Source organism: Pseudoxanthomonas sp. PXM02 (assembly GCF_014851805.1).
In the GTDB taxonomy this organism is placed as follows: domain Bacteria; phylum Pseudomonadota; class Gammaproteobacteria; order Xanthomonadales; family Xanthomonadaceae; genus Pseudoxanthomonas_A.
The window spans coordinates 1-57,671 of sequence record NZ_JACVAK010000003.1 but is presented as its reverse complement, the minus strand read 5'-3'; the positions used below and the strand labels follow the sequence as shown (position 1 = coordinate 57,671).

Below are 57,671 nucleotides of genomic sequence, written 5' to 3'. Positions count from 1 at the left end.
TGCCGTCGCGACCATTATTGCAAGGGAGGGTCGCATCGATGTTCTGGTGAACAACGCGGGCCAGAACCTGGTCGGCTCGGTGGAAGAGACCGGAATACCGGAAGTCGAGTCCCTGTTCGACACCAATGTGCTCGGCGTCACAAGGACCATCCGCGCCGTGCTGCCCCACATGCGCAGTCGCCGCAGCGGCCGGATCATTAACTTGAGTTCGGTGCTGGGATTTCTGCCGGCCCCGTACATGGGCGTCTATGCCGCCAGCAAGCACGCTGTTGAAGGGCTGTCCGAAAGTCTGGATCACGAGCTGCGCCAATTTGGAGTACGGGTCACGCTGGTGCAGCCCTCATTCACCAACACCAGCTTCGAGGCGAACACACAACGGGCCGGCACTTCCATCTGTGACTATGATCGGGAGCGCGAGCTCGCGCTTGGGGCGATCGCGCGCGCATCGCGCGAGGCCCCGGATGCCGCGATTGTGGCCGATACCATTGTCGAGGCAGCCCTCGGAAAGTGGAGGATGCGTCGCGCGCCCGCCGGACAGGCATCGCTCCTGGCGAAGCTGCGGCGTTTCATGCCTGCCGGGCCGGTGGATGCCAGCCTGCGGAAGACATTCGGGCTCGCCTGAGCCAAGGCGCATCGGACGCTCCTGAAATGAATGCATCCGCGAAGCGCTGGGAACGCGTGCGCGCACATACCCGGGCGTGCATTCTCGAAGCCGCTGCCAAGGCGTTCGAGGCTTCCGGCTTCGATGATGCGTGCATGCATCGGATCGCGGAGACCGCGGGATATACCAAGGCGACGATCTACGCTCACTATCGCGACAAGGCGCGCCTGTTCGCGGCCGTCATGGACCTACATGCGTCGGGCTTCCCCATGTTGGTAGTTCCTTCCCTTTCGGGATCCGGGCTGAAAGAAGCGTTGGCCCATGTCGCCCTCGAGATTCAGAAGTTGGCTCAGGTGGGAGCATGTCGACGCTTCTGTGGAACTCTCCGTCGCTCCACCAGTGGGGCCGGCTTCTACGCTGAACTCTGGAACGCTTATTTGGCGCCTTACAGGACGTACATTCGCCTAGCCCTGACTCGCGACGGAATCGACATGGCAGAGGAGCACGCCAGTCTGTATCTGCAGCTACTGCAACAGGCAAACGCGCTGCAGGTTACGCCGCTTGCGCCGACGAGCGCCGAAGCGACGCTGAGCCTGTTTCGTCGGGCGTTTCACGGACAATGCTCACGTGAATAGTCCAGCGAACCCACGTCTCAATGTTTGGTACCTCCCGCATGCGCCTTTGAATGGCATAACCCTGCCGTATCTACTACCTTTTCATTAAGAACGCGGAGCCCATCACCATGAATGACGTCATCATCATTGGCGGCAGCTTTGCCGGTCTTGCCGCGGCCCTTCAGCTTGGCAGGGCCCGCCGGAAAGTCACCGTTCTCGATACCGGCCTACCGCGCAATCGCTTCGCCGGCCATTCGCATGGCATGCTCGGCCACGATCACAAGCCGCCGCTGGACATCTTGGCCGACGCGCGGAGGCAATTGACACGCTACCCCACAATCACGCTGGTCAATGCACGCGCTGACAGCATCTCGGGAGCCATTGACGACTTTTCTGTTCTTACTGCAGATAGCGAAAGCCTTAGAGCACGCCGTCTGATCCTGAGTTATGGCGTTGTCGACCAAATCCCTGATGTCTCGGGTTATGCCGAAGGCTGGGGCACAGCCATCGTGCCTTGCCCCTATTGCGACGGCTTCGAAGTCGCGGGACAACACTGGGGTCTTGTTTGGTCCGGCCCCCAGTCGATGAATCAGGTCAGGCTGTTCCACGATTGGACCGACAGGTTGACGGTCCTCGCCGATGGCCACGACCTTGCACCCGATATCCGGACGGATCTGGCTCGCCGCCACGTAGCTATCGCAGATGGGCGGATCGTCGGAATTGTTCGTCACGGTGAGCATGAAGCCAGCGTCAAGCTCGATACCGCGCTGGATGTTGCGGTTGACATCCTATTCGCGCATCCGCGTACCAAGCCCTCCGCAAGCCTGCACGAGTCGCTGGGCCTGGACACGATCACCACGCCTACAGGCATCGCCCTCAAAGTCGACGAGCGTCGCGAAACCAGCATGCCCGGCATCTACGCCGCCGGCGACCTCGCCAACCCCGGAATGCCCTCGGTCACCACGGCATCATGGCAGGGCGCTACGGCCGGGATCTCCGCTCAGCAGTCGATGCTGGTTTGAGAGCAAGTAGCATCGATCGCCCGGGCTTCTTTACGGTGGCCGCGGCGTGGTTCGTACGTCACCGGCAACAATAGCTTTATCAGCATAGCTGGAGCGAGTATTCGAATACCTCACTCACCGATCCGTCGCTATGCTCCATGGCTACACATTACGTGGGGCTGGTTGCCATGCGCCGAGTGCTATTTGCGGTCCTTTGCAGTGTCGCGGTCTCCTGCGCTGCGGCCGATCAATCCGCACGTAGGATTGACTTGGACGTAGCCAAGGCGTCGGAGCCGATCGATCGCTTCTACGCATTCTCGGTGGGCTCGGACTACCCAGGCACACTGATCCGTGAGGACTCACAGACGCACCTGGCGGCCGCGTCTGAGGAGCTTGGGTTCAAGTACCTGCGCTTCCATGACCTCTTCCACGACGCACTGGGCACGGTACGTCAGGTCGATGGCCAGATCGTGTACGACTGGACCCGAATCGATCAGCTGTATGACGCAATGCTGGCCAAGGGGGTACGTCCCTTCGTGGAGCTCAGCTTCACGCCCTCGGCCCTAAAGACATCAGATCAATCGCTTTTCTACTGGAAAGCCAACACTTCGCATCCCGATCCGGCTCTCTGGCGTGATCTCGTCGAGACCTACCTGAGGCACGTCATCGAAAGGTATGGGGTGGACGAAGTGCGTCGCTGGTACTTCGAGGTCTGGAACGAGCCCAATCTGAAGGACTTCTGGGAGGGTGCTGACAGGGATGCCTACTTCGCGCTCTACGCCAACACGGCCAGGACGGTGAAGAGGGTAGACGCTAGGTTACGCGTGGGGGGCCCATCCACGGCGGGCGCTGCCTGGATCCCGGAGTTCCTGGCGTTCTGCGAAAGAGAGGACGTGCCGGTCGACTTCGTCACCACGCATACCTATGGCGTCGACGGTGGATTTCTGGATGAGGAAGGCGAGCAGGACACCAAGCTCCTCAGTTCACCGGATGCCATCGTTGCCGACGCGCGCCGGGCGCGGCAAGAGATCAACGCGTCGGCATTCGCCGGCCTGCCGCTCTATTTCACGGAGTGGAGCAGCAGCTACAGCCCGCGCGACATGGTCCATGACAGCTACATCAACGCTCCCTACGTCCTGACCAAGCTGAAGCAGACAAAAGGGATTGCCCAAGCGATGAGCTACTGGGCCTATACCGATCTGTTCGAAGAAGCCGGGCCGCCGCCGACGCCGTTCCACGGGGGCTTCGGCTTGATCAATCGTGAGGGCGTCAGAAAGCCGACGTGGTTCGCCTACAAGTACTTGAACCAGCTTTCGGGGCGCGAGATTCCCACCACGGACGAGTACACATGGGCATCGGTAGATGGGCGCAGGATCGTGATATTGGCCTGGGACTGGCAACAGCCTGTTCAAGATACGAGCAACAGGCCCTTCTATAGCCGCAAGCTGGCTTCCGCCCCGGCAGCGCCGCTTTCGGTGCGAGTACGAAACCTCGAACCCGGGCGCTATCGCCTGAAAGTGCACCGTACCGGCTACCTCAACAACGATCCATTGACGGCCTACATCGACATGGGTCTTCCGACAGACCTCAGCGCGGCCCAGTTGGCTGATCTCCAGGTCGCGACAAAGGATCAGCCAGAACGGGACACGCTGGTCACGGTGGGCAGCGATGGCGCGATAGATCTCGATCAGACGATGCGGAGCAACGACGTTGTGCTGCTCATCCTAGATCGGTCGGACAAGTAGGCGTGTGTGGGCGCGTTGTGGGGAAATTCTCGGAGGCAGCCGAGTATTAGTGGCGAGCTCGTGCGTGATGTCCGCTTCTGGCCGATTGCGGACATTGGGTCAGTTTTGACTACGCGTCTTCAATCCCCGGAGAAGCGGAATCGACGCTCCGCCATGGTGCGCGAGATACTCGGCTTGAACCTTTGGAAAGGTGCAACGCACTTGAGCGACGCTTCGCGGAAACTACCGCTATGAGTGGCAAGCGCTTGTGTCTTGATAGTTGCCAATATGTGTGATTAGATTCCAAGCGTCGGCGGAACATGGCCGGCTACGGTGGGCCAGGCAGTTCTTCGGTTGCCACCAAAGTTAGAACGGATCCGCCTGACCAAAGCGAGCGCCGCCACGCTTAGCCAGAGAGGTTCAGGACTAGACGGACCGCTTCTTTCGGTTGGCGGGCTAAGGACCACGCATACGTGGTCCCCTTTCGCGCAAGTTGTGCTTAGGGCGGCCTATAGGCCGACGGTCCGTCGTACCCGTCATTCTTGAATTCGTCCCAGCACCTTGCATCTCACTTGCTCGAGCAAGTGCCTACTGCAAAGGGCGCACCGTGACCACACATATTGAGAACTCCCTCGACTATCTCTCGTCGAAGTACCCACCCTCACTAAGCGTGAGCCAGGTGGCGGAAATCACCTCTAGCTCTGCCGACGCTGTCAGAAACGCCCTGAGTAGGGGCAACTATCCAATTCCGTCATTCAAGCTAGGGCGTAGGCGCCTATTTCGGTTGATCGACGTCGCCGCACACCTAGACCTGCAATTCAAGACAACCAACTCGTTAGGGAAGCTTCCACAAGCTAAAGCCTCGAAGCGAGCCACAAGCAAGCCAAACGTGTCTTCGATGCGGGGTGAACTATGAGTACGACAGTTGACCTTCTGCTCAAACTCACAGGCGGATCGCCGCTCATGCCCCAAACCCAGCTTGCGAAGGTTCTGAGTAGAAGCCCCGACGGGCTACGGATGACACTAGCTGGCGACAATAGCCTTTCTAGACGGCTTAATCCGGCAAAGCGTCGCATCGGGAAAAGAATCTACTTTGCAGTCCTTGATGTTGCAAAGTTGATAGATGAGATGGACGAGAGGGCGGCAGCATGAACTACGAAGTTGCTGCTTGCTCTCACCACAGCGTTCCAACAAAGCTCTCCCGGGACAAAAGGCTATCGTTTCGGGCAAGAGGGATCGCGATCCGGCTCCTAAGCAACGCTCCCGGTTACCGTATGAGCGCGATAGACCTTGCGCGAGAGTCTGCAACAGAGGGCCGGTTTGCCATTCTCACAGCAATGAGGGAACTAAGGGCCCTAGGATACGCACATGTAATCAAGCACCAGGATGCCCGTGGCCGCTGGAGCACGGTCACTCGCATATATGGCGAGCCGAGGCCGGGAGCGGATGACCGTACTTCGGTGCCCGAAGTGCAACAACCGAACTCCGGACGACCGGCGTCCGGCGGGCCGAGATCCGGTAGACCGAGGTCCGGAAACCGCACCGCTACAAGCAGTAGTAGTAAGAAGATTCTTCTACAAGAAGAAACTACTACGGCGGCGCTCGTTCATTTGGATTGGTCGGCTAAGGGGCTTGAAGCGCTGAGCGAAAACGATCGCGCTCGTGCACAAGCAATGCTCGACCCACTAGGCCCGGAAACTCAACAGGACATCCTTGACGAGCTTGCTGCGAGGGTGGAAGAGACTTCGGTTGTGAGTCCCATGGGGCTGCTAATCGAGCTGATAGCGCGAGCCCGAAGCGGAACGTTCAATGTCAGTCGTGGACGGCGTCTAGGTGCCAAGCGACGATACGTGGACGTCCAGTCCGGAAGTATGTCGAATACTGGGGCAATGCCGGAATCGCCCTTCATGAATTCCGTGAACTGGGCATACCAGCAGTTTCGTGTGGACGCTGACAAGCAGGCGCTCAGAGACCGCCTGCTTGAGGCGGATGCGCGATGGCCAGATGAAGCGCAGGTCTACCGGCATAGATCCAGCAGGGACTCATAGTCCGAGCCGTGCTTGTTCGTCATGACGAACAGTCTCAGCCTCAGACCGGCTTGTCATCATCTGGCGGTTCATAGCCAGAGAACGTTCGTCATGACGAACAGTTTCTGGCTCTGGAGTTTCGTCAAGACGAATGGTACCGACCGCAGCTTTAGTTCCTTAGGACGATCAGCTTTGGTCACAGAAGCTGTTCGTCATGACGAACAGTTCCTGCCTACCTGCCTACCTGCCTACCTGCCTACCTAACTACCTGCCTGTTTTTCATACCCACAAGATTAACGCCACAGTTTTGCCGCTAGCAGTAGGTGGGGTGGAGAGGGCGGTGCATAGAGCATCGCCTAAGGGACTATAGGAACGAGTGTTCGTCATGACGAACAAAATCTTGGAGGAGAAGTTCAATTGCAGGATAGGCACTTGGTGCCGGTGTGTGGACACAACTGAATCTTTCCGTCTCTATTGAGACTGGAACTGCTGGAGGCAAGTACTAATGAGTGCAAAGGGATTGGGACGTAAGAACAGTAAGGTCATCCGACTTAGAGTGCCAATCGACCTTCTGGAGGCGTGGCAGAGCTTCACTGAGTATCATCAGGAAGACGGGCCTGAAGTCCTTCGGCGTGTGATGGCGCAGTTGGTGGGCCGCCCCAAGCGAGAGGTTCAGGGGGCCGGCGCGGACTCGTCAATGGCGCAGATGAGAGAGTTGGCCGAAGTTGATCGGGCCCCTAAGAGGGCGGTCAAGTTGATGCTGACAGCCTCTGAGCATGCCGCCCTTGCCGAGATCGCTGAAGATAAGGACTGTTCAATCCAGTTCTGGATTATCAGTCTGATAAGGTCTGCGCTGACGCGAGGGATAGCAGTGGGAGGGGCGGAGCTGCAGGCGCTCGGCGAATCGAACTATCAGCTTATGGCGATGGGCCGAAACCTCAACCAGATCGCGAGGCACCTGAATGCGGGGGCAGGAATCGGAAATGGAGACCTTGAGATGATGCTGAGAGGTCTGACTGTGAAGATGGACGCCCATAGGCGAGAAGTGCATGCATTGATCAACTCATGCTCGCATCGCTGGAAGTTAGAGAGCCAGGGAGGGGCGAGATGACTACGTTGTTGATGACTGGCGATCCGTTAGATGGCACTAAAGTAATGATCTGAATTTGCTAGGTGTGATGCTCAGGAAGATGACGACTCCATATGAGGTGGGGGTCCTGTACGAACTCGCCAGAGAATTGATCGGCGGTCGTATGTCCATCATTGCGGCAGAACTTGGACGCGAGCGCGCGCGCGATCCCATTGATGAGGCCTGCATCAGCCGACTGAAATCGGCATCTACTGCGTTATTTCTCGAGCGCGAGAATTTGCGCTCTGATGACTTAGCAGCTGTGCTGGAAGTAATCGCAAAGTACTCTCGAAGGAAATCTCCTCTAAGCCACGACCTCTGATAGGTCGCTGTTGCCTTAGTGCTTCTCAGGCTCCAGGCAGGCAGCCAACGAGCTAGGGGGTAGGGGGATCAGTGCGCAGAGATTTCACTGATGGTAAAATTCAAGCTGGGAATGTACTATCGCAGTCTTCGCAGGCTGTGAGACTGAGACAAGTAATGAATGTCGGCCACGCCATTCGGTTGTGCCGCACGAGGCGGGGTGCTTCGCAGGGCGCTGTCGCGCGGCAGGCCAGTTGCTCCGTTTCGTACCTGTCGATGCTTGAGAACAACAGGCGGGACCCGACGCTTTCGACGCTGACCAGGGTCGCGCACGCGCTTCAGATTCCCGTCGGCTTGCTATTCTTCCTGGCATCAGAGCAGGAGGATCTAGGGCCGATAGATGGGGAAACCGCCGCCAAGTTGATGCAGTGTGTCGATGCATCGCTGTCTAGGGCGCCCAACGCAACCGCACAATCGGGTGAGCAGCATGGCTAGTGCCGAACAACTCAAAGCGTTGCTGAAGTCCTACATCGACCGAGACGATCGGCAGTTCTACTCGGTCGCCATGCAGGTAGCGGCGCATGAGGCCAAGCTTGGTCATGGGAGATTGGCCGAGGATCTGCGCGATATGATCGACGCCGCAAAGTCGCGGGCCGCGGCTGGCGAGCAGTCAAGCAAGCTGGTTCCCCTTGCTCGTCCTCGGGGCGAGCTTGCCAACCTGCTGACGGTTGCTTACCCAAAGAGCAGGCTGGTCGACATGGTGCTCGACCCGCATGTGACCACGCAAATCGAGCGCATCCTGAAGGAGCAACGGCTGCTCTCGCGTATTCGCGAGCATGGCTTGTCACCCCGGCGCAAGTTGCTTCTGGTCGGTCCACCGGGAACGGGCAAGACAATGACAGCATCGGTGCTGGCAGCGGAACTCGGCGTACCACTGTTCACGGTGAGGTTCGATGCGCTTATCACCAAGTTCATGGGTGAAACCGCGGCTAAGTTGCGCCAGGTCTTTGATGCGGTGGCCGAGGTCCGCGGCGTGTACTTTTTCGACGAGTTCGATGCGATTGGTTCCCAGCGGGGGCTCGCAAACGATGTGGGCGAGATCAGACGCGTTTTGAACAGCTTCCTGCAGATGATCGAGAGCGACCAGTCCAACAGTCTGATCGTCGCAGCCACCAATCATGCGGAGATCCTCGATTATGCGCTCTTCCGCCGCTTCGATGATGTCATCGAGTACCACCTGCCTACCGCAGATCAGGCGGCGAAGTTGATCAAGTCGCGGTTGGGGAAGTTCGTGCCCAAGCCATTCCCGCTAAAAGCGATCGCGTCGAAGGCCGGCGGATTGAGCTATGCGGAGATACGGCGTGCGGTCGACGAAGCCATCAAAGAGGCTGTAATGCATGACGAGTCGCGAGTAAACGGTGAGATATTGAACCGCGCACTGGAAGATCGTCGCAAACTGAGCCTGAGAACGGACAAGAAGAAGGCAGCCCCGAACCATGCCGGATCAACCAGCCGATAAGCGGCCGCATCTAGTCCTGCAAGACACTTCCAAGGCAGTTGGCTTCACGGCGCACCCCGCTGGAGGCGGCGCAACGAGCGTTGTTCCGGATCTGCCTCGACAGCAGCACGGGCAAGCTTTGCGTGCGCAGATCGAGGCATTGAAACCTGTCTCCACCGAAGTGGTTCTTACCCAGGCACAACAGGAGCTGGAAAGCGGTCTCGGCCTGCAGATTCAGTTCGCCAGTCAGCCGGATGTAGAACTGGCATTTGAGAGCTTGGCGAACGAAACGCAGAAGATCGAGCTGCTCAGTGTGCGTAGGGAAGGCGAGCACACGTATGCCAACGTATTCGTCCCCGACGGCAAGCTGGCGCATTTCGAAAAATACGTCACCGAATATCTGGAAGAGAAGAAGGACAGGAACGGTAATGCGCGCGACCACCGGGCGCTGCTGAATACGATCGCCTCGATCCGTGCCGCCGAGCTGCGTGCGTTGTGGACCGACGAGCCAGCCCTATTGCCGGACGACGTTACCGTTCCTTTCTGGTGGGAAGTGTGGCTTCCGGTTCGCGGCCAGCGTCAGGCCGTAGTAGAGGACTTCAAGAAGCTGGCGAGACTGGCCGAATGCGTCGTCAGCGACAAGCAGGTCGACTTCCCCGAGCGAACCGTGCTGCTGATGTACGGTTCGCAGCAGCAATTCTCCCGCTCAGTGATGACCTTGAATTGCGTCGCCGAGCTTCGTTACGCCAAGGAAACCGCCGAGTTCTTCGACGGGATGACGGTTGCCGAGCAGCAGGAGTGGGCAGACGAACTATTGCAGCGCGCTCAGATGCCGGAAAGTGATGCGCCGAGGATCTGCTTCCTGGATACCGGCGTAAACCGGGGGCACCCGCTGCTTGCACCTTTGATGGATGCAGCGGACCTGCACACGGTAGAACCGGGATGGGGTGTCGACGATACCGCCAACCACGGCACCGGCCTTGCCGGACTCGCAGGTTACGGCGATCTGACGGATGCGTTGGCTTTGACCGGCCCAATAGAAATTCCGCATCGTCTCGAATCCGTCAAACTGGTGCCTCAGGACGGCGGGAATGACGGAGACGCGCGCCATCATGCCTATCTCTTTACCGAAGGTGTTGCGCGCCCCGAAGTAGCCGCCCCGGATCGAGCGCGGGTTTTCACGTCCGCGGTGAGCGCGTCGGACTACCGCGACCGCGGGCGCCCTTCGTCCTGGTCCTCGGCGGTGGACAAACTGGCTGCCGATACCGATGGGGCAGGCCATTACCCGCGCCTGTTCGTGCTGTCGGCCGGGAATATCCGCGATCCGAATGCTTGGGCTGCATATCCCGGCAGCCTGTCCACCAATCTCATACATGACCCAGGTCAGGCGTGGAATGCCATCACGGTCGGAGCATTCACGCACAAGGCCGATACGGAAGGACACGCCTCGCTCAAGGCGATCGCGGCCGAGGGCGGTCCAAGTCCGTTCTCCACGACGTCGAGAACGTGGGATGGGGCATGGCCGCTGAAGCCCGAGGTGATGTTCGAAGGCGGGAACGCGGCCAAGGACGATATCGGCGCCGTTGGCATGGCGAGTCTGAATCTGCTGACTACCCACAACGCGCCCGTCGATCGTCTGTTCACGACCACGAACGCGACCAGTGCCGCGTCCGCGCTGTGCGCGCGCATGGCCGCGCAGATCATGGCGGCCTATCCGAACCTCCGGCCCGAGACTGTCCGAGCGCTAATCGTCCATTCGGCCGAGTGGACCGAAGCCATGCGTGCGATGTACCTGCCAGCTGGTCACACACCCAGCAAGAGCGATTATGTTCACCTGATCCGGCATTGCGGCTGGGGCGTCCCCGATCTGGAACGGGCACTATGGAGCGCAGGCAATTCCCTGACGCTCGTCGTGGAAGACATGGTGCATCCCTACGCGAAAGTGAAGGGTAAGGGCATAAATACGCGCGACATGAACTTGCATTCGCTGCCATGGCCGCTGGAAGAGCTTGGAGCCCTGCATGATGCGCAGGTCGAGCTGCGTGTGACTCTCTCTTACTTTATCGAACCCAATCCCTCGGCTCGCGGCTCGACCTCGAAGTTTTACTACCCATCGCATCGCCTGCGATTTGACGTCCAGCGTCCGCTGGATGGCTCGACAGACGATTTCGTGGCGCGGATCAATGCAGCAGCTCAGCGCGAGGATGAAGGAGATCCCGTCAATCCAAAAGACCCTAACTGGTACTTAGGCGAGTTTAAAAGGCATCGTGGATCACTGCATCAAGATGTGTGGACGGGCACTGCCGTGGAGTTGGCCAGTCGGGGGTTCATCGCCGTCTACCCGTCTGCTGGGTGGTGGCGCACTCGTCCAGCACTGGAACGCTATGACCTTCCTGCTCGGTATAGCTTGATTGTGTCAATCCGCACTCAGCAAACAGAGGTCGATCTGTACACAGCAGTTGCACAGAAGATTGCAGTCGCTCAGCCGATTGTTGTCGAAGCGTAATCTCGCGCCAGAAATCTCTTGGCCGAGCCGAGTTCACCAACATGGCAGCAGACCAATAGACGTGCATGCAGGTACTGTGGCGGTACAGCAGCTAGCTCTGGTGGACTGAGCTAGGCTGCGCTAAGTTCTTCATCCGTAAGTGTGTTGAACTTCCCTATACTTCGCCATGTTTTGTATTGGTTACAATTGCTTACACGGTTTCTATACAACTCATAATCCTTTGGTTCCAGGTTCGAGTCCTGGTGGGCCCACCACATGGATGTCCACGTTGATCCATGTGGGTCCAATTGACTGTGCGGTCACGGACGAGGGTTGTGCGAGCAGTAAGTCGGCGCAGCCACACGCCGGGCGCCGCCCCTCACAGGATCGCGGCGCTTCACGGCGACGGAGCGTGATCGGCGACGTTCCGTCTCACATAAGCACCCGACGTCGGGCCTGGTGGAGTGCTTCTTCTCACACTCACGGTGTCGCGCGGCGCTGCCTGGTCCAACATTAGGCCGTTGAACGCGAAAATTGACCCTCTTCCGGTGTCTCTTCCAGCAGTAAGGGTCAGCGTTGACCCTTTTTCATCCAACGTTGGAAGTCTTCCGGTGTTTCGTCTCTCACTAAGGCCCAGCATTGACCCTTTTTCGGTGTTTCTTCTAACACTAAGGGTCAACGTTGACTCTTTTTGATCCGACGTTGGAAGTCTTTCGGTGTTTCATCTCTCACTAAGGGTCAACATTGACCCTGTCTGGTCGAATGTTGGGAGTCTTTCGGTATTTCTTCTCACACCAACGGTCAACGTTGACCCTTTTCGGGCCAATTCGTGCGGCGATCGTGGGCGCACTGGCCGGACTGCCGGGCATGACACATCGTTGAGATGACGCCCGGTGTGAGAGGCGTATCACCACCCGCGTCAGAAGTTCACCAGGAAGAACAACCGGATGCGGTCCAGCCAGTCGCTAGGCGTGTTGCTGCCCGCATAGGTCGGATCGTTGGGTTTGTAGTGGTACCAGAGGGCGCTGACCATGGTCTTGGGCATGGGCGTGTAGTCCACCGTGAAGGCGTGCAGCTTGTAGTTGGTGGCGATGCCGATGTTGTCGTGCGAGAAGGCCGACAGCACGGCATCGACCTCGGTCTGCGAGTAGCCGTAGGTGAAGCGCCAGTCGCCCGGCTTGCTCGCACGTCCCAGGCTGACGTCCACGCCGTAGCCGGTGTCCTGATTGTCGATGGCGCCCAGGTTCTTCACGTAGTCGCCGACCACGCGCACCGGCCACTTCTCGCTGGGGCCTTGCCAGGTCGCGCCGACCAGCAGGTTGGCGAGTTCGTAGTCGGAGAGGAAGGTGCCGTCGGGATTGAGCCGGTTGGTCCGCCAGTCGCCGGCATCCGCTCCGGCCACGCTGCCCAGGCTGTAGCGGTAGTAGGCACCAGAGAGGTCGACCTTGAAGCCGCCCAAGGCAGGCGAGTCGTAACCCAGCTGCACCCCGGCCATCGTGCTGTCTGACCCACCGGCCCGCTCATCGACGACGAAGAACAGGCCGTTGGCACGCAGCGCACCGCCATTGCCCAGCGCGTGCTTGTAGGTGGCGCCCAGCCCCTGCGGATTGACGTCGCCATCCCAGACCAGGTCGGTGCGGGCGAAGGGCTGGGGGAACTTGCCGCCGTAGAGCTTCAGGTCGCCGACGTTCAACTGGGCATAAGCCAGGTCCAGGCTGACGGTGAAGTCGTCGTTCCAGTTGGAGAGCTGCACGTCAGAACTGTTGGGGTCGTCGTTGTCGCCGGTGACCACACGACCGCCGACGGTGACCCGGTCGTTGACCGCGTAGGTCGCCCCCAATCGTGCACGCACCTGACCGCTGGTGCGGTCGCGCGCGTCGTCATCGGAGCGGTCGTGCTGGCTGCGCAGGCGGAAGTCGCCGGTGACTTTCAGGCGGTCCAGCGCGCTGGGTGCGGCAGGTGCCGTGGCCACGGCCGTCGCGGGCGCCGGCGTGACGACCGGCGGCGGCGCAGCAACACCAAGCTTGGCCTCCAGCGCACGCAGCGCCGCTTCGTTCTGCTGCTGCAGCTGCGCGATCTGCGCCTGCTGTTCGCGCAGCGCGGCGATCTGCGCCAGCACGTCGGCCTGATCGGTCGACGTCTGTGCGAAGGCGGGCGTGATGCCGGCGCAGGCCAGCGCCAATGCCAGCGCCGCGAGACGTGGCGGGCAAACGAGTGCTTGCTTCGTCATGGGGATTCTCTTGATCGCGTGGCGCGCCCCGCATCGCAGGGCGCGCGAAAGGGCCGTTCGCTAGCTCATCGACACGGCGCGGTTGCCAACGGGCGCTGCGTCGCTTGCATGCACCGTCGTGGGGGTGTGTTCGAGGCCGAACACGCGTCGCAGGAACACTGCGCCATCCTGCAGTGCCTGCCGCGCGACGGACGACACCGCCACGGCTTCGATGAAGCTGTGCGGCGCACCGCGGTACAGCTTCACGTCCACGCTCACGCCGGAGGCGAGCAGCTTGCCGGCCATGGCCAGGTTCTGTTCGCTCAGCACATCGCACTCGCCCACGCCGATGTAGTACGGCGGCAGTCCTTCGAGTTCGCCCAGCAGGCCGTGCGTGTACGGCGTGTTGCGGTCGTCGGGCGTGGAGATGTAGTAGTTCCAGAAGGTGTCGACTTCCTTCGCCGTCAGCATGTCCTCGTCGGTGCCGTAGCGCCGGCGCGATTGCGGCGAGCAGTCCGGGGTGAAGCCGGCGTAGTAGCTGAGCACGGCGGAGACGCGATCGCCTTCGCCGATGTCGCGCAACTGCAGCACGGCGCCCGTACTGAGGTTGCCGCCGGCCGAGTCGCCACCCAGCGCGATCCGCTGGCCGTCGAGCCCGTGCTCGGCGCCGTGCGTGCGCAGCCAGCGCACCACGTCGATCACCTGTTCCAGCGCGACGGGATAGCGCACTTCCGGCGACAGCGCGTAGTCGATGCCGACCACCGCCACGCCGGCACGCGCGGCGAGTTCGCGCATCACGCGGTCGTGCGTGTCCAGGCTGAACATCGCCCAGCCGCCGCCGTGCAGGAACGCCAGCGTGGGCTTGGACGTGCCGGGCGCGGGATCGTAGATGCGCAGGCGCACGGGGCCGTGGCGCGTGTCGGCATGCAGTTCTTCGATGCGCGCCGGCATCGGGCCGCCTTCGCACCAGGGCTTGCGGACCTGTTCGACGATCTCGCGCTTGGCCGGCCAGTCCAGCGTGCGGCCGGCGGTGATGCGGCGACCCTCGGCGATGACGCTGTCGATAAAGTGCGCGATCTCCGGATCGAGCGGTTTCGCGCGCGGCGTGATCGAGGCGATCGCATCGGCGCCGCGCCCGTTGTCGAAGCGCTCCATCCACGTGGCCAGTTCGTCCTGGCGCGTATTCCACAGGCCACGCAGGATGTCGTCGAAGACGTCGTCGCGCTCGTCCTGTCCCAGCTTGAACGTGGCGTGCACATCGCGGATGCGGGCGTGGAAGCCGACGATGCCCTTGCGCAGGCCGAGGTAGCGCTCGCCCATCTCCTCGATCCGCCACGCGCCAGGACGGCCGGCTTCCATGTCGGTGACGAGTCCCTGCAGCAAGCGTTCGGCGTCATCGCCGCTGTCGCGCAGCTCGATGTCCACCTCGAACACGGCGGTCGTGTAGTTCCAGGTCGGTGCACGCGTGCGATCGGCGAACCACGACGGCGACACGTAGCCGTGCGGGCCGATCAGCAACACGGTGGCGCGCGGATCGTTCGCGAACGCCTGCCATTGGGGATTGCTGCGGGCGAAGTGGCCGAGCAGGCGCTGCGGCCGCCCTTCTTCGTCGCATTCCAGCTGCACCGGCAGCGGCGTGGCCGACAGCGCGCCGGTCGTGCCGGACACGATCCACGCGAGCGGTTGCGCGGCGACGAGGTCGGCGATGTCGCGCGGAGAGGTGGCCTGGAACAGCGAAGGATTGGACATGGTGTCGGGGTTCGGAAAGGGGGGAGGTGGTCAGCCGAGGTCGCGGGCGACCGAATGCGCGGGCCAGCGATCGGCCCACGGCGCAGCGGCTTCGAGTTCGTAGGCCAGGGCGAGCAGGGTGTCTTCCTGCCCGCGGTCGGCGGCGAACATGCTGCCGATCGGCAGGCCGTTGCCGGCGTGCGACAGCGGCAGCGAGATGGCCGGGGTGCCGGCCATGTTCTGCAGTGGCGTGTAGTCGATCCACGCGAACATCGCGCGCGCCAAGTCATCCACGGGCACGGTGGGCGCGAACGTGCCGAGCGGCGGCGGCGGCGTGTTGGTGACCGGCGACAGCACCACGTCGTACTGCGTGAAGAAGGTCGACAGTTGTTGCGGCAGGAGGGCGATCTGCCGGTACGCGGCTTCGAGTGCGGTGGTCGGCAGGCGTCGCGCGCGTTCGGCGAGGCCCAGCGTCCACGGTTCGACCGCGTCCTCCAGACGGCGTGCGCCCAGCGTCGGCACGGTGGCGTCCACGGCATCGGCGGCGAGATGCGACCACAGGTCCTCGAACGCCGTCATGAACGCATCGCCATCGAGCGGCCAGCCGACGAACTCCACCGCGTGGCCGAGGCTGGCGCACAACGACGCGGTGCGCACGAGCGCATCACGGACATCGCGATCCGGCGACGTGCCGCGCAGGCCGCGCTCGATGACGGCGATCCGCAGGCGCCGTGGCGAGGCCGACTTCACCATCGCGTGTGCCGGCTGCGGATGCGTGGCGGCGAAACCCCAGGCGACGTCGCGCACGCTGCGCGCATGCAGGCTGTCGGCCACCAGCAGGTCTTCGACCAGATGGCGGCCGCGCACGCGCACGGTGGTGTCGCGTCCCGGCTTCAGGCCGACGATGCCGCAGCATGACGACGGCAGGCGGATCGAGCCGCCGCCGTCGCTGCCCTGTGCGAGCGGCACGAGGCCGGCGGCGACCGCGGCCGCGGCACCGCCGCTGGAACCGCCGGGCGAATGCGCGAGCGACCACGGATTGCGCGTCGTCGGGCCCGACAGCGGCTCGGTGGAGGCGAGCAGGCCGAATTCCGGCATCGCGGATTTGCCGACCGCGACCAGGCCTTGTGCGATCAGGCGGTCGACATACGCATGGCCGCGCGCCATCGGCGCATCGCTGCGGCTGCGCGAGCCCGCGCGCGTCGGCATGCCGGGATGATCCAGCGAATCCTTCGCCAGCCACGGCACGCCGGCCATCGCCGTGCGCGTCGCGCCTTCGCCCGCCACGCGGTCCAGCGCGGCGGCCTCGCGGCGCGCCTGGTCGAAGGCGGCGTGGCTCAACGACTGCAGCGTGCCGTCCAGGCGTTCGATGCGGCGGATCGCGGCCTCGACGAGATCGCCCGCACCGAGTTCGCCGGCATGCACCAGGGCGGCCTGGTCATGGGCATCGAGGCGGCCGAGCGCGAGGGCATCCTGGTCGGTGAGGCGGGTGTCGGACATGCAGTGCGGTTCGTCGGAAGTCGGAGAGTCAGTCGGCGCGTTGCAGGGCGCGCGCGCGGCCGTAGAAGCGGTAGAGCAGGGCACCGATCGCGGCATAGCTGGCCAGCAGCACGATCGGCAGCAGGTCGCCGCCGAGGGCCTGCTGCACGATGTCGATCGCCACCGGCAGGGTCATCGCGAAACTCATCACGATGGCGCACACCGGCACCACGCCGTACCAGGTGCCGCGGATCCACACGCCGCCCAGCGGCACGCGGAAACGCCCCAGTTTTTCCGGCTGCGTGCTGCGGATGCGGATCAGGCAGATCGCCACCATCGCGAACATGAAGGACACGCCGAACGAGATCAGGTCGGCCATCAGCGAGATCGGAAGCAGCGCGGCATTGATCGCCGCGAGCGCGGCCAGCAGCAGGTTGGCGATCCACAGGCTGTTGCGTGTGGGATGCAGGCGGCGGAACAGGTCCGGCAGCAGGCCGTCGCGCGCCATCGCGTAGCAGACGCGCGAGTGGCCGAAGGCGTTGGCGAGCAGCACCGAGGCCAGGCCCGCCAGCGCGCCGATCTTGATGACGGTCGCGAACTGCGGCCAGCCGATGCGGTCGACCGCCAGCGCGATCGGATCGGGCACGTCGAGGTCGCGGAACGGCACCAGGCCGGTCAGCACGATGGCGGCCAGTACGTACAGCGTCGCGCACACCGCCAGCGAACCGAGGATGCCGATCGGCACGTCGCGTTGCGGGTTGCGCGTTTCGGCGGCCGCGGTGGACACCGTCTCGAAACCGAGGAAGGCGAAGAACAGCAGCGCGGCCGCGCGCGCCACGCCTTCCCAGCCATAGGTGAAGCCGCCTTCGTTGGCGGGCAGGAACGGCGACCAGTTGGTCGGCTCCACCGCACTCGCGCCGATGACGATGAAACTGACCAGCACCAGCACCTTCACCACGACAAGCACGGTGTTGGCCAGCGACGAACGCGAGGTGCCTAGCGCGATGATGCCGCCCGCACCCAGCGCGGCCGCGGCGGCCACCAGGTTGGCGTGTCCGCTCACGGCCAGCGATGGGCCGTCGGCGTGGTGCAGCCACTGGATGGCCGGTGTCGAGATCGCCTGCGGCAGCACGATGCCGACGTCCGACAGCAGGCTGCCCAGATAACCGGAGAAGCCGACGGCGAGCAGCGACGCGGCGACACTGAACTCCAGGAACAGCAGCCAACCCAGCGCCCACGCGGGGCCGACGCCCAGCGTGAGCTTGCAGTAGCTGTAGGCCGAACCCGACTCGGGCACGCTCGACGCGAGCTCCGCGTAGCACAGGCCCACCAGCAGGCAGGCGAAGCCCGCGATGAGGAAGGAAATCGTCACCGCCGGCCCGGCATACAGCGACGCCGCGGTGCCGATCAGCACATAGACGCCGGCGCCGAGGATCTGCGCGACGCCGAGGATCAGCAGGGAGCCCCAGCCCAGGCCGGCCTTCAGGCCCGGGGTCGCGGGAGGTGCGGTGTTCGCCATCAGTGGGTCTCCGTCGGCATCGTGCACGGGTCACGCCGCAGCCATCCGCCATGCGGAAGGGGACGAGCGTTGTGGGGGTGCGGGAAACCGATCATGGCGGTTTCATGCTCGCCACTGGGGAAGCACGGCGCTTCGCCATCCCGCTCCCGGACTTGGCAGAACGCGCCCGCCGGGCGCGTCGCCGGTGATGCGTCAGCGGATCTCGAACGCGAAGCGCATCACGTCGGTCACCGACCGCGCCGGCACGGTGACGTGGATCTCGTCCGGATAGCGCAGCAGGCGGGCGCGCACGCCGTGGCCGGACAGGCGGTCCAGCCGGTCGACCAGGGCGCGCGCGGGCTCGGGATCATCGTCGGTATCGCGGTCGCCGACGATCACCATCAACCGGCTGCTCGCGTCGACCTTGCCCGCCTGCACGCGCGTGGTGAACGCGCGTTCGTCGTCGAGGATGCCCTGCGCGTTCCATTCCATCGATGGACTGGCCGCGACGATGGAGTGGAACGCCTGCGGACGTTCGTACAGGGCGTACAGCGCGAACAGGCCGCCCAGCGAATGGCCGAACAGCGAGTGGCGGTCGGGATCGGCCTTGTAGCGGCGCGCGATCTCGCTGCGCAGCGGGCCGGTCATGAAATCGAGGAACTGCTTGCGCGCGCCGCTCTTGTACTGCGCCAGCGCGCGCCACTGGCGCGGCGGGGGATCGAGCAGGGCGGCGGTGAAGTCGTTGAGGCGGCGCACGTCCCAGGCGTCGTCGCCGGGATAGCCCACGCCAACGACGATCGCCTTGCCGATCGGCAGGTATTCGGACACCCAGCGCGCCTGCGCGAACGAGCCGAAGTAGGCGTTGCCATCGAGCACGTAGAGGACCGGATAACCGTCCTCGGGCGCGTCCTTGTCGTCCGCGGGCTTCGACACGAAGATGCGGTAGACCTCGCCGCCGGGCGAGGTGATGTCCCAGGTCTCGGTGGCCGGCATCGCGTAGCGCGCAGCGGTGGCGGTGGGCGGCGGCGGGTCGGAAGCGAACGCGGAAGGAATCGCCAGCGCGGCGAGCAGCGCGAGGGCGGTGCAGGCCAGTGTCTTGATCGTCATGCGCGACTCCGAAGTCATCGTGGCCCGGGAGCCACCATTGAAGCAGGGAACGGGGGTGGAGCGCGATGCCGGCTCAGAACATCACCAGCGCCTGCGCCCGCCAGCGGCCGGCGCTTTCATGGCGGGTCAGCAGGCCGGAGGTCGCGGGATCGATATCGGTGTCGCCGTAGCCGACCGAGTAGTACCAGTTCCGGTGCCTGGCAGTCAGGCGCAGGTCGGCGTGGCGGTAGTCGCCGATCGCGCGGTGGCTGAAGTCGTACTCGCCCACCGTCAGGATGGCCGATACCGGGATGCCGCGCGGTTTGCCAAGCGGAACGCGTACGTTCGCCGAGGTGTAGAGCGAGCTGCCGCCCTGGAAGTAGTCCCAGGCATAAGCGCCGCTCGCACCGACGACGACGGGGCCGAAGTCGTACGACGCCGATACCGTGACCTCCTCGAAATCGAGATCCATCGTGTCCGATGGCCGCTGCCGGTACAGATAACCCGCGTTGACGTAGACCTTGCCGGTCTTCTTCGCCCAGCCGGCGAAGTAGTCGAACTCGACGTGCGTATCGGTGCCGGGTCCGAGGTCGATGCTGCCGGCCCACACGCCGACGTAGACGCCGCTGCGGTGGTCGAGCTTGAGTTCGCCGATCACCGCCGGCTTGCCCGCGGTCAGCGACTGGCCGCGCCAGACGGTCTCGGTGGACACCGCGGCGCCATTGGCCCAGCGCCAGGCGCGATCGTCCTCTCCCTCCGCGGCCGACGCCGGCGCGGCAAGCAGGGAAGCGATAGCGATGCAGCGGCGGGCAAGCGTTCGTGTCATGGACGCAGCCTAGGTGGCGAGGCGCAGGCGCTTCTTGTCCAAACCGGAGGCCGGCTTCGCCGGAAAGGTCGGCCGCGGAGAGGCGCGGCCCGTGCAGATGCCTTGGCGCCGCGGGACCCGTTTCGGCTAAGCGCCCGCATTGAACGGCATGTCCAAGCCGTCGTGCTGCCGTTACGCTCGGGCTATTCCGTCGTCGCAGGGCAGCACGTGGCCTCCATCTCTTCCGCCGATCCGATCACCGCGCGCGACTGGCTCGCGCGACTCGTGGCCTTCGACACCACGTCGCGCAATTCCAACCTGGTGCTGATCGAGGCCGTCGAAGCGTGGTTGCAGGGCCTGGGCGTGCGATCCACGCGCGTGCCGGGAGCGGCCGGCGCGAAGGCGAACCTGCTGTTCTCGATCGGTCCCGACGTGGCCGGTGGCGTGGTGCTGTCCGGCCACACCGATGTCGTGCCCATCGACGGCCAGGCCTGGAGCAGCGATCCGTGGACGCTGACCGAGCGCGACGGACGCCTGCATGGCCGCGGCAGTGCGGACATGAAGGGCTTCATCGCCACCGGACTCTCCCGCGTGCCGGCGATGCTGGCCGCGGACCTGAAGCGGCCGGTGCACTTCGCGCTGTCGTACGACGAGGAAGTCGGCCTGCTCGGTGCGCCCTCGCTGATCGAGACGTTGCTGGCGGACGTGCCGCGGCCAGCGCTGGTCGTCGTCGGCGAGCCCACCGGCATGCGCATCGTCGAGCGCCACAAGGGCATCATGGGATTGCGCACCACCGTGCTCGGCCACGAGGCGCATTCCAGCCAGACGCACCTCGGGGTCAGCGCGAACATGGTCGCCACGCGGCTGATGGCGCGCATCGTCGACATCGCCGAGCGGCTGGCGGCGGCACCCGATCCCGCCAGTGGTTTCGAACCGCCGCATGCCACCGTCACCATCGGCACCGTCCATGGCGGCACCGCGCCGAACATCCTGGCGCGCGAATGCAGTTTCATCTGGGATATCCGCTCGGCGTCGCCGGTAGAGACGCGCGCGGTCTTCGACGAGGTGGATGCGCTGGTGCGCGAACTGGACGCGGAGATCCGCGCGCGCTTCGCCGATTGCGGCATCGCCACCGAGATCCTGTCGGACGTGCCGCCGCTCACCGGCGTCGGCAACGGGCCGGCGGTGGAACTGGTGTCGCGGCTGACCGGCACGCCGGTGCGCGAGGTCGCCTCCTACGTGTCGGAGGCGGGCCTGTTCGAACGCGCCGGCCTGCCCACGGTGATCTGCGGACCCGGCTGGATCGCGCAGGCGCACCAGCCCGACGAATACATCGCGGTGGACCAGCTGGCGGCCGGCGAAGCCTTCATGGACCGCCTGGTCGAGGCGTTGAGCGCATGAGCGGCGATCGCAGCGACGTGCCGGAACGCGGCATCGGTGGCCGCAACTGGATCCTCGGCGTATTGACGTCGATCTACCTGGTGAACTTCATCGACCGGCAGATCCTGTCGATCCTGCTGCCGCAGGTGAAGGCGGAGTTCAATCTCTCCGACACGTTCCTGGGCCTGCTGGTCGGCCCGACGTTCGCGTTCTTCTACGCCACCATGGGCCTGCCGCTGGCGCTGCTGGCCGACCGGGTCAACCGCCGCAAGCTGATCGCCGCGTCGCTGGCGCTGTTCTCGGCGATGACGATGGCCTGCGGGCTGGTGGTGCAGTACTGGCAGCTGGCGGTCGCGCGCGTGCTGACCGGCGTCGGCGAAGCCGGCACGGGTCCTGCGTCGCAGACGATGATCACCGACCTGTTTCCGCCCGAACGCCGCGGACGTGCGCAGGCCATCTACGCCTCCGGGTCCAATCTCGGTGTGCTGGTGGCCTTTGCCGCCGGTGGCGCCATCGCCCAGGCATGGGGATGGCGTGTCGCCTTCATCGCGGCCGGTCTGCCGGGCCTGCTACTGACCGTCCTGTTGCTGACCACAGTCCGCGATCCCAAGCGTGGCGCCCACGATGTCGTCGCCGTGCAGGAGCAAGCGCCGCCGCTCTGGGCCGTGCTGCGACAGCTCTGGCAGAGCAAGGCATTCCGCTACACCGCGCTCGGTGCCTGTTCCACCTGTTTCACGTCCTACGCGCTGGGCAGTTTCTTCCCCTCGTTCCTCGCCCGAAGCCACGGCATGTCCACCGCCGACATCGGCATCGCGATGGCCTTGATCATGGGCGCATGTGGTGGCCTGGCGACCTACGCCGCCGGCCATTTCGCGGACCGCTTCGGACGCAACGACCAGCGCTGGTATTCGTGGGTGCCGGCGATTGCCGCGCTCCTGCCGCTTCCGCTGGCCCCGATCTGCTTCCTGGCGCAGGACACGGGGATCGCGCTCGCGGCGGCGGTGATTCCCCTGGCGCTGACCGCGGCGTTCGTCGGTCCGACCATCACCATCATCCAGCGGCTGGTGCCCGTGCGCAGTCGTGCCACGGCGGTCGCGACGCTGATCCTGATCGACAACATCGTCGGCCTCGGCCTGGGGCCGCAGTTCGTCGGCATCGCCAGCGACCTGTGGAAGCCGGCGCTGGGCGAAGACTCGCTGCGCTACGCCCTGCTGGCCGCGATGATCGGTTCGGCCGTCTCGGTGTGCGGATTCTTCATGGCCGCGCGCCATCTGCGGAGTGACATCGCCGCGCGCGAGTCGGCCGCGCAGGCGCCGGCATCGAATGGCTAAGGGCGCGCACTGATCCGCCAAGCGGGCCGGTGCGGGCTGCGTCAAGTTCAACCTGAAGCAGACAGGTTGACCCGCGCCACCAGAGGGGATCTCGGTGGCGCACGGCACGCAAGCACCAGCATGCCTGCTTGATTGTTACAGCCGCGATCACGGCGCACGCCCAGATTCGCGACGAGCACCTGCACTACCCGAATGGAATCCCGCGACATCGAACGGAGGCGACGTCCCTGCCTGCGTCCGGAACCGTACTCCTTGCCGTTGTCGCGTTCCCACCTTCCCGCCACGCCAGCCCGCCAGTTCGCCCAGGAAATTCCATGACCACGCCATGTCAACGCTCCGTAGGCTTGCCCTCCCTTTCCCTGCTGACCCTCGGTCTGATGGCCGCGCTGAGCGCGCAGGCCCAGACCACCGATGCCCCCTCGTCGCCCGAAGCGGTCGACCTGGACAAGGTGCTGGTGATCGGCCAGCGCGCCAACCGCGTGAGCAACGGCGCCACCAACCTCGACCTGGACATCAAGGAGACGCCGCAGTCGATCAGCATCGTCTCCAAGGAACAGATGGACGAGTTCGGCGCCGACAGCCTCAATGACGCGCTGCGCCTCGCCACCGGCATCCAGGTCGAACAGACGTCGACCAACTCGACCCAGTTCCTCTCGCGCGGCTTCGAAATCAAGAACACGCAGATCGACGGCGTCGGCCTGCCCAACGGCTGGGGCGTGGTGACCAACGCGATGGATGCCTACGGCTTCGAGAAGCTGGAGGTGATCCGCGGCGCCAACGGCCTGCTGACCGGCGTGGGCAACGCGTCGGGCACGATCAACTACGTACGCAAGCGCCCCACGAACGAGGCGCAGGGTGAAGTCGGCATCACCGTCGGCTCGGAGAACCGTCGCCGCCTGCAGGCCGACTACTCGACGCCGTTCACCGAGAACGGCAGCTGGGCCGGCCGCGTGGTGGCCGCACGCGAGGAAAGCGATTCCTACCTGCGCGATTTCGAAAGCGAGCGCAGCTACTTCTACGGCGTGGTGGACGGCCAGATCGGCGAGAACGGCGCGCTGGCGTTCGGCTATTCCTGGCAGAAGGCCGACACCAGCAACAACATGTGGGGTGCGCTGAGCTTCCTCGATACCAACGGCAACCAGATCGAGTGGGACCGCAGCGCGTCGCCGACGCAGGACTGGACGTACTGGAACTCGACCACTGAGGCCGGCTTCATCGAGTACACGCATCGCCTGGGCGATACCTGGCAACTGCGCGCGTCGTACAACCATCGCAGCTACGAGCACGATTCCAAGATCTTCATGGCCTATTCCTATGCGGGCCTGGATCCGGTCACCCACGAGGGACTCTACGGCTGGGCCTACAAGAGCCCGTACGAGACGAAGGCGGACATCTGGGACGTGACCCTCAATGGTCGCTTCGAGCTGTTCGGACGCGAGCATGAAGCGATGTTCGGCGTCAGCACGGGCCGCAGCGAAGGCATCGACTGGTACAACCCCACCGATACCACCGGGCCGCAGTTCGGCCTGCTGCCGGGCTTTCCGTTCGGTGGCGATGCGATCCCCGAACCGGTGTGGGGCGAGAAGACCGTCTACACCACGCTCAACCAGCGTCTGACCCGCGTGTTCGGCGCGACGCGGCTGCAGTTCACCGACCGCTTCAAGACCATCCTCGGCTTCAACTGGGCCGAGTACCAGCGCGACAGCACCGACAACGCCGGTGCCACGTCGGACAAGACCGACCGCAACTTCGCACCGTACGCGGGCGTGACCTTCGACTTCACCGACCGCGTCACCGGTTACGCCAACTACTCCTACATCTACCAGCCGCAGGATGCGGTCGACTACGACCGCGTGTACATCGAGCCCAGCAAGGGCACCAACTACGAGGTGGGCGTCAAGGCCGAGTGGTTCGACAGCCGCCTGCTGACCACGCTGGCCTGGTTCACCGCCAAGCAGGACGGGCTTGCCACCTACGTGGCCACCCGCTTCATGGAAGGCTATGCGTATGGCTACTCCAGGCCGGACGACGTGGAATCCAAGGGCTTCGAGTTCGAAGCCACCGGCAAGCTGGGCGACAACACCAGCCTGCTGTTCGGCTACACGCACCTGAGCATGGACGGCGGTCCGCCGCTGCCCGCGGCCGACCCGGACCAGACCGGCCCGACCTACGGCTGGGTGCCGCGCCGCACCGCCAACCTGATGCTGAGCACGCGCCTGCAGAGCGCGCCCGCGCTGTCGTTCGGCGTCGGTGGGCGCTGGCAGAGCGACATCGTCAACTACGAGGACTACGTGAAGTACGCCCGCGTGCGCCAGGACGGCTACGCCATCCTCAACGCATACATGGCCTGGGACATCACGCCCGACCTGACGCTGCGCGCCAACGTCAACAACATCACCGACAAGAAGTACATCCAGAGCCTGTACTCGGTCAGTTACTACGGCGCGCCGCGGCAGTACGCGGTCAGCCTGGACTGGCGCTTCTGAGATGGAGCGCGGGCGCCGCGTTCCGATCGACGCATCGCCGACGATCCGGCGTCCGCAGCGCAGCCAGGGCTTCGCGGCCCTGGCTGCGTTGTCCCTCCTGCTGGGCGCTGGCCATGTACAGGCCGGTGACCGCGAAGACGTGCTGGCCCGCATCAACGAGTACATGGCCCACGAGCAGAGCGGCGACCTGATCGCGCAGGGTCGGTTGATGCTGGACGAACGCAGCATGGTGTATCCCGGCGGACGCATGCACGGCAACAATCGCGAGGGCATGCAGCGGCAGCAGGCCGACCAGGATGCGTTCGCCGCCGCGTTTCCCGGCGTGCGCTATGAGTTCGAGCTGCGCGATATCGATACGCAGGTGTGGAACGGCGACAGCGCGCTGGTGACGTTCGATTCGGTGCCGACGCGCATCGTGCCTGCGTCGCTACCGCCGGAAGCCGTCGCGAAGCTTGGTCCGCCGAAGATTCCCCTCATCGTCGCGGCCATGCTCGTCAAACAAGAGGGCGTGTGGAAAATCGCGCACACCACCTTCGTTCCGCGCGACAAGGAATAGCTGCACGACTGGCGGCGATGAGCGCGCCACCGCTGCGCTCACCGGCACGGATCGTTACTCCTTCGCCTGATCCTTCGCGGCAGCCCAGCCTTGCATGCGCGTGGGGACGTGGCGCTTCAGTGCCGGGTGGCGATCGATCGCGCGCCCGAGGTTCGCGGCATCGCCTCCACGCAGATGGATATCGAGGAAGGCCAGGACCACGTCACTCGTCGCCGATAGCGCTTCGTCGCCGTCGATGTCGCCCACGCGCTCGTTCCGCTTCGGTCCGTCCAGCAACGCGACCAGGTCGGTGAAGCCCAGGTGGCGGATGCCTTCCAGGCGCACGCGCACCACGTCAGCGTCCTTGCCCGCACGCTTCCAGGGTTCGTAGGCGAGATCGTTGGGACTGAAGTCCGCTTCCCGCGGCTGGCCTTCGAGCAAACCGTAGCGCGGCCAGTCGCTCAGCATCAGCAGCAACGGTCGGCCGACGGCGCCGTTGAAGAGTGCGGGATCGAAGTTCTGTCCATCCAGGTTGATCGCCGCATGGCATGCCGCGACCAGATGGCAGGTCGTGGCAGACGTCGCGCCGCCGAACGACATGCCGGCGAACGCCAGGCGCGAGCGGTCCGCGGTCGCCAGTACCGCGCGCAACGCTTCCGGCTCTTTGTTGCCGGTCACGGCATCGGCGACGGCCCGCGTGTCGTCGCGCCACTGCGCGAACGAGCGGCCGATGCGCGTGGCCGGGAAGGCCTCGGCGTAGGTCGCCAGCGCGTCGCGCCGGACGTCCAGGTCGCTGCCGCCCGCGATTACCTTCCACGCGTCGGCGAAGCGCGGATCGTCCGGCGGACCGCCGAACTTCGTCGCGACCAGCGTGCCGTCCTGCAGACGTACGTCGGTGGCATCGCCCGGATGCGCGATGGAGATGACGATGTAGCCGTGGCTGGCCAGGCGTGCGGCGAGTGCGCTGTTCTGTTCCGGGTACAGGAACAGGCCATGGCTGTAGACCACGACGGGAAATCCGCGCGATGTCTTCGCCGGGCGCGCGTCCGGCTGCACGGCGATGCGCGCGGCGGCCACGGCCTGCAGCTCGCCGTCCGCATAGCGGAAGTTGCGGGCGAGGGCGGGCAGCGTGGTCGCGGCGATGTCAGAGGGGAGATACGCGCTGTCTTTGGCGCCGCTGCGTGCCTGCGCGGGATACCAGACGACCGCAGGCAGCCGGCGTGGTCCGCTTGCGGCGTCCGTCGCGTCGAGTGTCCGCGCGGAATCGACGAATTCCGTTCGCAGCACACCGACGGCGTACTCGCCATCGGGCGCCGGCAGCGTGGAGGCATCGGCCATGCCGGCCAGGGTGGCGATGGCGATCGCCATGACGGAGCGCTTCAGGGGCATGCGGCTTCCTGGGTGACGTGGGACGGGAAGGGCGGGAGGTGCAGGGTAGCGGTCGATCGATCCGGTCAGTTGACCCGGGTTTCCCGACCCGGCATCGCGGTCGCATCCTGGGCGTCGCGCAGGCGCTCCGCCAACGCGCCCCGGATGGACGTGGTGCGGACGTCCGTGGGACAGGTGCCGAATGCCAGCTTGAACGCGCGGGTGAAGCTGCCGGGACATTCGTAGCCGCATTCCATCGCGATGTCGATCATCGGCTTGTCGCTCTTGCTGACCAGCACCATCGCCCGCGACAGCCGCACCTGCTTGTAGACCTGGCCCACGCTGCCGCGATACAGCGCCTGGAAGCCGTACTGCAGCTTCTTGATGGTCATGCCGACCACGGCGGCGAGTTCGGACACGCTGAGCGGTTCATCGAGGTTCTCCTCGATGACCTGCTTGGCCAGCCGGATCTTCTCGATGTCGGCGCGCCGCAGCACCGGGCCGTCGGCATCGTCGGCTTCCGCGTACGACTGGATCACCGCGCAGACGATCTCCATCGCCTTGGCGGCCAGGTACAGGCGCCGCAGTTCGCCTTCGTAGGGGCACTCGAAGGCCTGCGTGGCGGCGACACTGGCCACGTTGCCCAGCGGAACGTGCCGCAGGCCGGTCGGGACGCGGTCGACGATGTAGTCGCGGAAGATCGGCGGCAGCGCCTGCGCATCGAGCCCGAGCACGTCCTTGATGCGGTCGCGCCGCAGGAAGATCGACACCCAGCGCAGGGGACGGTTGGGTTCGTAGACGGTGCGCACCGCCTCGCCACTCGGCAGTCCATAGAACGTACAGAAGCCGTGGGCGAGATCCTCACCGGCCAGGTCGCTGCCCGCGGAAATCGTGCTGCGTCCTTCGATCCAGGCGCAGAAGACCAAGTGGTCGTCGTGGCGATGCTGGCGCGACAGCTCGCGTGCGGCGCGGAAGTCGACGATGGCCATCGACAGCGCGTCATTGAGCTGGTGGAACACCCAGCCGCCGTCGCCGACCGATTCGTCGTAGCGGTGGCGGAAGCCATGGCCCGACACGAGGGGCTCGCGCCAGCCTTCGTGGACGTCCTGACTGCGCCAGTCGGCCGCGTCGGTGGGGCGGCCTGCGCAGATGAGCATTTCTTCGATGGTGCGATCGTCGAGGATCATCGAGGTGTCTCCCGGTGGCTGTCCGTCGGTGGGCTTCTGCCTGCGACGGGCGTATGGCGGCTGGGTCCATGGCAGCGATATCCCTGATCGATGCCTGCCGCGACGTGCGGCGGAAGGACGTGGCAGGCGAACCCCTTCGCCTGTGCCGCCGGTGAGCCGTTTCGGTTAAGTCGCCGCACTGTTCGGCAATTCCGCCGCGAAACCCCGGCGCTAACCTCAAACGACTCTCCATCGACACGTCAGATGCTGGCGACCACCTCCGTGCTCCTTCCCTCCATCAAAAGCCCGCGCCCCCGCGCTGTCCAGTGACCTGCCCAGGTTGGCCCGACATGCTATGTCACTGTTTTGAAAAGGGATCCGCGCAGCCGTGCGCAACAACGAAGCGTCGCGGCGGGTGCAAACGCGCGCGTGGGACGGTTCGGGCCGCGAATACGCCACACCCGTCGCGCACGGCCGGACAGCACCGTGCGGTGCCGGGCGTGTTGTCCCCCGTGGAGGCAGCGGCGACACTCAGCGGAGGTGCAGCGCTTGGTGCAGGACATGTCCCACAAGGATTCACTCGACCGGATCGACCTCAAGATCCTGCAGGCCCTGCAGGAGGACGCCCAGATCAAGAACCGCGATCTGGCCGACCAGGTGGCCCTGTCGCCCAGCGCCTGCCTTCGCCGCGTCCGCGATCTCGAGGAGCGCGGCCTGATCACCGGCTATCGCGCGCATGTGGCCATCGACCGGATCCGCGCGGCGACGATCGTCATCGCGCAGCTGTCGTTCGACCGGCACTCGGTGGGCCGGTTCATGGACTTCGATACCTGGGCCAGCAACACGCCGGAGATCGTGGAGTCGCTGCGGGTCAGCGGGCACTACGACTACCTGTTGCGGGTCGTGGTGAGCGACATCCACGACTGGAAGCGCATCATGCGCGAGATGACCGAGCGCGACTTCGGCGTCGAGAAGATCGTCTCCAACTTCCTGATGGAAGACATGAAGCCCTTCGCGGGCTATCCGCTGACGCAGAACAGCGGCTCGCGCTAGCGCCGGCGGTCCTCGCCGGCGCGAGAGGCGTAACACCCGCCAAGCGCTCCACCCGTACCGACCTGCCGTGGGCACGCCTGTCGCGTGTGCGCGTGGACGCGGTGCGTCCGCACGCCCTGCCGGATCGATGTCGCTTCCGGCCGCCCATCCGATCGCCGCGGTTGCCGTGACCACCTGCGTACGACGACCGACTGTTTCCCTGGGAGGGGATCACGATGAACACCACTGAGTCCGACGGCGCGTCCGTCGCGCCACGCCGGCGCGGTCCCCTCGAGGGACTGCTGGTGCTCGACATCACGCGCGTGGTGGCCGGCCCCTATTGCTCGATGATCCTCGCCGACCTCGGCGCCCGGGTCATCAAGATCGAGCATCCCGAGGATCCGGACTACGTCCGCGACTTCCCGCCGTTCGTGGGCGAGGGCGATGCGCGCTTCAGCGCCTTCTTCGCGCAGTACAACCGGCACAAGGAAGGCATCACGCTGAACCTGAAGCACGAAGCCGGACGCGCGCTGCTGAAGCAGCTGGCAGCGCGCGCGGATGTCCTGGTCGAGAACTTCCGGCCGGGCACCATGCAGCGCTTCGGCGTCGGCTACGAGACGCTGCGCGCCGAGAATCCGAAGCTGGTGTACGCGTCGATCAGCGGCTTCGGCCAGACCGGCCCCAATGCGCTCAAGCCCGGCTTCGACAACAGCGGCCAGGCCACGGGCGGCCTGTGGTCGATGAACGGATTTCCGGACCGTGCGCCGGTGCGCGTCGGCACGATCGTGGGCGACGTGTCCGCCACGCTGTTCGCCACCATCGGCGTGCTCGCCGCCGTGCGCGAGGCCGAACGCACGGGGCAGGGCCAGATGGTCGATGTCTCGCAGCAGGATTCTGTGCTGGCGCTGACCGAAAACGCAGTGGTGAAGTACACCGTCGACGGCGACATCGCCGGCCCGCTCGGCAACGACCATCCCTTCGTGCGTCCGTACGGGCAGTTTCCCTGCAAGGACGGCCACGTGTTCTTCGGTGGCTACAACGACAAGCTGTGGGCGCTGTCGTGCCGGAAGTTCGGCACGCCGGAACTGGTCACCGATCCCGAGATCGACACCATGGCCAAGCGCTTCGACCTGGGCGTGTACGAGCGGCGCGTCAAGCCGGTCGTCGAGGCCTGGTTCCAGGACCGCACCAAGCACGAACTCGAAGCGATCGCCGGCGATGACATCCCGCTGTGCGCGGTGAAGAACATCAAGGAGGTCGTCGAGGACCCGCATATCGCGGCGCGCGACATGATCGTCGACGTCGCGTACGCGGCCGGCAACGTGGGCATGTTCGGCACGCCCATCAAGCTGTCCGCCACCCCCGCCGATCCGCGCGGGCATGCGCCCCGGCTGGGCCAGCACAACCACGAGGTCTATGCGGAGCTGCTCGGCCTTGATGCCGGTGCGCTGGATGAACTGAAGAAGACAGGAGCCGTGTGATGAGCATCGCCTACGACGTATCCGATGGCATCGCGATGATCCGCTTCGACCGCCCGGACAAGCTCAATGCGCTGACCCTCGCGATGTACCGCGAGCTGGGAGATGCCTTCATCGCCGCGCGCGACGATGCGCGCGTGCGCGTGGTGATCCTGACCGCCAGCGGCACGCGCGCGTTCTGCGTGGGCGCGGACCTGGGCGAGTCGATCCCGGCGCTGATGGAAGACCACTTCGATATTTCCCAATGGGACGACGCGCACCTGAAGAACCTGCGGCTCTACAAGCCGGTCCTGTGCGCGATCAACGGCCTGTGCCTGGGCGGTGGTTTCGAGATCATGCTGGGCACCGACATCCGCATCGCCTCCGAGACCGCCAAGTTCGCGCTGCCGGAGCCGTCGCTCGGCATCGTGCCTGCCGGCGGCACCCTGGTCCGCCTGGTCAGGCAGATTCCCTACGCGCATGCGATGGAACTGCTGCTGACGGCCAATGGCTTCACGGCGCACGAGCTGCTGGCGAAGGGGCTGATCAATCGCGTCGTGCCCGCCGCCGAACTGATGCCGCAGACCCTCGCGCTCGCAGAGCGGATCAAGGCCATGAGCCCGGGCGCGCTGGCCGTGATCAAGGAGTCGGTCCATCGCCTCGTCGACATGACCGAAGCCGACGCGTTCGCCGAAGAGGCGCGGCTGGGCCAGCGTGCCTTCACCAGCGCCGACGCCCGCAAGGGGCTGGCGGCTTTCGCGAAGAAGCAGACCCCGGTCTTTGACTGATAACCCGTTCCCACAGGATTGCCATGACCACCAGCAGCCGTATCCCGGGCTTCTACAAGCTCGACCCGGAAAGCCGTTTCCAGAAGCTCGTCGAATTCAGTGGCCTGCCGGCCGAGCAGCTGCGCCCGCTGCAATCGACGGACACCGCAATGGCCGCCATCGCCGACCGCATGATCGAGAACGCGGTGGGCACCATCGCGATCCCGTTGGGCATCGCCGCCAACTTCCAGGTCAACGGCATCGACTACCTGGTGCCGATGGCGACCGAAGAGCCCTCCGTCGTCGCGGCCGCGAGCAACGCGGCGCTGGTCGCGCGCGAACACGGTGGCTTCCACACCTCCGGCACCGCGCCGGTGATGATCGCGCAGGTGCAGGTGCTCGACGTGGCGGATCCGCATGGCGCGCGCCTGCGCCTGCTGGAAGCACGCGATGAACTGATCGCGCTGGCCAACGAACAGGATCCGCTGCTGGTGCAACTCGGCGGCGGCGCGCGCGATATCGAGGTGCGGCTGTTGACATCGGCCGACTTCCGTTCCCTGATCGTGCACCTGCATGTCGATGTGCGCGATGCGATGGGTGCGAACGCCGTCAACACGATGGCCGAAGCGCTGGCGCCACGGATCGCCGCGATCGCCCGGGGCCGCAGCCTGCTGCGGATCCTGTCGAACAAGGCGGACCTACGCCTGGTCCGTGCACGCGCGGTGTTCGACGCCGGCAAGCTCGGCGGCGCGGACGTGGTCGACGGTATCGTCAATGCGTACCGGTTCGCGGCGGCCGATCCCTACCGCGCCGCGACCCACAACAAGGGCATCATGAACGGCATCTCCGCCGTGGTGCTGGCGACGGGCAACGACACCCGCGCGATCGAGGCAGGCGCGCACTGCCACGCGTGTCGCGATGGCCGCTATACCTCGCTGTCGCACTACGAGAAGGACGCTGACGGCAATCTCGTCGGCAGCATCGAGCTTCCCCTCGCGCTGGGATTGGTCGGCGGCGCGACGAAGACGCATCCGGTCGCGCAGGCGTCGGTGAAGCTGCTGGCGGTAAAGAGTGCCGTGCAACTGGCCGAGATCACCGCCGCCGTCGGGCTGGCGCAGAACATGGCGGCCCTGCGCGCGCTGGCCACCGAAGGTATCCAGCGCGGCCACATGTCGCTGCACGCACGCAACGTGGCCGCGGCCGCGGGCGCGACCGAGGGCGAGATCGCCGCGCTGGTCGGGTGCCTGGTGGCCGACGGCCACGTACGCCTGGATCGCGCGCAGCAGCTGCTCGCCGAGCTCCGTGCGGGCAAGGCGTAGGCAGCGTGCATCGCTTGCCGGAAACCGACGCGCGGCGCGGCAATGCCATGGCGGTGGCGCTGCTGTCCGCTTCGACCGCCTGCGGCACCGCGTTCGCCGGACCCTTCGAAGTGGGCGACACGGACACCGAGGACGGCTGGTCGCTGGAGGTGGAATCGGTGCGGGTCCGCAGCGGTGACCACGTGTCGCGCACGCATCCTGCGATCGGGCTGACCTGGGGATTCGGCGAACGCTTCGAACTGTCGCTGGGCAGCGGCTACGGCATCTCCGCCTTCGACAAGGGGCAACGCCGTCATGGCGCGCATGACCTGGAGCTCGCCTTCAAGTGGGCGCTGCGGGAGGCATCGGATGCCGCGATGGGCATTGCCATCGAACCTGGAGTGAGCCTGCCCACGGGAGATCGTGACGCAGGCCTGAGCGAAGACGAAGCCGTGCTTGACGTGCCCGTCCGGTTCAGTCGTACGGTCGGGCAGGGAAGCTGGACAGGCCAGGCCGCCTGGTCACGGGCGATGCGTTCGCACGAAACCGCCTGGAGCGTGGGCGTGTCGTACGAACGGCCGCTGACGCGGACGCTGACGCTCGGCGCCGAAGCGATCCATGAGCAGGTCGCGGATGACGCGGCGAGCGCCCTCCAGCGCGGCAACCTCGGCGTGAGCTGGACGCCGCACCACCAATGGGAAGTGTCCGGCCGCGTCGGCAGGAGCTGGCGCCATGCAGCGGGCGAACGCCAGACCTCGTTCCGGTTCGGCATCGAGTACCGGTTCGACTGAACTTCGATCATCGAAAGCATGCGTGCGCATGCATCCATCTACAGGAACACCGAGCCATGAGCACCATCTCAAGCCAGGGTTACCACCGCGGATCCATCCTCCTGCATTGGGCCATGCTGGCGCTGTTCGTCATCGTGTATGCCTCCATCGAGTTGCGTACCGTGTTCGAGAAAGGCAGCGACGCGCGCGCGACGATGAAGGACCTGCACTTCATGTTCGGCCTGTCCATCTTCGCGCTGGTATGGCTGCGCCTGGTGCTGCGCGCACTGACCCGGCGTCCGCCGATCGTGCCGCAGCCTCCGGCCTGGCAGCGCATGGCGTCCACCGCCATGCACGTGGTGCTGTACGTGTTCATGATCGGCATGCCGCTCGCGGGCTGGTTGGTCCTGAGCGCGGCGGACGAACCTATTCCCTTCTTCGGCCTGCAGGTGCCACCGCTCACCGGACCGGACATGCCGTTCGCACTGAAGGTCCACAAGCTCCACGAAACCGCGGGCACCGTCGGCTACTGGCTGATCGGCCTGCACGCCCTGGCGGCGCTGGCGCACCACTACCTGTGGAAGGACAACACCTTGCGCCGCATGCTCGCCTCCGGCCCGCGCGGCACGCGTCAGTAACGTCACCGGGAACACCCTCATGAAGTCGATCCCCTTGCTGCTGTCCCTGCTGGCAGCCACCAGCGGTGCGATTGCCGCCACGCCGACCGCGGCCGGCGACCTGCTGTACACGCTCGAACACACGACGCCGCTGCCCAGCACGAATACCGGCTACGACTACATCAAGTTCCAGCCCGGCACGTCGCGCCTGTTCATGGCGCGCCTGGCGGACGGGTTGACCGTGTTCGACGTGGACACCGGCAAGGTGATCCGCACCGTCGAGGACTCGCGGGGCGCGAACGGGCCATTGCTGCTGCCGGAGTACAACCGCGGCTACGTGGCGATGGACGACGGTTCGTTGCTGAGTCTCGACCTGGAGACGCTGAAGCCACTGGGACGCGTGCCGCTGGCGAAGGACGGCGGCCTCAACAGCGCCATCTACGATCCCCACACCCGGCAGGTGCATGCCATCGTCGGCAGCCGCCCGCTGGAATCGACCTGGTTCACGCTCGACGCCGCGAGCGGCACGCTGCTGAAGACGACGGTATTCCCGTTCCGCAAGATGGACGATCCCGCCAGCGATGGCCAAGGCCGGTTGTTCGCGCCCGCGCGCAAGGACGGCATCGTGCTGGTGCTCGACGCCGCCACGCTGGAGGAAAAAGCACGCTGGCCGGTGGGCTGCGCGGTGTCGAAAGTCCGCTATCAGGCGGACACGCGTCGCCTGCTCGGCGCCTGCGCCAGCGACACGCCCAGCTTCTTCGCGCTGGATGCCGATACCGGCCGCGTGATCGCCACGCTGCCGATCGGCTACGGCCTGGATGGTTTCGCGATCGACGAGTCGCGCCATCGCATCGTGACCTCCAACTATGACGGCACGCTGAGCGTCATCGCGCAGGACGGTGCCGACGGCTTCCGGCCGTTGGGCACCGTCGCCACGCACACGGGTGCCCGCATGATGGCGCTGGACGAACGCGATGGCCGCCTGTTCGTGGTCAACGCCGCCTTTACCCGCAGCGCGCCCAACGACAAGGGCGAGACGTCCACGACGTACCACCCCGACAGCTTCGTGGTCCTCACCTACGCGCCGCGATGACGCCGCCGGCGTTCATCCGGCGGCCGTCATGAGGTCCACGTCGCCGCCCGCCGCCGCGGTGTTGACGCTGACAGACTGCTCGGCACAGAACCGGGCCAGATAGAGCGGTCCGCCAGCCTTGGGTCCGGTGCCCGACAATCCCTCCCCGCCAAACGGCTGCACGCCGACCACGGCGCCGACCGTACTTCGGTTGACGTAGACATTGCCCACGCATGCGTTGGCGGCGATCTCTTCCGCGCGCGTGTCGATCCGGGTCTGCACGCCCAGCGTCAGCCCATAGCCGAGGGCATCGATGCGTGCCAGCAGCGCATCGACATCGCCACGCCAGCGGACGACCTGCAGGACCGGGCCGAAGATTTCTTCGGTGGCCGCCTCGATCGCCGGGATCTCGAAGGCCACGGGCGCGATACAGGTGTCCGTCAACGTGCCGTCGGGCAAGGGCGTCCGCGCGATCAGCGTGGCGTTCCGTTCCAGCACGGCGATCTGCTGCTGCAGCCGGTCGAAGGCCTCGGTATCGATGACCGGTCCCACATCGGTGGACAAGGTCGAAGCCGGGCCGACACGCAGCAGTTCCATTGCACCGCGCAGCATGGCGAGGACATCGTCCGCGATGTCCTCCTGCACGCACAGCACGCGCAAAGACGAGCAACGCTGGCCGGCGCTGCGGAACGCGCTCTGCACCACGGCATCGACGACCTGTTCCGCTAGCGCCGTGGCATCCACGATCATCGCGTTGATGCCGCCCGTCTCCGCGATGAGCGGCACGATCGGGCCATCCTTGTCCGCCAGCGCACGCGCAATCGCTTTGGCGACGGCGGTCGACCCGGTGAACGCCACCCCGGCGATGCCGGGCTGCGCCACCAGCGCAGCGCCGATGCGACCGTCGCCGTACACGCCGGCCAGCACATCGCGCGGCACACCGCAGTCGTGCAGCAGCGCGATCAGGCGGGCCGCCACGCCGGGTGTCTGTTCGGCGGGCTTGGCGACGACGGCATTGCCGGTGACCAGCGCTGCCGCCACCTGGCCGACGAAGATGGCCAGCGGAAAATTCCATGGTGAGATGCAGGCCCATACGCCACGACCGCGCAGGCGGTAGGTATTGCGCTCACCGGTGATGCCACGCAGCGTGCGCGTCACCATCAGTCCACGCGCCTGTTGCGCGTAATAGCGGCAGAAGTCGGCGGCCTCGCGCACTTCGGGGATGGCGTCGGCCCAGGTGCGATGGCCTTCGCGCACGATCAGCGCGCACCAGTACGGCAGGTCGCGTTCAAGGGCATCTGCGGCACGGTCGAGGGCGGCGGCGCGTACTTCCACACCCTGCGCGTTCCACGCGCGCTGGCCCGACGCCAGCGTACCGACGAGCGCGGGGAGTGCTTCAGCCTCGGTATCGGGTGGCACCTCGATCTTCGCTCCGTCCCATGCGGCGAGAAGAGAACGACCCATCTCTGCGCACGTCGGATCGAGGCCTGCGGTATTGCGGCGTTCCTCCAACAGATAGCGCGGCAAGGTCACGCCACTGACCGATTCCCGCCGCAGTGGCGTGACGACGAGGTCTTCGACCGGAATCGCCGGGTCGGCCAACTGGTTCACGAACGAGGAATTCGCCCCGTTCTCCAGCAGTCGCCGGACCAAGTAGGCCAGAAGGCGCTTGTGGGGGCCGACCGGTGCGTACACGCGCAGTGCGACCTGGGGATACTGGCGATGCACTTCGGCATGCACGGGATCGCCCATGCCGTGCAGACGCTGCAGTTCGAAGGGCGTGCCGGTCGAGCGTGCCATGTGCAACACGGCGGCCACGGTGCCGGCGTTGTGGCCGGCAAACTGGGGATAGATCAGCTCCGGTGTCGCCAGCATCGCCTTCGCGCAGGCGAGATAGGCGATGTCGGTATGGTGGCGATGCGTGAAGACCGGGAAGGCAGCCAGGCCGAGTTCTTGCGCACGCTTGATCTCGTAGTCCCAGTACGCGCCTTTCACCAGCCGGACCATGAAGCGCTGCCGGTTGGCCCGGGCGATGCGAGCGATCTCGCCGATCACCTCCAGCGCGCGCGTCTGGTAGGCCTGCACCGCCAGTCCGAACCCGCGCCACTGCGGGTACTCGCCGGCGATCTCGCGTGCCACCGCGTCGAAGACGTCGAGCGACATCTCCAGTCGCTCGCTCTCTTCCGCATCGATCGTCAGGTTGATGTCAGCGGCCGCGGCGGCCCGGACCAGCGACAGCACCCGCGGCACCAGTACCGCCATGACGTGGTCGCGCTGCAGCGGTTCGAAGCGCGCATCGATCGCGGACAGCTTGATCGAGATGCCGTCCGCCTGCTCCACCGGCATGCTGCGGTTCCGCCGCGCGGCCAGCACCGCGATGGCGTCGCGGTATTTCCCCAGGTAGTCGAGTGCATCCGCATCGGTGCGCGCGCCTTCGCCGAGCATGTCGTAGGAAAAGCAGAGGTCGCCGCGTTCCTTGCGCTGCCTGCGGGCGTCGTCCAGCGCTTCGGCCAGGGTCTGGCCCATCACGAACTGCTTGCCCATCAGCTGCACGGCGCGGACGGCGGCAGCGACCACCGCCTTGGCGCCCATGCGCCCGAAGAATCCCTGTTGCCCGAGCAACTTCTTCGACAGGCCCATCGCCTGGCTGGACAGCGTGGCCAACCAGGAGTGCGACGCGCCGGAAAAATCAGCGCGCGACAACTGGTCCGACGTCAGCAGCATCGCCGTGTCGGTGTCCGGCACGCGCAGCAGCGCTTCGGCCAGCCGCATCAGCGCCAGGCCCTCGGTGGACGAGAGCGGATACTCGTGGAGCAGGGTTTCCAGCGCCATGCCGGACGCGGGCCGCGCCCTGACCTGCGCGATCCAGGTCAGTGCATCGCGGCAGGCGACCTCCCAGTCGAGATCCTGCAGAGAGGCGAGGAGGTCGGCGACCACCTCGGATTCGGGGCGGTACGGGTTGGGAAGTCGCATGGTGGGCTGCTTTGGCGAAGAGGCGGTGTGTGTCCGCCATTTTCGAGTCCACCCCGGGGAATTAGTCTCCGTTTGCACGGGCGGTTCCCGTGCGAAAGCGAGACTTTGATGGTGCTGGACAGGACTGACCGCAGGATCCTCATGCTGTTGCAGCAGGACGGACGCATGACCAACCTCAAGCTCGCCGAGGCCGTGCATCTGTCTCCCACGGCGACGCTTGAACGCGTCCGTCGACTGACGGCGGAAGGTTATGTCCTCGGCTATCGCGCCGTGCTGAATCCACAGAAGCTTGGCGCGGGCCTGCTGGTGTTCGTGGAGGTCCTGCTCGACCGCACGACGCCGGGCATCCTGGATGATTTCAGACGTGCGGTAGGCGATCGCCAGGAGGTGATGGAGTGCCACCTGGTCGCCGGCGGCTTCGACTATCTGCTCAAGCTGCGCGCTGCCGACATGGCCGACTATCGCGAGGTCGCAGGGCGCGTGTTGTGGAAGCTGCCGGGCGTTCGCGAAACGCGGACCTATGCCGTGATGGAAGAGGTGAAGAACAGCGCGGCGATCCATCTGGACATCTGAGGTTGCCGGGTCACCGTTGTCCGTTCGAAAGTCCCGTGACGGGCGTCTATTTTTGGGCGGAAATGAACGCTATCCGCGCTATCTTCACAGCGCTTCCACGTACGCCAATTCCAGCTGAAGGCGCTTCGTGAATCCGGCGAAAAGCTCGCTATATTCCGATTCCCCCAGACGAAGGAGGATTGGAATGTTTCAGAACAAACAACACCTGACGCTCGGCGTCGCACTGCTCGCCACCCTGGCCCTGTCCGGTTGCGCCACCTATGACGACGAGTTCGCAGGCATCAACTCCCGCCTCGACCAGCTCGACACCCGGGTGCAGGGCGCTGCCCAGAGCGCTGAGTCCGCCAACCAGTCCGCGCAGCAGGCCAACCAGCGGCTGGACCAGATCGAAGGCCGCGTGCAGCGGCTCGAGTCGGCACCCCGCCGCGTGCCGCGCGGCTAACCGCTCTCAGCCCAGGTCGCGACGGGCGACCTGAAACGGGACCCGGTGGCCTTGGCCGCCACCGGTCTCCTCTTTATCCCCAACGCTCCAAGGAATTCTCCCATCCGTACGCACTCGCAACCCAGGATCCGGGCCGTCTCTGGCGCACTGGCGCTCGCGCTGGCGTTCACCAGCGTCGGCGTGGCCAGTGCCAAGGACAAGAACACCGACGCGCCACCGGTCTCCGCAGCTGACGGTCTGCCGCAAGGGCAGGAAGTGTCCCCCACGGTGATCGAGCTGGCGGGCTGGGTGGTCGCCGCGAAGGACAGCCAGGGCTATCCGTTCGCGATCATCGACAAGGCGGCCGCGCAGATCCTCGTGTTCGGTGGCGACGGACGACTTCGCGGGGCGGCGCCTGGGCTCTTCGGCTCGGCGGTTGGCGATCACACGGCGCCCGGCGTCGCCGGTCTCGCGCTTCGCGAGATTCCCGGGCGCGATCGCACGACGCCTGCAGGCCGCTTCGTGGGCGGTTACGGCCCATCGATCGACGCAGGCCGCGTGCTGTGGGTCGACTACGAATCCGCAGTCTCCATCCACCCGGTCGCGACGGGTGTCCCGGCAGAGAAGCGCGTCGAACGCCTGGCATCCGCCACGCCGGACGACAACCGCGTCACGCACGGCTGCATCAACGTCTCGCCCGAGTTCTACGCGCAGATCATCCAGCCGACGTTCGAGAAGGGTGGGGTGTTCTACATCCTGCCGGACAAGGACTCGATCGCGGAGACCTTCCCGGAGTTCGCGCAGAGCCACGCGACGACGCAGGGCAGCGGCGGAAAACGCGAACGACGTTCCCGTCGCTGAAGCGCGCGTCGACATCGCCTCTATCCGCACGTCGTCGTGCGACGCTCAGCGCGATGCAGGCTTCCGGCAACCGATACCGACGGTCTTGAAATACTGGCGGCAGCGCTTGAGCTTGCGGGATTCCGTCGGTGTCGAGGTGCGGGCTTCCGGTGTCGATGCCGTGGTGGGCGCAGCAGCGTTGCGATCCGCCGACAGTTCCGTGCGCACCGCATGAGGCCCGGTTTTCGGACCGTCGGCGAGCGTGCTGGTGGAGGTCGCTGCCAGCAGCAGGAAGAGCAGGGTGGTGGCGATGGATTTCATGGGAGTTGATCCTTCAGTGGGAATAGGGTGGGAGAACGAGGCTGCAATGCGGCGCTTCAACACCTCGCCGCATCGCCTGCAACAGGGAACGTCGATGCGTCAGTCATCGATGCCGTGGCTCGGCACATGGATCACGCGGGGTTCGGCGGCGAGGAAGGGCGTCAGTGCCGCCATGAAGCGCGCATGCGCGTCACTGGGTTCGAACACCTCCACGTGCGCCGCCAGATCCTTCCACTCGACATCGAGCAGGTAGACATCGGGCTGATCCAGTGACCGCACGAGCCGGTGGCCGAGGTAACCCTCGGCTTCGGCGACGAGGCCGGCGACGCTGGTGAACGCCGCCTCGAACGCTTCACCGGCACCGGGCCGGATACTCAGGAAGGCCAGTTCCGTGACCCGTGTGGACACGTTCATGACCTTGCTGCCGCGTCGCCGCTGAGCAGGCGCTCCTGGAAGCGCGCGGGCAGTGCCAGCGCCTGTCCGGCCACGTCGATGGCGACCTTGCCGCGCAGCGCGTAGGCGCCCCCGTTCTCCAGCAGTTCGTGCGCGTCGCCCATGCGTGCCAGCGGCAGGGTGGCGCCGAGGACCGGTTTCACCAGCCCGCGTTCGACCAGACCCGTCAGCGCATCCAGCTTGCCGCGGTTCTGGCGGGTGAAGACGAAGTGGTAGCTGGCGTTCCGGCCCCAGGCGTCGATGAGGTTCTGCGGCTGCGCAATGTCCACCAGGCTGACGACGCGTCCGGCGTCCGCGAGCACGAGTGGGCTGCGGGTCAGCGTGTCGCCGCCGATCGTATCGAACACCACGTTGACGCCGCGGCCTCGCGTGATCGTCGACACGGCATCGACGTAGTCCTCCGACGTGAAATCGATCGCCTCGTCCGCGCCCAGTGAACGCACGAAGGCATGGTCGTCCGCGCGTGCGGTCGTGATCACGCGTGCGCCGATGGCCTTCGCCACCTGGATCGCGATGGTGCCGACGCCGCCCGCGCCACCGTGGATCAGGATCGTCTCGCCCACGGCGAGTTGGGCGCGCGTCACGAACGCCTCCCACACCGTGCCGCCGACAAGCGTCAGGCTGGCGGCTTCCAGATGGCTGAGGTTTTCCGGCTTCCGCCCCACCAGATCCACGTCGGCGACATGCTGCTCGGCGTACGAGCCTGCGCCACCGAAGATCCTGGGCGTGTAGTACACCGCGTCGCCCACGCCGAACTCGGTCACGTGGGAGCCGACTTCCTCGATCACGCCGGAAATGTCGTGCCCGATGATCGCGGGGAGCGGCACGTAGTCGACGTAGTCGCCGCGACGGATCTGGTAGTCGAGCGGATTGACGGCGGTCGCATGCACGCGCACGCGCACCTGGCGGGGGCCGACATCGGGTACGGGCACGTCGCGCAGTTCGAAGGCGTCGGTGCCTCCGAAGCGGCCAAGGACCATGGCCTTCATGGTGTCTTTCATTGTTCTGTCTCCTGGTGGTGGGTGCGGCACGGATCGGCCTGCAACAGGAGCTATCGTGGGTTCCGCTGCCGTGCGGGAGTAGCGGCGTGCGGCGTGAATCAGCTTCAAGCAACGCTTGAAAGCCACGCGGCCGAGGCGTGGACACCCACGCAGGTGTAGGCGATTGCGCGTTTGGCGCGTCGCGTGGCGACGCGTCGCGCCTTCGGCGAAGATGCACGCTGGCGACCCCAAGGCCGGCGCGATGGACTTCAACGATTTGACCCTGTTCGTGCGGATCGCGCGGTTGGCCAGCATCAGCGCCGCGGCGCGCGACCTGGGCATCACGCCGGCCGCGGCGAGCGCGCGGCTGGCCTCGTTCGAGAAGGAACTCGGCGCGCGCCTCGTCCATCGCACCACGCGCTCGACCACGTTGACGGAGGACGGTCAGGCCTTCCTGCCGCATGCCGAGCATCTGCTGGAGGCCGCCGACCTGGCGCGCGTTGCGTTGGGGCGCGAACACGCCGCGCCGGGCGGTGTGCTGCGGATCGCCGCGCCTTCGTCGTTCGCACGCATGCACATCGTGCCGGGCCTGCCCGACTTCATCGCGCGCTATCCCGGCCTCAGGCTGGACATGCGCATTTCCGACAGCATGGTCGATCTGGTGGAGGGTGGATTCGACGTCGCCGTCCGCTACGCGGATCTCGGCGATTCCTCGTTCGTCGCCCGGCGCATCGCGCCCGACAGGCGCGTGCTGGTGGCATCGCCTGCGTACCTCGGACGCCATGGCGAGCCGTCGTCACCGGACGAACTGGATGCGCACACCTGCCTTGTCGTCGGCACGCTCGATCTGTGGACGTTCCAGGGCCCGGATGGCGGGGTGACGGCCAAGCGCGTGACGCCCGCGCTGCGCATCAACGATGGCGGCGCGGTATGCGACGCAGCACGCGACGGACTGGGGATCGCGCTGATGGCCACGTGGGCCGCTGCCGATGAACTTCGCGCGGGCACGCTGGTCCCCATCCTGCGCGACTACCCACTGGTATCCACGCAGACGCTGTGGGCGATCTATCCCAGCGCACGCGAACTGGCACCGAAGGTGCGGGTCTTCATCGACTGGATGGTCGAACGGTTCGGGCCGGAGCCTTACTGGGATCGCGGGTTGCCGCTCTGATCCTGCGGCTTTCCCCGCATCTGCCTCTTTTCATCCAGACCGGACAGCACGCCCTCTCAATCAGGGCAGCACATAAAGCTTCTGCGCGGGATAGTCGGCCACCATCCGCAGGCGGGCGAAGGCCGAGCCCCCGATGGCGCCTTCGACCGGGGCATCGGTCATCGATGACATGTACTCGGTGAAGTTGCGGTCCGGCCGGGCAGCGAACCATGCCGGCCCGGTGTCCTTGCCGGCGATGCGCACGTTGGGCACCTGGATCATGGGCATGCCGCCATCGCCCTTCAGCGCGACCGGCCAGTCCGGGTGCGCGTCGCGCCACGTGCGGTACTGGCGGGCAGTGATGAAGCTGCCCGCCACGCGCGCGCCTTCGGCATGGCCGAGGGCTTTCGCACCATCGGGACCCAGGCGCAGTTCCGCGCCGGTATCGAACAGCATGTCGAGCATTTCACCGTCGATCTCGACCTGGATGCGCGGCCAGTACATGTTGCGCGCCGGCAACATGGTCAACGGTGTGCTGGGGGTGCCGGTCGGCGCGGACCAACCCTGCAACACGGTGAGCGAACGTGCGGGGTAATCGAATTCCCATACGCGTCCTGCGAACCAGCGACTGCCCAGAAACGCTTCGTTGAGCATGGGGCCTTCGCCGAAGCCCTCCGCAGGAACGACCGCCAGTCGGCCCTGCAGGAAGCGGTCCTGGTCGGGCGAAGGAATGGCGGCGTCGAGAGCAAAGGCAGGCCACTCCACGGTCTTGATCGGGGGTTGTCCCGTCTCTTCCACATCGGCGCCGGCGGCCAGGTCCAGGCGCCGCACGACGTCATCGCGGATCATGTTCAACCCGCCACCGCTGTCGGTGTAGAACTGCACCGTCGTGCCATCGGCGAATCGAGGCGTGACGAAGATGCGCTGATGCTCGAAGCGCGTGGGCACCGGCGTGCGCGTAGGCGCCTGCTGCGAGGAGGTGGGCTGAGCGGTGGATGCCAGGACCGAAGGTGCAGCAGCGATCAGTAATCCCGCGGAAAGAAGGGCAAGGCGGAGCGGCAGCGTCATGCGAGGAGCGTTCCTGTCGGCATCGGTGCCCGATCGTGGCAAACAACGTTGCGTCGTGTCGACGGACGAATGTCATGGCGGTGTCCTTCACCTGGCGGCACGAAGACCCGTGGATGGAAGGATCATTGGGCGTGCCTGTTCGTTGCCATCGCGCATCCCCGTCCGTGTAGCGGCGCGAGAAACCGCGGCGCCGCTTGGGTGACCAAGGCAGCGGATGAAGGAGAGCATGGTCGGTGCTCCGTTGCTGAATTCCCCGCTCGCAGACTGCGGATGTCCACTCCCGCCCGATAGCGGCAACCCGGCTGCCTGCTGCCGAAGTCGAATTGACGCGCCGCACAAGGATCTGGCTAACTCGGTAAACACCCACTCATGCGCATCGGCGGCAGGGACGAGCCGTTTCACTTTCGGCAGCTTCGCTCGTCTAGTCATTCATGGATCCTGTCCGCCAACCCGCTGAAGACACCGTCGAGCCGACCCGGCCGGCCGTCCCTGCCGGTGATTCCGTATCGCCTGCGCCCGGGGTGGCCGGGTCCCAGGCCGCCGAGCTCGTCAGGAACCTCAATACGACGCTCATCCGGTCGCTGCAGCTGAGGCTGGGGTCCTACGAGGATGCCCGCGAGGTCGCACAGGAGGCGTACGCCCGCCTGCTGAATCTCGGGAACGACCAGGTCGTCAGTTTCCAGCGCGCCCTGCTGTTCAAGATCGCCCAGAACCTGGCCACCGACCTGCTGCGGCGCCGGGCCTACACCGAGCTGCCGGAACCCGATGGGCTGGATCTGTGGCCCGACCCGGGCGCCGATCCCGAGCGCTCGGCCAGGGCGCGCTGGGTGGTCGAACGGTTGCCGGCCGTGCTGGCCGAGTTGCCGCCCAAGTGCGCCGAAGCCTTCCGTCTCGTCCGCATGGAGCAATGCAGTTTCAAGGAAGCGGGCGAACGGCTGGATCTGACGGACAGGATGGTGCGGATCCATGTCGCACGGGCGCTGGCCCTCTGCCAGATGCGTTTCGATGAACTCAGGGACGACCGGGAAGGCACCGATCATGAGTGACCAGATCCATACGGCACGCGAACAGGCGCTGCAGGAAGCCGCCGAATGGCTGCTGCGCCTGAGCGAACACGACCTGCAGGATGCCGACATCGACGCGTGGAATGCGTGGATGGAAGCCTCGCCGCTGCATGCGCAGGCCTTCGAGGACGTGCACCTGCTGTGGGACGCGGCGGCCGACGTCCGTTCCGAAGAGGTCGTGGCCGCACGGCAGGCGCATGTCGCGTCCGATGCCGACGCGACACGCGATGCCGCATCCTCGCCGCCAGGCGTCACCGATGCGAGCTTCCGGCCGCGTTCGACGACGGTTCCCTCTCGCCGGCCGCGGTCGCGTGCTCGCCGGTGGGTCGCCGTCGCCGCAAGCGTCGCCGTGCTGGCCATGATGGTCGGTCTCTGGAAGCACGAAGCGCCGCGTGCGCCGGCCGAACTCCATCTGGTGGCCGAGACCGGTGCGCCGAGGAAGATGACGCTGCCCGACGGCTCGCGCCTCGACCTGGATGCCGGCAGCGAAGTCGTCGTCCAGTTCAGCAGCCAGCGCCGGCAGGTGGAGCTGGTGCGGGGCCAGGCCTATTTCTCGGTCGCCAAGGATCCCGGCAAGCCCTTCGAAGTGCGTGCCGGCGGCGCCATGGCGCAGGCATTGGGCACGCACTTCAGCGTCGCGCGCCGCAACGAGGGCGTGCGCGTGGTGGTGACCGAAGGGCGCGTGCAAGTAAGTGACCTGCGTGCGAATCGCGGCGGCATCGCCAACCACGTGGTGCAGCTCGTCGCCAACCAGAGCGCCACCCTGGCGGAAGACGGTCCGCTGGAAGGTCCTGTCGACCTCGACGCCACGGCGACGCTCGCCTGGCTGCAGGGCAAGGTCACTTACCGCAGCGAGACGCTGGGGAATGTCGTGGCCGACCTCAACCGCTACTCGCGGCTACCGATCGTTCTCGAAGACAAGCAACTGGCGCAGCTGCGGGTGACCGGTCGCTGGAGCACGACCGACCTGGACGTGTGGCTGGACAGCGTGGCCCAGGCGCTCTCGCTGTCGGTGGTGCGCAAGCAGGACGAGATCCTGCTGGTGCCCAACGTCCCCCGTTCCCGACTGCCCGGCGGACAAGGCGCGACGGCGCCGAATCCTCCCGCCGTTAGACGTTAGGGAGACCATCGGGGATCTTGAGCGCACGTGCAGGCCGGGCAGGAGCGAGCGTTCCCCGCGCGCAGCGGTCGGGGACGGTCCTGTGCTGGCTGCGTATCGCACTCCTGCTCGCGCTCGCCGCGTTCGGTGCAGCGTCGAATGCGCAGGACCGCTCGCGGCAACCCTCCACGTTCTCCATTCGCGCGCAGCCCCTCGAGGACGCGCTGATCGCGTTCTCCGAGCAGTCGGGCATCCAGTTCGTCGCGATCGGCGATCTGAAGACGGCGCCCCGCACGCCGGCCGTGCGCGGCGTGCTGGCCAATGAAGAAGCGCTTCGCCAACTGCTTGCGCGCAGCGGCTTCGGCTACGCCTTCCGCGCCAATGGCGTGGTCACGATCTCACCCGCAACCGTATCGCCGCGTCCTGCACCGTCGGCGCCACCGGTCACGCACGTACCGACCGAACTGGCGACCGTGCAGGTAACCGCACGGCGCCGCGTGGAGCGCAGCATCGACGTGCCGCTGGCGGTGACGGCGCTGGATGGCGACCAGCTCGACGCCATGGGCGTCGCCAATGCCGCGCAGGCGATCGACTCGGTGCCGGGCGCCTCATCGGTGGATGTGGGTGGTGGCTTCACCCAGGTGCAGATCCGCGGGGTATCCAGTTCGCTGGGCGGTAACGACAACGGCTACTACCTCGATGAGATTCCCTTCACCGGCGTCACCGTGCCCTGGCATCCCGATGCACGCGCCTTCGACCTGGACCGGGTCGAAGTGCTCAGGGGGCCGCAAGGCACGTTGTTCGGCGAAGGCTCGATGGGCGGCACCGTACGCATCCTCACCCGCAAGCCGGAGGTGGACCGCTTCGCGCTCCGGGCCCAGGGAGGATGGTCGACGGCCAGTGGCGGCGGCAGCGGCTGGACGGCGAAGCTGATGCTCAATCTCCCGTTGCTGGAGGATCGCTTCGCGATACGCGCCGTGGCCACCGATGAATCGCTCCCTGGCTGGGTCGACCATGCGACGGATGGCCGCCGCAACATCAATACGCAGCATGTCCGGACCCGTCGCATCCGCGCGACGTTCCTTCCTTCGTCGCGTTGGCAGGTGGACGCGGCGCACTGGTCCTACGACTCCAGCGCGCCCGGTGGCGGCTATGCGGCCAACGATGCCATGCAGGTGTCCTACTACTACGGACGCAATGCCGACTGGACCACATCCAATCTGGTGAGCACGTACGAAGCCGAGGACTCCATCCTCACCTACACCTACGCGGAAGCCGACCTCGCGCAGCGCCAGCAAGGCGAGATCCTGCCGCAGACAGCCTACGACAGCACGATCGACATCGGCGTGCGCACCCACGAACTGCGCTGGAGTTCGACGGGCCCGCGCACGGTGTCGTGGACATGGGGCGCCTATCATCGCCAGGCGCGCCGGTTCGATGCCAGCGCGATCGGCGATGTCGCGCCGAGCCGGGCACGCCAGGAGAACGACGGTGGCGCACTGTTCGGCGATCTCACGGTGCTGCTGCCCCGGCCTGAGTGGAGCATCAACCTGGGACTGCGTTATTTCGAGGACCGGGTATCGGGCGTGTCGCTGACCGGCGATGCGCAGGCCACGCTGGACGAACGCTTCCACAGTTGGAATCCGCGCCTGGGCGTGTCGTGGAAGCCTGCGGACGACGCGACGGTCTACGCGAGTCTCGCCAAGGGCTTCCGCTCCGGCCAGCTGCAGCCGATCACCTCGCTGCTGCTGGCCGAACAGGCTGGCATCACGCTGCCGGCGCGCATCGACTCCGACCGCATCCTCACCGCCGAACTCGGCGCGAAGGCACTGGCCTACGATGGCCGGCTGCTGGTGGAGGGCGCGCTCTTCCACAGTCGCTGGCGCGATGTCCCGGTGCGTGTGCCGGTGACGGACGTCTTCAATGGCCTGGTCAACTCCGACGGCGCCGAGATCCGGGGTGCGGAGGTGGGGCTTACCTACCAACCCGGCGACAGCCTGTCGTTCCAACTGGAAACGGCGTGGATCGATGCGGCCTACACGGCGGATGTCGAAGGCACCACGATCGCCCGCGGCACACCGGTCTACAACGCGCCGCGCCTGACCTGGAGTGCATCCGGCGAATACCACCGGACACTCGCTCGCGGCATGCAGGGCGTGGCGCGCGCAGGACTGCGTTACCACAGTGCACGGCAGGTCTCGTTGATCCAGGGCACGCCCGGCGACGACATCGTGTCGGCCAACGTGCGGCTGGGCATCGAGACGGCAGCGGGATGGAGCGTCGCGGTCTATGGTGACAACCTGACCAACGAACAGGGCGCGGACGATGCGCGCACGACGCGTGGACTGGCAACGCGCCTGCGACCACGCACACTCGGCGTGGAGCTCGAAGTCCGTTACTGATGCAACAAAAATTGTTGTATTGAAAATTTCATTTCTGGTTCACCTGATCGTCACGGCTTTCTGAGAGGGCCAGGCGTCCGGCGTCTGGTTCTCGCTCGCGCATACGCGCCCCATCGAGCCATCAGGAGAGCCCCCGTGAATCGCATTGCCCGCTTCCCGTCGTTCCCGTCCACGCCCCGACCCGCACGCGCCGCCCTGTGCCTCGGCATCGCCACCGCGTTGTTGTTCGCAAGTGGTGTGCATGCTCAGGAGAGCGGCGACAACGCGACCGTCACCACCACGGACGGTGCGCAGCCGAAGGCCGAGGGGGTCAAGGAGCTGGGCTCTGTGACCGTGACCGCGCGCAAGCGCAACGAGCGCCAGCTCGACGTACCGATCGCGATGTCCGCCGTCACCGGCGAACAGATCGACGCCTTCGGCATCACCAACGTGGCCGAGATCATCGCCATGACGCCGGGCGCCGGTTCGGTCGACAACGGCGGTGGCTTCACGCAGGTGCAGATCCGCGGCGTGTCCAGTTCGCTGGGCGGCAACGACAACGGCTACTACCTCGACGAAATCCCTTTCACCGGCGTCAGCGTGCCGTGGTATCCCGAAGCGCGCTCGTGGGACATCGACCGTGTCGAAATCCTCAAGGGACCGCAGGGCACGCTGTTCGGCGAAGGTTCGATGGGTGGCACGGTCCGCATCCTCACGCGCAAGCCCGACTTCAACGTGTTCGAAGGCGCCATCGAGGCGTCGGCTTCCACGACCCAGGGCGGCAGCAATGGCTGGGGCGGCAAGGCCGTGGTCAACATTCCGCTGATCGACGACCGCCTGGCGGCGCGTGTCGCGGTGACCGACGAGAAGCTGTCGGGCTGGACCGACGACAACAACACCGGCGACAAGGACATCAACGAACAGCGGGTCAAGACCGGCCGCGTGAAAGTGCGCTTCGCCCCGGTCGACCAGTGGACCATGGACCTGGCCTACTGGAAGTACAAGTCCGAAGCCCCGGGTGGCGGCAATGGCGCGCTCGACGACCTGACCACCAGTTCGTTCTACAGCAACGACGACGAGTGGCACACCGCCAGCTTCGTCAGCACGTACGACTTTGGCGGTTCGGAACTGTTCTACTCGTTCGCCGACGCGGAACTGGACTATGCCAACGACGGCATGCTGAATCCGACGACCACCTACGTCAGCAACATCAACCTGCAGGTCCGCACGCAGGAACTGCGCTGGTCCTCCACTGGCGACCGCACCGTCGACTGGACCGTGGGCTACTACCTGCGCGAGGCCGAGCGCAACGACGCCTCGCAGGTCGGCGGCGCACCGCCCAGCCGCTCCACCCAGACCAATGACGCATACGCGTTCTTCGGCGAAGTCACCGTCAAGCTGCCCGATCCGCGTTGGGCGGTGACCGGTGGCCTGCGCTACTTCAGCGATGACGTGGACGCGATCTCGGTGTCGACCACGCGCACCTCGACGCTCGATGCCAAGTTCGACAGCTGGAATCCGCGCGTCTCGCTGTCGTACAAGCCGCAGGAAGACACCACGCTGTACGCGAGCGCCGCGCGCGGCTTCCGCTCCGGCCAGCTGCAGCCGATCTCGTCGATCCTGCTGGCCGAGGCCAATGGCGTCGAGCTGCCGTCGACGATCAGCCCGGACTCGATCACCACCTATGAAGTCGGCGCCAAGTCGCTGTTCCTCGACGGCAGTCTGCTGGTGGAAGGCGCCGTGTTCTACAGCGACTGGAAGGACGTCGCGGTGCGCGTGCCGATCACCTCCACGATCAACGGCCTGACCAACTCCAAGGGCACCGAGAACAAGGGCGTGGAAGTCAACGTCGTCTACACGCCCACCGCATCGCTGATGCTGCAGGTGGGCGGTTCGATCATCGACGCGACCTACGTGGCCGACGTGCCGGGTACACCGCTGAACAAGGGCACCGACGTCTACAACGTGCCGCGCAACAGCTTCACTGCGTCGGCGGCTTACAGCTGGGACGTCGCCGCCGACCTGCGCGGCGTGGTGCGCTCGGGCGTCGTGTACGACTCGGCGCGCGAGACGGCGCTCACCGCAGGTTCGCCTGGCGATGAGATCACGATGCTCGACGCGCGCATCGGCGTGGAGTCCGACAACGGATGGTCGGCGTTCCTGTATGGCGAGAACCTCACCAACGAGGATGGCGCACTGAATGCGCGCACCACGCTGGGCGTCGCCAACCGTCTGCGTCCGCGGACCTACGGCGTGGTCTTCCGCTACAGCTTCTAACCCGACCTGCCGGCAGCCACGCGATGGCTGCCGGCCCTTTGACAGGAAAGAATCCATGCATCTCGATATCAAGACGCCACGCCTGCACGCGCTGGCGCTGGTCGCGCTGGCGGTGGCATCCCCCGCGATGTCGCAGACCGCCGACGATCCCCAATGGCTGGAACCGCCGCACGACAAGCAAGCGCTGGAATGGGCGCGCGCGAAGACGGCGGCATCACAGGAAGCGCTCCGCAGCCTGCCCACGTATGCGAAGGTCAAGACGGAACTGGCGACGGCGCTGGCCACCGGCGCGGCCGAACCCGACATCACCTTGATGGGGCCGCGCGCGGTGCGCTTCCTGCGCGATGCCGAGCATCCCTACGGACTGCTCCAGCTCGCCTCGCGCGATGGCGAAGGCCTGCCCGGGACATGGCGCACCGTGCTGGACGTGGGCCAGCTGCGCAAGACCGAAGGCGCGCCGCTGGAACTGCAGGCCTACGACCTCTCCAGTGCCTGCCTGTCGCCAGCGTTCAGCCGATGCCTGCTGCGCCTGTCGCCGGCCGGCGGCGACGAAGTCGAGATCCGCGAGTTCGATCTCGACAAGGCCGCGTTCGTCGAAGGCGGCTTCAGGACGCCGAAGGCGCGCGCCTTCGCCGAATGGCTGGGTCCCGACCAGATCATCGTCGAACACACCGCCCAAGGCGCCGCCAAGACACTGGCCGGCTGGCCGGCGTCGGTGCGCTTGTGGAAGCGCGGCGAGCCGCTCGCGAACGCGCGCGAGGTCTACGCCGCCGAACCGACCGACGCCATCGTGCAGCTGTTCGCGGTCGGCGAAGGCGCGCAACGGCGCGGCGTGATCGTGCGTGCGATCAACTACTCCACGTTCGAGATCTTCGCGGTGACCCCGGAGGGGCGCCTGGAAAAGGCGGCGTTGCCGCGTTCGCTCAAGCCGATGGCCGTGCAGGCGCTGGTGGGCGACCAGGTCGTGGTCCAGCTGGGCACCGATGAAGTCGTCGAAGGCACGCGCTATCCCGCCGAAACCCTGCTTGCATGGAACAGCGACCCCGCGGTGCCGGCAGGCAGGAAGGTCACGCGGATCTACACCCCGTCCGAAGGCGATTACCTGGGCGGGCGCAGCGATATTGCCAGCGCGCAGGGCAAGCTGGCGTTCGTGGTCAATCGCAGGCTGGTGCCGCGCGTGTTGTTTGCCCGCCCGTCCGCCGGTGGATGGACGGTCGAGGAAGCGTTGGCCGGACAACCGGGTGACAACATCTCGGTGCGCGGGGGCGGCAGTTCCGACGACGATCTGATCGTCGCTACGAACGGCTTCGTCAGCCCGCGTCGACAGGAGCTGTTCCGTCCGGGCCAGGCGCCGAGGTTGCTGGCGAAGGATCGATCGTTGTTCGAAGAAGGTCGATACGTCACGGAGATCCGCACGGCGACGTCCCGTGACGGCACCCAGGTGGACTACTACCTGCTCCATCCCAGGACGCCTGCCGCCGGCACGCAGCCGCTCTTCATGACGGGCTACGGCGCCTTCGGCATTTCGTATCGCCCGGGCTACTTCGACTACACCGTGGGTGGACCGGCCTTCAAGCTGTGGCTGGACCGTGGCGGTTCGCTGGCGATTCCCGCGATCCGTGGCGGTGGCGAACGTGGCGAAGCCTGGCACCAGGCAGCGATCCGCAAGGACCGCCAGCGCTCGTACGACGACTTCATCGCCGTGGCCGAACAGCTGGTGTCGACCGGCTACACCACGCCGAAGCAGATCGGCGTCTTCGGCATGTCGAACGGCGGCCTGCTGTCGGCCACGCTGGGCACGCAGCGGCCGGACCTGTTCGGGGCCGTGGTGAGCGACGTGCCGCTGACCGATCTCATCCGCATGCGCCACATGGGCATGGGCGCGGCCTGGATCAACGAGTACGGCAATCCCGACAAGCCCGACGAAGCCGCGGCGATGCTCGCATACTCGCCCATGCAGAACGTCCGCAAGGGCACGACATACCCGCCGTTCCTGGTGACCATCTCCACCGAAGACAACCGGGTCGGCCCGGGACACGCACGCAAGCTCGCCTCGCGGCTGTACGACGTGGGCGCGCCCGTCCACTTCCTCGAGGACGAGGAGGGCGGACACGGCGTCAGCGATGCGTTCCGCAATCCCGAACTCATGGCACTGCGCATGACGTTCCTGATCGACGCGCTGATCCCACAGGATGCGGCGCATTGAGCCTGCGCTGATCAGTAGCGAGGACGAACGACAGCCGAGGCCCGACGCGTACCGTCGGGCCTCGGTTCTTTATGGCGCCCGTATCAGCGCTTCTCTGTCGAGCTTCGACGACGCTGATGTCCGCTTTCGACCCAAAGGAGACATGCCCAGATATCGGGCCGGGATCGCCCCGGAGAGACGCCTTTGCGTCGACCTACCTGAGCGCTATCGATGCTCATCGCGCAGTTGCTAAGCTGCGCGGGTTGGGATGCTCTGGGGAGAGCCATGTCGTTAGCGAAGAAGGCGGTCCGGCCCTGGCTGGCCGCTGTGCTGTGGATCGTGGCCATCGCGCAGGGCGCGGCGGCGGAGGCACCGGCCAATCCGGCGGCGTGGGGCGTGTATGCCGAGGTCGCGGGCAAGACTTGGAAAGGGGAACAGGGCGCCGTCGCGTGGGCTTGGGAGGCCGACGGCACGCTGAGGCAGTCGGACGCCGGCTCGACCAGCGTCATACGGCTGGGCGAACAGCCGGGCCAACTGGTCCAGGAAAGCGGCGCGTTGTACACCTACGACGGGTATGTCGCCGCGGACGGCTCGGTGCTGTGGCTGCGGCGCGGCCCGTTCAAGACGCCGATGCGGCTGTCGCTTAGGGACGGCCGAGTGGTGGCGGAGTCGGTCAAGATCGATGACGCCCGCCAGGTGGTGAAGGTCACCGGCACGCGGACCTACGGGCCACTCGCGCAGACGGCATCGGCGCCGGTCTCCACGGAGCGCTCGGTGGTCGTGCCGCCACCGGCCGCGTCGTTACCCGCCGATGTCATGACAGCGGGCACGGTCGCCGCACGATCACCCACCGCGACGTCGGCTCCACCGTCCGCTTCCCCGCCACCGGCGCCAAAGTCGGGCCCGCGCACCCTGTCCGAGGCCGACTTGGCGAGGCTGCGCGAGCGCATGCAGAGCGACAAGGCGCGGCGTGCGCAGGCGTTGAGCCAGGAGCAGGCGGCGGCCGAACAGCTGCGCCAGCAGATGGAGCAGATGGCCACCGTCGAGGAGGAAGCCTGGGAGGACGAGGAGCCGTCCGCACCCGCACCGAACCTGGCCGAGGTGTTCCTGACCACGCTCGGCAACGAGATGGCCAAAAACCAGGCCGAGCGCGAAGCGCAGGATGCCTTCATCCAAGACATCCAGCGCCAGCAGGCGGCCGCCGCCCAACGCCGCGAGCGCGAAGAACAACGCCGGCGCGCGGAAGCCGAGCGCGCGCGCCAGACGCAGTACGCACAGGCCCCGTCACCGGCCGCGCCCGCGGTGCCCGACGCGGCCGCGCAGGCGCGGCAGGCCCAGGCCGCGGCACGCGACCGCGAACTCGCCGCGCAGGCAGCGGCCGAACGGCAACGCCTGCAGCAGGTGCGCGCGCAGCAGCAGACGGCCGCGCCCACGACGGGGTCGTCGGGCACCGCGTCCGCCACCGCAGCGGTCAAGCCGCTGCGGTTCATCCTGACCATCGGCCTGCTCAACAAGCCGGGCGATACCGTCAATCCCACCTGCTACTCCAACGTCATCACCCGGCCGGGACCGCCAGGATGGGGTGCGCCAGGTTTCCTCCCGCAGGGATCGGGCGAGCAGGCGCGTGCGGCGGTCTACGCGTTGAAGGACGCCTTTATCGCCCGCTGCCGCGCCAGTGGCCGTGAGATCACAAGCGATGGCAACTTCAACTACGTCTGGAACCAGACCAGTAGCGACGAGCAGACCTTGCAGGGCGTGCGACCTCGCTTCCGTGAAGACGTGTCGGTGTCGCTGTGACACCGCGCGCCGACCTCTTTTCCCATCGAGACGATCCATGATCAGAACCGCCCTCGTGCTTGGCATGGCGCTTTCCGCTGTGTCGCTGCCACTATCGCCGGTCGCCTTGGCCCAGTCCGCGCAGACGGCTGAGGGGGCGCAGGCGTTTCTCGCGGCCATGGCCAAGCAAGGCTTCGCCCGCGCCACGTTCGTCGATGCGCTAGGCCGCCCCAACCATGTCACCGGCACACACACGGTCGAGATCAGCCGCATCAAGCTTTCGATCAAGGAAGAGAAGAGCACCGACACGGTGGAGAAATCGCTGGGCGAGTTCCCTGTGCCCGACCTGTCCTACGGCGACGCCCAAGGCGCCGCCGATGCCTGCACGACCCGCATCGACGGCGTGCAGATGCCGGCGAACGTCTTCGAACACAACAGCACGTCATGGGAGGAGCCCGGGTTCCTGACCTCGGTAACGGTGCTGAAGAACGAGTCGTGGAACTACACGGAAGACTTCAAGAAATTCGCCGGTCCGCACTTCGTCGACTGGCGGCAGGCGCAGGTCGTACGCAGCAACGACGGCAGTCGCATCGACGTGCGGGCGAAGGGTCGAGCCTTTCCGACGAACATTCTGTCCTTCGTGCCGGGTGATTCCGAACTGGCCGACCGTATTGAGTACGCCGCGAAGTTCCTGCGAATGAGCTGCGACGAAGCGGCTGCCACTGGATTTTGATTTCGCTGTGGTGTTGCATTCTACGAGACGTTGTCTGCTTCTGGCCGGAAGCGGACATCATGTGGCGGTGGGTCAACTCTAGCGTCCCCTCAACTAATGGAGCGCGGCCTCTGTCCACCACATCACTGCGTGGGAGGCCGAGGGGCCGGTGTCTGCCGGTTGCCAGAATGGGAGCGATGAGTCACAAGCCAGCTGAGCGTGCAGCGCGTTTTGCGACGCAGGTCAGTCGACTGGAAAGCGTTTTTGACCTTGCTCCAGGCAATAGTGATATATCACCACCTGTGTGGAAGAAGCTGGGAGAGGGCAGATGCTCCGGCCAAGGACATGGGTACTGGTACTCGGCGCACTTGCTTGCGTCGCCCTGCATGTGACCTTGCTGGCGCTGGGTTCGGAACACATCAAGCTCCTTTCATTTGCTTTCCTTATTCTGGCCCCGCTGCTGGCCGGCCTGGCCAGCTTTGCTTTGGCCCGGCAGTCAGGCGTCATGCGAGGGCGGTGGAATGCACTGGGCTTGGCGATGATGCTTTGGGCGGCAGGTATGGCCAGCACATCCATCGATGAGCTAGTACATGCTTTGTTCAACACGCCCACAACGCCCAGTGTTCTGCTCTTCGTTCTCTATGCAGTGCCATTGGTCTTTGCCTTGGCCAGCGAGAACCACGAGGACCGTTTCGTGCGCTGGACCGATGCGGCGCTTGCACTCGCCTTGGGCGGACTCTTCGCGATCTATACGTTGACCTTCTCCACTGTGCAGGGCACCCATCCAGCGGGGGTGGAGCACCTCCGCTTCATGTTCGATGTTGAGAACCTCTTCCTTGCGCTGTTTGCACTGGGTCGCTGGGTGACTTCGGAGGATTCGGAGCGGCGTCGATACTTCGCAGTGCTGGGTCGCTACGCCGTGGTTTACTTGCTCGTGGCTGCCTACGTGAACCACGTGGATAACTCCGCCTATGGCCAGTGGATGGACGCAGTGATTCCCGTGCCTTTTCTGCTCCTGCTGATCGATGTGCTGCGGCGTGCTCCGGATCTGGACAGCAAGCGCTTGCTGGTACCCAAGCGCTGGACGCAGGTGGCTCGTATTGCAAGCCCATTGATTCTGCCGCTGGCGTTGCTCGCGGTCGCGACCATGCTCATCTCCCATCGCCCTGCGCTGGCTGGCGTTGGTTTTGTGGTGGCAACCGTTGGGTATGGCGTGCGCACGATACGCGTGCAGATGCGCTCGAGCGAGGAGCAGGAACATCTGGCCAGACTGTCTGACCTCGATGGACTGACCGGTGTCGCCAACCGACGCCGGTTCGACGACAGCCTGGCGCGCGAGTGGATGCGGGCAAGGCGAAACGGCGATTGGATCTCCTTGCTGTTGCTGGACATTGACCACTTCAAGAAGCTCAACGACCAATGGGGACATCACGCCGGCGACCAGGGCATCCGACTGGTCGCGGGCACGCTGGCGTCCAGTCTCCACAGGGGGAGTGGCATGCTGGCGCGCTATGGCGGAGAAGAGTTTGCAGTGATCCTGCCCGGTTTGGCGTCCGACGAGGCTCGCGCGGTCGGCGAGGACATGCGGTTGGCGGTCGAGCGGATGGGGCCGGTGGCAGTCGATGTACCGGTAATGCTGACGATCAGCGTGGGTGTGGCCAGCGTCAGGGCAATGCCTGAAGGGAGCGCGCTGGCACTGGTGAAGCTGGCCGACCGGGCGCTTTACAACGCTAAGAATGCCGGTCGCAATAACGTCGTCGTCAGCGACGGCTTTGAACTCACTGCCCCGGCTTCCTGATGCCCGCTAACGACCGCGGATTCATATGATCGACGCAACACACGGATAGCTGCGTAGGCAGCAGGAGTGTTGCGGATGAAGCGCAGGAAAAGGATCTACTACACCGACACCCAGAAGGCACTGATGTGGGATCGCTG

General features: G+C 65.7%; 45 protein-coding genes (1 of these 45 running past the window's edge). 32 read left to right on the top strand and 13 right to left on the bottom strand.

Features of this window, described 5'->3' with window-relative positions; genetic code table 11:
* The 9 genes from IB225_RS14340 to IB225_RS14300 all read left to right on the top strand — a co-directional run.
* Positions 1-622: the 3' portion of an oxidoreductase gene (locus IB225_RS14340; protein WP_192311955.1), read on the top strand. 212 nt of this gene lie to the left of the window's left edge; the window shows 622 of its 834 coding nt (coding positions 213-834); the start codon falls outside the window, past its left edge; it ends in the stop codon at positions 620-622.
* Between the two features lie 26 nt (positions 623-648).
* Positions 649-1,236, top strand: coding sequence for a TetR/AcrR family transcriptional regulator (locus IB225_RS14335; protein ID WP_192311954.1), 588 nt, complete (start codon positions 649-651; stop codon positions 1,234-1,236).
* A 107-nt stretch (positions 1,237-1,343) separates the two neighbouring features.
* On the top strand, positions 1,344-2,237 hold the full coding sequence (locus IB225_RS14330) for an NAD(P)/FAD-dependent oxidoreductase (RefSeq protein WP_192311953.1): 894 nt from the start codon (positions 1,344-1,346) through the stop codon (positions 2,235-2,237).
* Between the two features lie 167 nt (positions 2,238-2,404).
* A complete protein-coding gene (locus IB225_RS14325; protein WP_192312805.1) occupies positions 2,405-3,961 on the top strand; it encodes a beta-xylosidase in 1,557 nt (518 codons plus the stop codon).
* Between the two features lie 2,511 nt (positions 3,962-6,472).
* Complete coding sequence (mobC, locus tag IB225_RS14320; protein ID WP_192311952.1) at positions 6,473-7,078, top strand: plasmid mobilization relaxosome protein MobC; 606 nt, start codon at positions 6,473-6,475, stop codon at positions 7,076-7,078.
* A gap of 67 nt (positions 7,079-7,145) precedes the next feature.
* A complete protein-coding gene (locus IB225_RS14315; RefSeq protein ID WP_192311951.1) occupies positions 7,146-7,418 on the top strand; it encodes a hypothetical protein in 273 nt (90 codons plus the stop codon).
* A 155-nt stretch (positions 7,419-7,573) separates the two neighbouring features.
* The gene (locus tag IB225_RS20640; protein WP_192311950.1) at positions 7,574-7,891 is read left to right on the top strand and encodes a helix-turn-helix transcriptional regulator; all 318 of its coding nucleotides are present in this window, start codon (positions 7,574-7,576) and stop codon (positions 7,889-7,891) included.
* The gene (locus tag IB225_RS14305; protein WP_192311949.1) at positions 7,884-8,915 is read left to right on the top strand and encodes an ATP-binding protein; all 1,032 of its coding nucleotides are present in this window, start codon (positions 7,884-7,886) and stop codon (positions 8,913-8,915) included. Before IB225_RS20640 ends, IB225_RS14305 begins: the two co-directional genes overlap by 8 nt.
* A complete protein-coding gene (locus IB225_RS14300) occupies positions 8,893-11,400 on the top strand; it encodes a S8 family peptidase (protein ID WP_225583889.1) in 2,508 nt (835 codons plus the stop codon). Before IB225_RS14305 ends, IB225_RS14300 begins: the two co-directional genes overlap by 23 nt.
* A gap of 898 nt (positions 11,401-12,298) precedes the next feature.
* Here IB225_RS14300 and IB225_RS14295 read toward each other — a convergent pair.
* The 6 genes from IB225_RS14295 to IB225_RS14270 all read right to left on the bottom strand — a co-directional run bounded on the left by IB225_RS14295 (position 12,299) and on the right by IB225_RS14270 (position 20,205).
* Positions 12,299-13,609 carry a putative porin gene (locus IB225_RS14295; protein WP_192311948.1) on the bottom strand — a complete coding sequence of 437 codons (1,311 nt, stop codon included), beginning with the start codon at positions 13,607-13,609 and terminating at the stop codon, positions 12,299-12,301.
* A gap of 60 nt (positions 13,610-13,669) precedes the next feature.
* Positions 13,670-15,337, bottom strand: a complete 1,668-nt coding sequence (locus tag IB225_RS14290; protein WP_192311947.1) for an alpha/beta hydrolase fold domain-containing protein — start codon at positions 15,335-15,337, stop codon at positions 13,670-13,672.
* A 30-nt stretch (positions 15,338-15,367) separates the two neighbouring features.
* On the bottom strand, positions 15,368-16,816 hold the full coding sequence (locus IB225_RS14285) for an amidase family protein (protein ID WP_192311946.1): 1,449 nt from the start codon (positions 16,814-16,816) through the stop codon (positions 15,368-15,370).
* Positions 16,817-16,844: 28 nt separating this feature from the next.
* Entirely contained in the window at positions 16,845-18,314 is a 1,470-nt protein-coding gene (locus IB225_RS14280) for an amino acid permease (protein WP_192311945.1), read from the bottom strand.
* A 192-nt stretch (positions 18,315-18,506) separates the two neighbouring features.
* Positions 18,507-19,400 carry an alpha/beta hydrolase-fold protein gene (locus IB225_RS14275; protein WP_192311944.1) on the bottom strand — a complete coding sequence of 298 codons (894 nt, stop codon included), beginning with the start codon at positions 19,398-19,400 and terminating at the stop codon, positions 18,507-18,509.
* A 73-nt stretch (positions 19,401-19,473) separates the two neighbouring features.
* Positions 19,474-20,205: a TorF family putative porin gene (locus tag IB225_RS14270; RefSeq protein WP_192311943.1), complete on the bottom strand. Its 732-nt coding sequence runs from the start codon at positions 20,203-20,205 to the stop codon at positions 19,474-19,476.
* Between the two features lie 162 nt (positions 20,206-20,367).
* Here IB225_RS14270 and argE point away from each other — a divergent pair, with 162 nt between their 5' ends.
* The 4 genes from argE to IB225_RS14250 all read left to right on the top strand — a co-directional run bounded on the left by argE (position 20,368) and on the right by IB225_RS14250 (position 25,937).
* Complete coding sequence (gene argE, locus IB225_RS14265) at positions 20,368-21,585, top strand: acetylornithine deacetylase (protein WP_345776622.1); 1,218 nt, start codon at positions 20,368-20,370, stop codon at positions 21,583-21,585.
* Positions 21,582-22,895: an MFS transporter gene (locus IB225_RS14260; protein ID WP_192311942.1), complete on the top strand. Its 1,314-nt coding sequence runs from the start codon at positions 21,582-21,584 to the stop codon at positions 22,893-22,895. Before argE ends, IB225_RS14260 begins: the two co-directional genes overlap by 4 nt.
* Before the next feature lie 344 nt (positions 22,896-23,239).
* Positions 23,240-25,381, top strand: a complete 2,142-nt coding sequence (locus IB225_RS14255) for a TonB-dependent siderophore receptor (protein ID WP_225583888.1) — start codon at positions 23,240-23,242, stop codon at positions 25,379-25,381.
* A gap of 1 nt (position 25,382) precedes the next feature.
* The gene (locus IB225_RS14250; RefSeq protein ID WP_192311940.1) at positions 25,383-25,937 is read left to right on the top strand and encodes a hypothetical protein; all 555 of its coding nucleotides are present in this window, start codon (positions 25,383-25,385) and stop codon (positions 25,935-25,937) included.
* 54 nt (positions 25,938-25,991) lie between these two features.
* On the opposite strand, the gene IB225_RS14245 is transcribed toward IB225_RS14250, so the two are convergent.
* Together IB225_RS14245 and IB225_RS14240 are read right to left on the bottom strand one after the other, a co-directional pair.
* The gene (locus IB225_RS14245; protein ID WP_192311939.1) at positions 25,992-27,305 is read right to left on the bottom strand and encodes a hypothetical protein; all 1,314 of its coding nucleotides are present in this window, start codon (positions 27,303-27,305) and stop codon (positions 25,992-25,994) included.
* A 65-nt stretch (positions 27,306-27,370) separates the two neighbouring features.
* Complete coding sequence (locus IB225_RS14240) at positions 27,371-28,471, bottom strand: AraC family transcriptional regulator (RefSeq protein WP_192311938.1); 1,101 nt, start codon at positions 28,469-28,471, stop codon at positions 27,371-27,373.
* 540 nt (positions 28,472-29,011) lie between these two features.
* Here IB225_RS14240 and IB225_RS14235 point away from each other — a divergent pair.
* The 7 genes from IB225_RS14235 (at position 29,012) to IB225_RS14205 (ending at position 35,484) form a co-directional block, all read left to right on the top strand.
* On the top strand, positions 29,012-29,503 hold the full coding sequence (locus IB225_RS14235; protein WP_192311937.1) for an Lrp/AsnC family transcriptional regulator: 492 nt from the start codon (positions 29,012-29,014) through the stop codon (positions 29,501-29,503).
* A 215-nt stretch (positions 29,504-29,718) separates the two neighbouring features.
* Entirely contained in the window at positions 29,719-30,963 is a 1,245-nt protein-coding gene (locus tag IB225_RS14230; RefSeq protein WP_192311936.1) for a CoA transferase, read from the top strand.
* Entirely contained in the window at positions 30,963-31,727 is a 765-nt protein-coding gene (locus IB225_RS14225; RefSeq protein WP_192311935.1) for an enoyl-CoA hydratase/isomerase family protein, read from the top strand. The genes IB225_RS14230 and IB225_RS14225 overlap by 1 nt, the downstream gene beginning before the upstream one ends.
* Positions 31,724-33,025 (top strand): hydroxymethylglutaryl-CoA reductase, degradative, encoded by a 1,302-nt coding sequence (locus tag IB225_RS14220; RefSeq protein WP_225583938.1) that lies wholly within the window; start codon positions 31,724-31,726, stop codon positions 33,023-33,025. Before IB225_RS14225 ends, IB225_RS14220 begins: the two co-directional genes overlap by 4 nt.
* 5 nt (positions 33,026-33,030) lie before the next feature.
* Positions 33,031-33,795: a hypothetical protein gene (locus tag IB225_RS14215; protein WP_192311933.1), complete on the top strand. Its 765-nt coding sequence runs from the start codon at positions 33,031-33,033 to the stop codon at positions 33,793-33,795.
* Positions 33,796-33,851: 56 nt separating this feature from the next.
* A complete protein-coding gene (locus IB225_RS14210) occupies positions 33,852-34,412 on the top strand; it encodes a cytochrome b (protein WP_192311932.1) in 561 nt (186 codons plus the stop codon).
* 19 nt (positions 34,413-34,431) lie between these two features.
* Positions 34,432-35,484, top strand: coding sequence for a hypothetical protein (locus IB225_RS14205; RefSeq protein WP_192311931.1), 1,053 nt, complete (start codon positions 34,432-34,434; stop codon positions 35,482-35,484).
* A gap of 12 nt (positions 35,485-35,496) precedes the next feature.
* Here IB225_RS14205 and IB225_RS14200 read toward each other — a convergent pair whose 3' ends face one another.
* Positions 35,497-38,436 (bottom strand): L-glutamate gamma-semialdehyde dehydrogenase, encoded by a 2,940-nt coding sequence (locus tag IB225_RS14200; RefSeq protein WP_192311930.1) that lies wholly within the window; start codon positions 38,434-38,436, stop codon positions 35,497-35,499.
* Between the two features lie 108 nt (positions 38,437-38,544).
* Between IB225_RS14200 and IB225_RS14195 the strand changes: the two genes are divergently transcribed.
* The 3 genes from IB225_RS14195 to IB225_RS14185 all read left to right on the top strand — a co-directional run bounded on the left by IB225_RS14195 (position 38,545) and on the right by IB225_RS14185 (position 40,291).
* Positions 38,545-39,009 carry an Lrp/AsnC ligand binding domain-containing protein gene (locus tag IB225_RS14195; protein ID WP_192311929.1) on the top strand — a complete coding sequence of 155 codons (465 nt, stop codon included), beginning with the start codon at positions 38,545-38,547 and terminating at the stop codon, positions 39,007-39,009.
* Positions 39,010-39,193: 184 nt separating this feature from the next.
* A complete protein-coding gene (locus IB225_RS14190; RefSeq protein WP_192311928.1) occupies positions 39,194-39,451 on the top strand; it encodes a hypothetical protein in 258 nt (85 codons plus the stop codon).
* A 147-nt stretch (positions 39,452-39,598) separates the two neighbouring features.
* A complete protein-coding gene (locus IB225_RS14185) occupies positions 39,599-40,291 on the top strand; it encodes a hypothetical protein (protein ID WP_225583937.1) in 693 nt (230 codons plus the stop codon).
* A 45-nt stretch (positions 40,292-40,336) separates the two neighbouring features.
* On the opposite strand, the gene IB225_RS14180 is transcribed toward IB225_RS14185, so the two are convergent.
* The 3 genes from IB225_RS14180 to IB225_RS14170 form a co-directional block, all read right to left on the bottom strand.
* Positions 40,337-40,591 carry a hypothetical protein gene (locus IB225_RS14180; protein WP_192311927.1) on the bottom strand — a complete coding sequence of 85 codons (255 nt, stop codon included), beginning with the start codon at positions 40,589-40,591 and terminating at the stop codon, positions 40,337-40,339.
* Between the two features lie 99 nt (positions 40,592-40,690).
* Entirely contained in the window at positions 40,691-41,005 is a 315-nt protein-coding gene (locus tag IB225_RS14175) for an antibiotic biosynthesis monooxygenase family protein (RefSeq protein WP_192311926.1), read from the bottom strand.
* Complete coding sequence (locus IB225_RS14170; protein WP_192311925.1) at positions 41,002-42,045, bottom strand: zinc-dependent alcohol dehydrogenase family protein; 1,044 nt, start codon at positions 42,043-42,045, stop codon at positions 41,002-41,004. The genes IB225_RS14175 and IB225_RS14170 overlap by 4 nt, the downstream gene beginning before the upstream one ends.
* Positions 42,046-42,208: 163 nt before the next feature.
* Here IB225_RS14170 and IB225_RS14165 point away from each other — a divergent pair, with 163 nt between their 5' ends.
* The gene (locus tag IB225_RS14165) at positions 42,209-43,195 is read left to right on the top strand and encodes a LysR substrate-binding domain-containing protein (RefSeq protein ID WP_225583881.1); all 987 of its coding nucleotides are present in this window, start codon (positions 42,209-42,211) and stop codon (positions 43,193-43,195) included.
* Positions 43,196-43,255: 60 nt separating this feature from the next.
* On the opposite strand, the gene IB225_RS14160 is transcribed toward IB225_RS14165, so the two are convergent.
* On the bottom strand, positions 43,256-44,242 hold the full coding sequence (locus tag IB225_RS14160; RefSeq protein WP_192311924.1) for a hypothetical protein: 987 nt from the start codon (positions 44,240-44,242) through the stop codon (positions 43,256-43,258).
* 431 nt (positions 44,243-44,673) lie between these two features.
* Here IB225_RS14160 and IB225_RS14155 point away from each other — a divergent pair, with 431 nt between their 5' ends.
* From IB225_RS14155 to IB225_RS14120, 8 genes are all read left to right on the top strand, one after another.
* Entirely contained in the window at positions 44,674-45,288 is a 615-nt protein-coding gene (locus tag IB225_RS14155) for an RNA polymerase sigma factor (protein ID WP_192311923.1), read from the top strand.
* A complete protein-coding gene (locus IB225_RS14150; RefSeq protein ID WP_192311922.1) occupies positions 45,281-46,426 on the top strand; it encodes a FecR domain-containing protein in 1,146 nt (381 codons plus the stop codon). Before IB225_RS14155 ends, IB225_RS14150 begins: the two co-directional genes overlap by 8 nt.
* A 17-nt stretch (positions 46,427-46,443) precedes the next feature.
* Positions 46,444-48,807 (top strand): TonB-dependent receptor, encoded by a 2,364-nt coding sequence (locus tag IB225_RS14145; protein WP_192311921.1) that lies wholly within the window; start codon positions 46,444-46,446, stop codon positions 48,805-48,807.
* A gap of 135 nt (positions 48,808-48,942) precedes the next feature.
* Entirely contained in the window at positions 48,943-51,063 is a 2,121-nt protein-coding gene (locus IB225_RS14140) for a TonB-dependent receptor (RefSeq protein ID WP_192311920.1), read from the top strand.
* Positions 51,064-51,118: 55 nt separating this feature from the next.
* Positions 51,119-53,269 (top strand): prolyl oligopeptidase family serine peptidase, encoded by a 2,151-nt coding sequence (locus IB225_RS14135; protein WP_192311919.1) that lies wholly within the window; start codon positions 51,119-51,121, stop codon positions 53,267-53,269.
* 264 nt (positions 53,270-53,533) lie between these two features.
* On the top strand, positions 53,534-55,045 hold the full coding sequence (locus IB225_RS14130; protein WP_192311918.1) for a hypothetical protein: 1,512 nt from the start codon (positions 53,534-53,536) through the stop codon (positions 55,043-55,045).
* Positions 55,046-55,100: 55 nt separating this feature from the next.
* On the top strand, positions 55,101-55,757 hold the full coding sequence (locus IB225_RS14125; RefSeq protein WP_192311917.1) for a hypothetical protein: 657 nt from the start codon (positions 55,101-55,103) through the stop codon (positions 55,755-55,757).
* A 373-nt stretch (positions 55,758-56,130) separates the two neighbouring features.
* Positions 56,131-57,534 (top strand): GGDEF domain-containing protein, encoded by a 1,404-nt coding sequence (locus IB225_RS14120; RefSeq protein WP_192311916.1) that lies wholly within the window; start codon positions 56,131-56,133, stop codon positions 57,532-57,534.
* Positions 57,535-57,671: the final 137 nt, after the last annotated feature.

Excerpts from the sequence above, each read along its gene's own strand:
- IB225_RS14335 (WP_192311954.1), top strand. The coding sequence starts at position 649 with ATGAATGCATCCGCGAAGCGCTGGGAACGCGTGCGCGCACATACCCGG.
- IB225_RS14330 (WP_192311953.1), top strand. The coding sequence starts at position 1,344 with ATGAATGACGTCATCATCATTGGCGGCAGCTTTGCCGGTCTTGCCGCG.
- IB225_RS14325 (WP_192312805.1), top strand. The coding sequence starts at position 2,405 with ATGCGCCGAGTGCTATTTGCGGTCCTTTGCAGTGTCGCGGTCTCCTGC.
- mobC (WP_192311952.1), top strand. The coding sequence starts at position 6,473 with ATGAGTGCAAAGGGATTGGGACGTAAGAACAGTAAGGTCATCCGACTT.
- IB225_RS14315 (WP_192311951.1), top strand. The coding sequence starts at position 7,146 with ATGCTCAGGAAGATGACGACTCCATATGAGGTGGGGGTCCTGTACGAA.
- IB225_RS20640 (WP_192311950.1), top strand. The coding sequence starts at position 7,574 with ATGAATGTCGGCCACGCCATTCGGTTGTGCCGCACGAGGCGGGGTGCT.
- IB225_RS14305 (WP_192311949.1), top strand. The coding sequence starts at position 7,884 with ATGGCTAGTGCCGAACAACTCAAAGCGTTGCTGAAGTCCTACATCGAC.
- IB225_RS14300 (WP_225583889.1), top strand. The coding sequence starts at position 8,893 with ATGCCGGATCAACCAGCCGATAAGCGGCCGCATCTAGTCCTGCAAGAC.
- IB225_RS14295 (WP_192311948.1), bottom strand. The coding sequence starts at position 13,609 with ATGACGAAGCAAGCACTCGTTTGCCCGCCACGTCTCGCGGCGCTGGCA.
- IB225_RS14290 (WP_192311947.1), bottom strand. The coding sequence starts at position 15,337 with ATGTCCAATCCTTCGCTGTTCCAGGCCACCTCTCCGCGCGACATCGCC.
- IB225_RS14285 (WP_192311946.1), bottom strand. The coding sequence starts at position 16,816 with ATGTCCGACACCCGCCTCACCGACCAGGATGCCCTCGCGCTCGGCCGC.
- IB225_RS14280 (WP_192311945.1), bottom strand. The coding sequence starts at position 18,314 with ATGGCGAACACCGCACCTCCCGCGACCCCGGGCCTGAAGGCCGGCCTG.
- IB225_RS14275 (WP_192311944.1), bottom strand. The coding sequence starts at position 19,400 with ATGACGATCAAGACACTGGCCTGCACCGCCCTCGCGCTGCTCGCCGCG.
- IB225_RS14270 (WP_192311943.1), bottom strand. The coding sequence starts at position 20,205 with ATGACACGAACGCTTGCCCGCCGCTGCATCGCTATCGCTTCCCTGCTT.
- IB225_RS14260 (WP_192311942.1), top strand. The coding sequence starts at position 21,582 with ATGAGCGGCGATCGCAGCGACGTGCCGGAACGCGGCATCGGTGGCCGC.
- IB225_RS14250 (WP_192311940.1), top strand. The coding sequence starts at position 25,383 with ATGGAGCGCGGGCGCCGCGTTCCGATCGACGCATCGCCGACGATCCGG.
- IB225_RS14245 (WP_192311939.1), bottom strand. The coding sequence starts at position 27,305 with ATGCCCCTGAAGCGCTCCGTCATGGCGATCGCCATCGCCACCCTGGCC.
- IB225_RS14240 (WP_192311938.1), bottom strand. The coding sequence starts at position 28,471 with ATGATCCTCGACGATCGCACCATCGAAGAAATGCTCATCTGCGCAGGC.
- IB225_RS14235 (WP_192311937.1), top strand. The coding sequence starts at position 29,012 with ATGTCCCACAAGGATTCACTCGACCGGATCGACCTCAAGATCCTGCAG.
- IB225_RS14230 (WP_192311936.1), top strand. The coding sequence starts at position 29,719 with ATGAACACCACTGAGTCCGACGGCGCGTCCGTCGCGCCACGCCGGCGC.
- IB225_RS14225 (WP_192311935.1), top strand. The coding sequence starts at position 30,963 with ATGAGCATCGCCTACGACGTATCCGATGGCATCGCGATGATCCGCTTC.
- IB225_RS14210 (WP_192311932.1), top strand. The coding sequence starts at position 33,852 with ATGAGCACCATCTCAAGCCAGGGTTACCACCGCGGATCCATCCTCCTG.
- IB225_RS14205 (WP_192311931.1), top strand. The coding sequence starts at position 34,432 with ATGAAGTCGATCCCCTTGCTGCTGTCCCTGCTGGCAGCCACCAGCGGT.
- IB225_RS14200 (WP_192311930.1), bottom strand. The coding sequence starts at position 38,436 with ATGCGACTTCCCAACCCGTACCGCCCCGAATCCGAGGTGGTCGCCGAC.
- IB225_RS14195 (WP_192311929.1), top strand. The coding sequence starts at position 38,545 with ATGGTGCTGGACAGGACTGACCGCAGGATCCTCATGCTGTTGCAGCAG.
- IB225_RS14190 (WP_192311928.1), top strand. The coding sequence starts at position 39,194 with ATGTTTCAGAACAAACAACACCTGACGCTCGGCGTCGCACTGCTCGCC.
- IB225_RS14180 (WP_192311927.1), bottom strand. The coding sequence starts at position 40,591 with ATGAAATCCATCGCCACCACCCTGCTCTTCCTGCTGCTGGCAGCGACC.
- IB225_RS14175 (WP_192311926.1), bottom strand. The coding sequence starts at position 41,005 with ATGAACGTGTCCACACGGGTCACGGAACTGGCCTTCCTGAGTATCCGG.
- IB225_RS14170 (WP_192311925.1), bottom strand. The coding sequence starts at position 42,045 with ATGAAAGACACCATGAAGGCCATGGTCCTTGGCCGCTTCGGAGGCACC.
- IB225_RS14160 (WP_192311924.1), bottom strand. The coding sequence starts at position 44,242 with ATGACGCTGCCGCTCCGCCTTGCCCTTCTTTCCGCGGGATTACTGATC.
- IB225_RS14155 (WP_192311923.1), top strand. The coding sequence starts at position 44,674 with ATGGATCCTGTCCGCCAACCCGCTGAAGACACCGTCGAGCCGACCCGG.
- IB225_RS14150 (WP_192311922.1), top strand. The coding sequence starts at position 45,281 with ATGAGTGACCAGATCCATACGGCACGCGAACAGGCGCTGCAGGAAGCC.
- IB225_RS14135 (WP_192311919.1), top strand. The coding sequence starts at position 51,119 with ATGCATCTCGATATCAAGACGCCACGCCTGCACGCGCTGGCGCTGGTC.
- IB225_RS14130 (WP_192311918.1), top strand. The coding sequence starts at position 53,534 with ATGTCGTTAGCGAAGAAGGCGGTCCGGCCCTGGCTGGCCGCTGTGCTG.